Source organism: Streptomyces sp. NPDC020379 (assembly GCF_044387105.1).
In the GTDB taxonomy this organism is placed as follows: domain Bacteria; phylum Actinomycetota; class Actinomycetes; order Streptomycetales; family Streptomycetaceae; genus Streptomyces.
In genome coordinates this window covers 1-57,671 of the sequence record NZ_JBIRVR010000017.1, presented here as the reverse complement: position 1 = coordinate 57,671, position 57,671 = coordinate 1, and the positions used below count along the sequence as shown (strand labels likewise).

Genomic DNA, 57,671 nt, shown 5'->3' with positions numbered 1-57,671 from the left:
AAGAAGGGCTTCTTCGCGAAGCTCGGCAAGTTCCTGCTGATCGTGGGGATTCTGATCATCGTCTTCCTGGTGCTGCTGATCGTCGGCATCATCTACGCCGCGAAGCGCATCTTCCGGCGGCGCCGGGGCTGAGGCCGTAGCCGTGCGCGTGCCGGACGGGCCGGTGGTCCCGTCCGGCGACCGCTCCCTCAGTCCGCGCCGAACGCGCGGCGGGCGCCGCGCCGCCAGCGGTTGGCCGGGAGGGCGGGGCGCAGCCACGCGAACGAGCTGCAGTATTTGGTGAAGACGGCCGGACGTATGCCGTACTCGTGCAACAGCCGGTCCGCCTCGGTCAGATGGCCCGTCGTCTTGGTCTCCACCAGGACAAGTCCCGCCGCGCACCGCACCGTTCGGCCCGCGCGCAGGTCGCCACAGGTCAGCCCCGCGTCGCAGGTGATGCGCTCGCCGTCGGCGACGAAGGTGGCGCGCAGATAGTCCGTGCTGAGGGAGGGGCCGAGCCCGTCGGGCGGCTCGATGCCGTACGAGGTGCGCAGCGTCTCGGCGAGGAAGTCCCGGCAGCGGGCGTCGAGCGGGGTGCCGGCGCCGGTGAGCGGGCGGCGGTGTTTGACGGTGTCGCCGCGGCGGCCCTTGAGCTTGATCTCGAACTGCCGCTCCCCGGTGTCCTCGTACACCCGCTCGCGGATCTTGAAGCGCAGCCGCCGGCCCTGGCGGTGGTCGTGGAAGGACCGCAGGCCGGGGGTGTCGTAGTAGACGGAGTGGTAGCCGAAGGCGCGCCTGCCGTCGATGGCGAGGGCCCGGAACGGGCCGCCGGGCCGCCGGGGGTCGGTCAGCCGTCCGGCCATCCGCAGGAAGACCGGCGCGGGCACGAGATAGCTGCGGTCGAAGCGCGCGAGCAGCGCGGACCGCTCGTTGACCTCCGCGAGCGAGATGGGCGTGGTGGCGTGGGCGGCCTCGGTGATGGCCCGTACGGCCGTGGTGCTCACACCGACTCCCAGGCGGGCGCCGTGCCGCGGGCCGGCTCGGCGGGCGCGGCCAGGCGGGCGCCCGCGCTGTGCTCGGGCTCGCGGTAGCGGACGTCGACGACGGTCAGGTCGCGTACGAAGTCCACTTCCATGACGGTCCAGTTGAGGGGCTCGCCGAGGCGCCGGGCGAGGTCGGCGCGGAGGGCGGCGGGGTCGCTGTGGACGGCGTCGAGGGTGACGATCGTGCGGCGGGAGCGGGCGAGCAGCCGGGGGTGGTCGGCGACGTAGATCACGAGCAGCAGCAGGGCGCTGAGCCCGGCGGTCAGGCCGAAGGCCAGGTGCGGCAGGCCGCAGATCAGCCCGAGGACGAGCGTCGTGAAGTAGTACGCGACCTCCTCGTGCTGCACCGAGTCGGAGCGGAGCCTGATGATCGACAGCACGCCGAACAGGCCGAAGCCGAGCGCCGTGCCGCCGGTGCCGCCCACCTCGGCGAGTGCGGCGACGACCGTGAACAGCGCGACGTTCAGGGCGAGATAGGCCGGCACCAGGTCGCGGCGCCGGTGGCGCGGGTAGTAGACCGCGAAGGTGAGCAGGCAGACGGCGACGAGGTCGAGCCCCAGGTGTGCCGCGAGGTGCCGGTAGGAGTCCATGGCGTCACTGCTCTCTGTCGAGTGGTGGGCGGGTCTCGCCGTGTCCCCCCGGGAGACGGGGGAACACGGACCACAGAGAACTCTGGGTGAACAAGCGCTCGCCCCTGGGTGAACAATGCGCATCCTTGACGGGCTCGGAACGGTCCTGTCCGGAACCGCACCGGCCGTGACGCGTTCGACGTTCTTGTGGGATGCGTCCCACCGCCTCACCCGGGTGAAGGCCCACTTCACGGGTACGGGGGAATAGCTCGCGGCACCGTCTGGTTGGCGCTGCCGGGGCACTCGACCACGAGAACCGGAAGCAGGTAGTTCACGCATGACCAGCAGCACGGTGGAGCTCACCAAGGACAACTTCGACGAGATCGTCTCCGGCAACGGATTCGTGCTCATCGACTTCTGGGCGGAGTGGTGCGGCCCGTGCCGGAACTTCGCCCCCGTCTACGAAGGCGCGGCCGAGCGCCACGACGACCTGGTCTTCGCGAAGGTCGACACCGAGGCCCAGCCCGAGCTGGCCGCCGCGTTCGAGATCCGGTCGATCCCGACCCTGATGATCGTCCGGGACAACATCGCCGTCTTCGCCCAGCCCGGCGCGCTGCCCGAGGCGGCGCTGGAGGACGTCATCGGCCAGGCCCGCGCCCTGGACATGGACGAGGTACGGGCGTCGGTGGCCAAGGCGCAGGCCGAGCAGGGCGGGGAGCGGCAGGCCGGTGAGTGAGCTCCTGCTGGTCCGGCACGGCGAGACCGAGTGGAGCCGCTCCGGGCGGCACACCGGGCTTACGGACATCCCGCTCACCGAGCACGGCGAGCGCCAGGCGGAGGCGCTGCGTCCGCTGCTGGCCGGGCGGCGCATCGCCGCGGTGCTGGCCAGCCCGCTCAAGCGGGCGGTGCGGACCGCCGAGCTCGCGGGGCTCGACCCGGAGATCGACCCCGACCTGCACGAATGGGACTACGGCGGCTACGAGGGCATCAGCACCGACGAGATCCACCGCACGCGCCCCGAGTGGTACCTCTGGGACGACGGCGTCCCGGCCGGCGCCCCCGGGCACCCGGGGGAGACAGCCGGACAGGTCGGGGCCCGCGCCGACCGGGTGCTGGCCCGCGTCGCCCCGCTGCTGGCCGAGGCGGACGGCGGTGACGTCGCGCTGGTCGCGCACGCGCACTTCCTGCGCGTGCTGACCGCCCGTAGGCTCGGCCTGCCGCCCACCGCGGGTGCCCTCTTCCGGCTGGACACCGCTACTGTCAGCCGCATCGGCACCGAGCACGGGCGCCCCGCCCTCGTCGCATGGAACCTGCCCTCGCCCGCGGACCTCGGCCCGGGGCCGGGCGGGGAGCGTGTCGGAACCGGGCCGGGAGCACCGACCGGCCGATGATCGGTGCGATCGGGGGACCGCCCCCGATCTTCATATGACCCATTTGCTTCCGTGGAGGAACGACATCGTGGCTACGACCCGCACCGCGCACACCGTCTGGGAAGGCGAACTGCTCAAGGGCAGCGGCACCGTCACCTTCGACTCGTCCGGCATCGGCAGCCAGCCGGTGTCCTGGCCCTCGCGCGCCGAGCAGGCCAACGGCAAGACGAGCCCCGAGGAGCTGATCGCGGGTGCCCACTCCAGCTGCTACTCGATGGCCCTGTCGCACGGCCTGACCGGCGCGGGCACGCCGCCCACCCGCCTGGAGACCAAGGCGGACGTCACCTTCCAGCCCGGCGAGGGCATCACCGGCATCCACCTCACCGTCCGCGCCGAGGTGCCGGGTCTGGACGAGGCCGCCTTCGCCGCGGCCGCCGAGGACGCCAAGAAGAACTGCCCGGTCAGCCAGGCGCTCGCCGGCACGACGATCACCCTGACCGCCGAGCTCGTCTGATCCGGGGGGCCGGGGGCGGTGTGCCTCCGGCCCCTGGTGTCAGGTCCGGAGCGACGCGTAGACGATCAGGTTCCGTACGGGGTGCCCCTGCGCGTCGAGGTCGCCCGCGCATGTCACCAGCCGCAGCACCCGGTCCGAGGTGCTGCCGTAGACCTTCCGTGTCGGGAACGCGCTCTTGTCGACCGTCTCCGTGCCGGTCACCGTGAACCGCAGCACCTTGCCGTCGCCGCGCTCGACGTCGATGGCGGTCCCCTTGCCGACCTTGCCCAGGTCGTGGAAGACGGCCTTGCCGTCCCGGGTGTCGTTGTGCCCGATGATCACGGCCGCTCCCGGTGTGCCGGGCTTGGCGCTGCCTGTGTACCACCCGGCCGTCATGCCCTTCTCCGGCGGCGGCACCTGCACGGTGTCGTCACTGTTCAGCCCGAGCCGCAGCAGTCGGCTCCGCACGCCGATGTCGGGGATGGAGATCCGGGACGGCTCTTCCGCGGCGGCGGGGGTGCCGGTGGCTTCTTTCGTGCGGTCGCTTCCGAGGGAGCAGCTGGTGGCCGTGAGGATGGCCAGGGCTGCCAGGGCTGCCAGAGCGATGAGGCGGGGGCGGATGCGAGGCATGTGGCCACGGTAGGGAGGGGGCGGTGGGGGTGGCTTCGGTTGAACGGCCAGTTCGTCTCGGCCTAAAGGAGGAGGCGGGGCGGGGTGGCGGGTGCGTGGCGCCTGCGGCGGGCTTTTCCCCAGCCTCCGCCCCTTCCCGGCTGCATCCGATATGCGGCTCCGTCGCGTGGGGGGCAAGCCCCCAGACCCCCAGCAACACGCTTCGCGCGTTGTCCTCAAACGCCGGACGGGCTGGATATCCAGCCCGTCCGGCGTTTGAGGACGCGGCCGCAGGCGCCACCCCGCCGCGCTAACGGATCAGCCTCTGGAACAACCCCCAGGTGAACTCCGCGACATGGTCGCCCTCCTCCGTCGAGAACCCCAGCCGCCACCGCGAAGGCGCCGTACCTTCCATCGGCCGAGCAGGAGCGAAAGCACGGGCCACCTCGTCCACCGTGCACGACCAGGGGAGAAGGTCCCGGACCGTGCGCAGCGACGGCCCGGGCGCGCCGGGCGCGCGGATCAGCCACTCGTTCCAGACGGCGCCGCCGGGCGCGGAGAGGACCTCGAAGCGCAGGCCGGGCCAGAGCGGCACCGGCCAGGTCAGTGCCTCGAAGGTGAGGTCGCCGACGCGCCGCTCGCCGGCCGTCTCCGGCGGGCCGAGCACCGAGCGGTAGCGCGCGCCCGCGCCGCGGCGCCGGGGTGAGCGCAGCATCGCCTGCCAGCGGCGGTTGGCCTCCCGCATCGCGGACCGGTCGGTGCCGAGCTCGCGCAGGGCGTCCTCGACCAGGCCGGGCTGGTGGTCGGCCATCCTCCGCAGCAGGACCAGCTGGAAGTCCGACGGACCGAAGGCGGGCGCATCACTCATGGGGCCATCGTGGCGCACCCGCCGCCGTCCGCGCGGCCGGACCGCTTGGTTAAGGTCGTGCGGGAGTCCCACCACGTACGGAGGTCCGATGGCCGAGCACGCCGATCGCACCCCGCTGCTGCGGCTGCGCGGGGTCGGCCGCACCTATGGGGAACGCCAGGCGCTCCATCCGCTCGACCTCGATCTGGAGGCGGGCACCTGCACGGCCCTCTTCGGGCACAACGGCTCGGGCAAGTCGACGCTGTTGCGCATCGCGAGCGGCCGGGACGCCCCCACCCGCGGCACGGCCTTCTTCGCCGGGCGCCGGGTGAGCGAGGACGACCCGGAGGTGCGGGCCAGGGTCGCGGTCGTCGGTGACACGGTGGCCACCTATCCGGATCTGACGGTGCGGGAGCACCTCGAACTCGTCGCCGTCGCCCACGCCGTGGACGACGCGCAGGCGTGGATCGACCATGTGCTCGCGGACCGCAGGCTGTCCGACCACGCGCGGGCGCTGCCCGGCTCCCTGTCGTCCGGCCAGCTCCAGTCGCTGCTGCTCGCGGCCGCGCTCGTGCGCCCGCGGGACCTCCTCGTCCTGGACGAGCCCGAGCAGCGGCTGGACCCCGACGCGCGCGTCCGGCTCGCGGAGCTGCTGGCCGGCGAGAAGGCGGACGGCGTGGCCGTGCTGCTGGCCACGCACCAGGCGGAGCTGGCCGAGGCGGTCGCGGACCGGATGGTCGCGCTGGAGGACGGCAGGGTGATCGCCGAGGGCCCGCCGGCGGAGGTGCTGGGACAGCTGGGGCTGCGGGGATGAACGCGCGGGAGACCACACCGCTCGACGGCGAGCCCGCCCGGACCGACGAGCCCACCTGGACCGAGGAGGACGACGACCGCACCGCCGAGACGCTGGCCTGGCTGCGGGAGAAGCGCCGCGCGCACCGCCGCCGGAAGGGCCGCGACCTCGCCGTCGTCATCTACACGATCGTCCTCGCGCTCCTCGGCTACGGCAGCGGCTACGCCTACCACTTCCTGCGGCAGATCCAGCTGGGCGCCGACTACAGCGGTCTCGGCGCGGACGTGCAGCGCGCCCTGCCCGCGCTGTTCACCCTGCTGACCGCCGGGCTCGCCCTGGCCGCCGCCCGGGACGCCCTGTGGCGCGGGCCGGTCGTCGTGCCCGGCCCGGCCGTGGGCTGGCTGCTCGCGCAGCCCGTGCGCCGGGCGAGGGTGCTGCGGCCGTGGTTCTGGCTGTCCGCCGGGCTCGCGGTCGTCCCCGGCCTGCTGCTCGCGCTCGCCGGGGCCGTGGTGCTCCGCGTGATGAGCCTGGCGTCGGTCGGCACGGCGCTGCTGGCGCTGCTCCCGGCGGCCGTCTGCCTGCCGTTGCTGGCCGTGTCGGCGGGGATGGCGGTGGAGCGGCGGGCGGCGCTCGCCCGGTCCGTGCGCCGCTGCACGCCGTTCGCCGTCGTGGTGCTGATGCTGCTGGCCGCCCAGGTGGCGCTGGCGGGGTACGGGCACCGGGCCGGCCCGCTGGAGCGGGCCGAGCTGTGGTCGGGGCCGTGGGGGTGGGCGGCGCAGCCGGTGGTCGACGCGACCGGCGGCAGCGCGCCGGGCCGGCCGTACGCCCTGGTCCCGCTCGTCCTCCTCACCGCCGCCGGCCTCTTCCTGGGGCACCGGGACGCCGCGCGCGTGCCGACCGTCCAGCTGCGCCGCCGGGCCGCGACGGCGCAGACCGTGTCGTCGGTGATGTGGACGGTGGAGCTCAGGGCCGCCAAGCTCGCCCTGCTGGACGCCACGGAGAGCGGCCGGACCCACCGGATCCGGTTGCCGCTGCCGCGCTCGACGTACCTCGTGGTCGTCTGGCGGGACCTCCAGGCGCTGCTGCGCGCGCCCGCCCGCCTGGCCAAGGCGCTGATGTGGACGGTCTGCGCCGGCGCGGCGGCCGCCCTCGGCACGCGGCTCGGCGGCGGGCACGGGACCCTGTGCCTGGTCGTGGCCCTGCTGTTCGGCTACGTCGCCGTGGGCGCGCTCGCCGAGCCGGCGCGGCTGGAAACCGACGATGTGCGACGCGCCGCCTGGTCGCCCTTCCGCTTCCGTGTGCTGATGCTCCAGCACACGGTCGTCCCGGCCCTCGTCGGCGCGCTGCTGGCGGCCCTGGCCGCCGTGCCGTTCGCCGTGGCGGGCGCGCCGTGGGCGCTGCTGCTGATGCCGGTGTGCGCGGTGCCGTTCGCGGCCGCGGCGGTCTTCGCGGCGTGCCGCGGCCCGGCCCGTACGGGCCTGATGTTCACCGGCGTGCCCACGCCCGTGGGCGACCCGGGGGTGCTTCTCTTCCTCGCCTGGTACGCGGCGGGGCCGCTGGTGTCGGCCGGCGGGCTGACGCTCGCCCTGCGGACGGCCCTGAAGGGCGTTCCCGGCGCGGGGACGGTGGGGGATGTGGCCCTGGTCGCCGCGCTGTTGAGCGCCGGCCTGCTGTACTTCGCGGCGCGCTCGGCGGACCGGTTGGTGCGGCACTGACCCGCCGCATCGCCGCAGCTCAGGCAAAGATTCCGTTTCCCGTTCCGGTTGCTCCTGGTGCCGGGGTGACCTCCCGGTTTTCGGCCGCGAGTGGTTAGCCTGTTGACCGTGGTTGATCACCGTACGAGGACAACCAGGGGGGTAGTGGACTTCATGGGCAGGAGCGGCGCTATAGGAGGAAGTACCCATGCCGACCGGGTCTTCCGGGTCCAGCGGGCCTTCACCGAGATCGAGGGGCAGGTGCACGGCCCGGGTGAGCTCGCCGAGATAACCGGACTGGATGATTCCACCGTCCATCGCATTCTCCAGTCCGGTGTCTACGACGGCACGTTCGCCCGCGAGGGCCGCGGCCTCTACCGGCTCGGCTCCGGCGCCGCCCGGCTCGGGCTGAAGGCGCTCTCCCACGCCCCCAACACCCAGGTCGCGCACGCCCTCCTGGAGGAGCTGCGCGCGGACACCGACGGGGGGCTGGTCTTCCTCTTCGCGCTGGCGCCCTTCGGCGGGGCCAGGAAGCAGTGCCTGGACATGGCCGTCGGCGACTCCGACCTCTCCGAACTGGGCATCGGCCACCGGACCTTCCTGGAGGTCTCGCAGTCGCTGCGCACGGGCGCCGCCGGCCGGGCCATGCTCGCCCACCTCCCCGGGATCATCCAGGAGGCCGTCCTGGAGGAGCCGGCCCCCGCGGGCGCGGGCCCGGGGGCCTACCGCGACAACGCCGAACTCCTGCTGTCCCTGGAGGACGTACGGGGTCAGGGCGTCGCCCTCGACATGGAGGAGTGCGCGGCCGGGTGGCTCGGCTGCGCGGCCCCGGTCCGCTGGGACGGGCTCATCATGGGGGCCGTCGCGGTGCTCAAGCCCAAGGGCTTCCTCCCGTGCTGGCCGGGCCTGGCCCGCGCCACCAGGAGGGCGGCCGACGGCTTCGGCCGGGCGGGCGACCGCGGTGCCTGGTCGGCGGAGACCGCCAGCTCGTACTGAGTTTCCGCAAAGTTAACTTTTCTTTGCGGAATCAGCACGGGGAACGTGGAACCTCGCTTCTGAAATGCCGTTTCTCGCGGGGCGGGAAAGCGGAAAGCGCGGGACCGTTTCTCGCCCTGCGGGAGAGCCCGGGGATTCCTTGACAGGCCGTGCGGCGGCCCTTTGATACTGGGTGCGATGAAAGCCGGTGGCCCTGCGCCCGAGTTCCGTGGAAAAGGGGGAATTCCCGTGTCCTGCACCGTTGCCGCGTGTCCGTACGCCCCGGCGCCCAGTGCGTCCTGTGCCGCCCGCACGGCCGGTGACCAGGTCGAAACCCCGCCCTGGCAGCGGGAGTCGGAGCGGGTGGCGCTGCTGTCGGAGCGCGAGGCGGAGGTGTTCGAGCTCCTCGGCGAGGGGTTCTCGAATCGCAGCATCGCGCAACGGCTGGATGTGACGGAACGCACGGTCAAGTTTCATGTGGCCCGTGTGCTCAGCAAATTGTGCGTGGAATCCAGATTGCAGGCCGGTCTGGTCGCGCACACCTACCGGTTCCTGTACCAAGGTACAGTCCCCCGGGTGATCGCCGCTCGCTAGAGTCAATTGCACGGCGGTTCGGGGAGCACGGGGGAGAGTGCTCGAATACCGGCCCGGAAAAACCTTCCGCGGGGTATCCGCATTCCAGGACTCCGGCCGCCGTCGCAGACTTCCGCGGCTCCATGCCTTCCGTACATCCGCGCGGCACCGGTGCCCTGTCCCCCGTAGTGCTCGACTGGGAGCGGAATTGAAGCGTCCACTCAACCCGATCGACGAGGTCTTCCTCTCCATGGGCCGGGAACCCGGCCTGACCCACGGCCAGTTCCTGAGGTTCCGCGGCAGCCCGCCCCCACTGGCGGAGCTCCGCGACCACCTCGTGGCCAGGCTGCCCGGCCTGCCACGGCTGACCTGCCGGACGACCGCCGCGTCGGGCCGGGCGTATCACGTGCCCAGCTCCGTCTTCGACATACGCGACCACCTCAGGGAGGAGGAGTTCCCCGCGGGAACCACGCTGGACGAGGTGCTCACCGCCCTCGCACGACTGCCACTGCCCGACGGCGGACCCCTGTGGTCCCTCCACCTGGTCCACGGCTACGCACCCAAGGAGTACGCGGTGTGCTACCGCGTCCACCACAGCACCGAGGACGGCATGGGCGCCGTGCACGTCATCGGGTCCCTGTTCGGCGACGGGAAGGAACCGGAGCGGAGGGGCCGGGACGAGCAGGGCCCGCTCTTCGGGGCGTGTCCCGACGAACTGCTCCGCGGCACGCTGAGCGTGGGCGCCGGCCTCGTACGCGGCCTGCTCCCCGCCCGGCGCTGGCCCAGGGCGCCCGAACCCCGCCCCGGCCACCTGGCCGTGTGCAGCACGAGCGCGACCCGGCGCGAACTCGGCCTGCTGGGGCAGCGGTTCGGCGGCACCTTCAACGACGCCTTCCTCATGGCACTCCGGGGCGCGCTCGCCACCTGGAGCGCCGCGGGGGAGAAGGGCGGGGTGCGGGCCGTCTTCCGCGCGTCGCCCGTGCCGGTCCGGATGCCGCTGAGCACCCGGCGCACGGGCGAGGAGGCGGCCCCCGGCAACCACCTCACCACGGCGGTCGTCGCGCTCCCCGGCCAGGGGCTGCGCACCGACGCGGCGTTCGCGGAGCTCGTCGAGGGCACCCGCCGGATGCGCTCGCGCGGCCTGCGGCCCGCGAGCAGGGCCCTGGTCGCCCTGCTGCCCCCGGCCCTGACCCGATGGACCGTCAGGCGCCTGCTCAGCCCCCGCTCGTCCCCGCTCTACGCCTCCAACTACAGCCAGCCCGCCTTACTGTCCTTCAAGGGCGACCCCATGATCGACGCGATACCGCTCGGGGTGCTCCTGCCGGGCAACGCCCTCTCCGTGACGCTGCTCTCCTGCGGCTCCCGGGTCCGGGTGAGCTTCCTCTACGACCGCAGACTGCCCGGGGCCGACCGGCTCGCGGCCCTGTGGCGCGAGGCGCTGGACACCCTGTCCGCGCCGTCCGCGCCCACGGACACCCCCTCGACCACCGCATCCCCGCCGTCCATTCACCAGAAGGGTCCCTCATGCTGAGTCGGTCCGGTCCACGCGGAAACCCCGTCTGGACCCTGATCGTGACCGGGCTCGCGGTCTTCATGGCAGCGCTCGACAACCTCGTGGTGATCACCGCGCTCCCCGCCATCCGGGAGTCCCTCGGCACGAGCCTCCAGGACCTCGAATGGACGGTGAACGCCTACACCCTGACCTTCGCGGTCTTCCTCATGGCCGGCGCGGCGGCGGGTGACCGCTTCGGGCGCCGCCGGATGTTCCTGGTGGGCCTGGTCGTCTTCACCGGGGCGTCCGCCGCCTGCGCCCTGTCCGACTCCTCGGGGCAACTGATCGTCGCCCGCGCCGTGCAGGGCTTCGGCGCCGCCATCGTGATGCCCCTGACACTGACCCTGCTGACCGCGGCGGTGCCCGAGCGCAAGCGCGGCATGGCGCTGGGGATCTGGGGCGCGCTCAGCGGCCTCGCCGTCGCCCTCGGCCCGGTGATCGGCGGCACCGTCGTCGAGAAGATCTCCTGGCAGTGGATCTTCTGGATCAATGTGCCGATCGGCATCGTGGTGCTGCTGCTGGGCGCGTGGAAGCTCGCCGAGAGCACCCACCCCGAGAGCTCCCTGGACATCGGCGGCACCGTGCTGGTGATCCTCGGCATGTTCGGCGTGGTCTTCGCCCTGGTGCGCACCACCGACGACGGCTGGACCAGCGGCAAGGTGCTCGTCTCCCTGATCGGCGGCGTGGTGCTGCTCATCGCCTTCGTCTTCTGGGAAGCCCGCACCCGCCACCCGATGCTGCCGCTGCGGCTGTTCCGCAACCGCGCGTTCACCGCCGTCAACGTCGCCAGCCTGATGATGTTCGCCGCGATGTTCGGCCTCGTGTTCCTGCTGACCCAGTTCATGCAGAACATCCAGGGCTTCTCGCCGCTGGGAGCCGGCGTGCGGATGCTGCCCTGGACGGCCATGCCCGTCGTGATCGCCCCGGTCGCCGCCCTGCTCACCGCGCGGATCGGCAACCGCCTCGTGGTCGCCCTGGGCCTGCTGGCCGAGGCCGTCGCGCTCGGCTGGCTCGCCTCCGTGGTCGGCACGCACACCGCCTACTCCGACGAGGTGCCCGGCCTGGTGCTCGGCGGCATCGGCCTCGGGCTGTTCTTCGCACCCGTGGCCGAGATGGCGATGAACATCGTCGCCCCGCGCGACCAGGGCATCGCCTCCGGAGCCAACAACACCTTCCGTGAACTCGGCGGCGTCCTCGGGGTCGCCGTCCTCACCTCCGTCTTCACCGCGCAGGGCGGATACGGCACACCCCAGAGTTTCGTGGACGGCCTCGTCCCCGCCTCCTGGGTGGGCGCCGGCTTCGCGGCCCTGGGCTGCCTCGCCATCCTCACCGCACCCCGCCGCGCACGCGGCAAGCATGTCGCGGCGGCGGGCGGGGCGCGGGACGCGGAGCTGCCGCGGGACGGCGACCTCCTGGAGCGCTCTCGCTGAGCCCGGCAGCACGGAACAGCACCACGGGTTCCTCGGCAACCAGCCGGAAGCCCGCACGACTTGGGGGACGTACATGTACGACGTGATTGTGGTGGGAGCGCGGGTCGGCGGCGCCTCCACGGCGATGCTGCTCGCGAAGGCGGGCCACAAGGTCCTGCTCCTCGACCGCGCCACCTTCCCCGGCGGGAAGGCCGCGGCGACCAACCTGGTCCACCCGCCGGGCATCCTCCGGCTGAAGAACTGGGGCCTGCTCGACGAACTGACCGCCACCGGCTGCCCGCCCATCCACGAGTACGGCCTCAAGAGCGGCCCGGCGCAGCTGATGGCCCGGCTGCCCGCCGTCGACGGCGTGGGCGAGGCGTACTCCCCGGACCGCGCCGAACTCGACCGCATCCTGCTGGAAGCGGCGATCAAGGCCGGCGCGGAGTTCCGCGAGGGGTTCTCCCTCCGCGAGCTCCTGAGGGACGAGGACGGCGCCGTCACCGGCGTGCGCGGCGAGTCCGGGGAGCGCGTCACGGCCGTCGAGCACGCCCGCGTCGTGGTGGGCGCCGACGGCTCCAACTCCACCGTCGCCCGCCTCGTCGGCGCCGAGAAGTACGCCACCAAGCCCGTACTGAACAAGAGCCACTGGTCCTACTGGGAGGGCATCCCGCACGACGGGAAGGTCCGCACCTACCGCCACGCGGGCAAGCACACCTTCACCTGGCCGACGCACGACGGCCTGACCATCGTCGGAGTGGCCCTGCCCGTCGGCGACTTCAAGGCGGGCAGCGACGAGGAGCGCGACCGCACGGTCATCTCCGCGTTCGCCGAGGTGGACCCCGAGCGGGCCCAGCTGCTGCGCGAGACCAAGCGGGCCGACAAGTGGCTGACGGGCGCGGTCCCCAACTTCCTGCGCCGCTCGCACGGCCCGGGCTGGGCGCTTGTCGGCGACGCCGGATACACCCGCGACCCGATCACGGCCTCCGGCATCACCTACGGGCTGCGCGGCGCCGAACTCCTCGCCGAGGCGATCGACTCCGGCCTGTCGGGGCGCACCCCGCTGCCGGACGCCCTCGCCCGCTACGCGCGGCGGCGCGACGAGATGGTCACCGGGCACTACCGCTACACCTGCGACCACGCGGTGATCTCCAACCACACGCGGGAGGAGATCGCCTTCATCCGGGCCATGAGCCGCAGCCCCGCACACGGGCGCGACATGGTGGGGATGTTCGCCACCGTCGTCGATCCCGCGCGGTTCTACTCGCCGCGCAACATCCACGCCCTCCTGGACCACCTGGAACCGGGCCCCGGCCCCGGCTGGAAGCTCCGCTTCGTGCAATGGCTGGCCAGGGGCCTGCCGCGGCACATACCGCCCGCGACGCGCCTGGCGGACCGCCTGATCGCCGAAAACCTCGGCCCGATGGGCGAGTACCTGCTGGCGCCGCAGGCGCGCCGAGCGGCCTAGCTCCTCTTCTCCGCGACCGGGGGCCGCGCCCCCGGATCCCCGACCCGGCGCGGCACACCCCGGCGTACGCGGCGGAGCCCCGTGCACCGACGAACCACCCGCACCAACACAAGCAACGGAGACATCGGCATGGCACAGAACACCGCACTCCTCTTCCCCGGCCAGGGCGGCTTCGACAGCGCGGCGCTCCGCTCGGCCAAGGAGAGCTACCCCCAGATCCGGCGGGTATTCGAGCAGATCGACGCGGAGACGCAGAACCTCTTCGCACGGCGGATCACGGACACCCTGTTCGGCCAGGAGAAGGCGGACCTCGGCGAGCTGCTCGCCGACGACCCCTGGGTCTCGCAGGTGGCCATCTACGCCGCCGGCCTCGCCGCGTACGAGATCCTCACCGCCCAGGGCGTCGAGCCGGACGTCCTCGCGGGCCACAGCCTCGGCGAGATCACCGCCCTCGTGGCCGCGGGCGCGTTCTCGGTCGAGGACGGCGTGCGCATCGTCGCGCAGCGCGTGGCGGTCATCCAGCGGCAGCAGGGCATAGACGGCCGCATGGTGGCCCTCACCGCCGGCGCCGACCGGGTCCGCCTGCTGCTGGACCTGGTGGACGAGCCGCTGCTGGCCGTCGCCACCGAGAACCACGACGAGCAGACCGTGGTGAGCGGCCCGGACAAGGTCCTGGACCGCGTCACGGCCATCGCCCGGCAGCTCGGCATCAACGCGATCGAGATCGACGCGCCCTTCCCCTTCCACACCCCCGCCCTGGCCCCGGCCGTCCCGGAGTTCGCCGCGTACGTCCGCAAGCTGGACCAGCACCCGCTGCGCCGCCCGGTCTACTCGCCGATCCTCCAGCGCTACTACGAGCCCGACGACGCCCTGGCCGACCTGCTGGCGGAGCACTTCGTCAAGCCGGTCCGGTTCGCGACCGCGGTGCGCCACCTCCAGGAGTCCGGCGTCACCACCTTCGTGGAGGCGGGCGGGCGCCCGGCGCTGACCAAGCTCGTCACCCGGCTCACCCCGGACACGGGCGTGCGCGCCCTGGCCACGCTCGCCCTCGACGGCGGTGGCCGCCTCGCCCTCGACGCCACCCTGGACGTCCTGCGGGAGGCGGGCCTCGCGCACGCCGCCGGAGCCCCCACCCTCGGCGGCCTGCTGGCCCCGGCGGTGCCCGCCGGCGTCTTCGAGGCCTACTGGGCCCGCTACGGCGACGACGTGCTGGCGTACGTCCGCGACGAACTCGCCGCCTTCCAGCGGGAGAACGCCCCGGCCGCCGCTCCTGCCGCCCCCGCCGCGCCCGAGGCAGCGGCGCCCGCCGCGAGCGACGGCCCGGACCGCGACGAGGTCTTCGCCGCCCTGCGTGCTCTCTACGCCGAGGCCCTGGAGTACCCCGAGGAGGTCTTCGAGGGCGGCGTGCAGCTGGAGGCCGAGCTGGGTGTCGACTCCGTCAAGCAGGTCGAGCTGCTCTCCCGGGTCTCCGAGCGCTACGGCCTGCCGCCGCGCGAGTCCGGCTTCCGCCTCTCCAACTACAACACGATGGACACGATCGCCGACTTCGTGCTCGCCGAGCTGAGCGGCGCCCGCGAGCACGCCGGCGCGGCCTGACCGCACCACGGCCCACGGCCCCGCAAGGCACGACTCCCGGGGGACGGCCCCCGGACCCCGGCCGGAAGCGCGGGCCCACGGGGGAACCCGAACGACATCGCGCCGCAAACGTGAGTAAGGACATGGCTCCAATGAAAGACCTCACCGGCAAGGTGGCCCTGGTCACCGGCGGGTCGAAGGGGATCGGTAAGGCGATCGTGCGGGAACTCGCCGCACGCGGTGCCGACATCGTCCTCAACTACTTCCACTCGCACGACCAGGCCAAGCAGACCCGCGACGAACTCGCCGCGGACGGCGTCCGGGTCGACCTCGTCCGCGCCTCGGTGGCGCGGCAGGAGCAGGTCGACCGGATGTTCGCGGAGATCGACCGGCTGCACGGCCGCCTCGACATCCTGATCAACAACGCGGCCGACGGCGCCCTGCTGCCGCTGGAGGAGACCACCGACGCGCACCTCGACAAGGCCCTCGACACCAACCTCAAGGGCGGACTGCGCTGCGCGCGGGCCGCGGCACCGCTGATGGCCAGGTCGGGCGGCGGCTCCATCGTCACGGTCTCCGCGCTGGGCGGCTCGCAGATGGTGATGGCCAACTACCTCGCCTGCGCCCCGGCGAAGGCCGCGGCCGAGGCCGCCTCCCGCTACCTCGCGGTCGAGCTGGCGCCGCTGAACATCCGGGTCAACACCGCCTCCGCCGCCATGCTGAGCAGCGCGGTGGCGGACAAGTTTCCGCAGGCCGCGCAGATGCAGGAGGTCATCGCGCGGGCCACGCCGCTCGGGCGGCTCGGCACGCCGGAGGAGTTCGCCTCCGTCGTCGCCTTCCTCGCCTCCGACGACTCCCGGTGGATCACCGGCCAGGTCATCCTGGCCGACGGCGGTCTGACGCTCGGCGCGGCCCTGCTCTCGCCGCCGGCGCTCGCGGCGGCCGAAGAGCCGCCGGCCCTCGTCGCGGATGCACAGCCCTCCGTGGAACAGCCCTCCGTGGAACGGGCCTCCGTGGAACGGACCTCCGCAGAACGGACCTTGGCGGTGCGGGAATCCGCGGGCGAGGCCGGGGCGGAGGCGCGGGCCGAGGCCCGGACCGAGACCGAACCCGAAGACGGCGACGACGCGATCGCCATCGTCGGCATGGGCATGGCCGTCGCCGGGGCCAACAGCCCCGAGGAGTTCTGGAAGCTGCGGATGACGGGGGACGAGCTCTTCGTCAAGGTGCCCCAGGACCGCTGGCAGCACGAGAGCTTCCACTCGCCCGACCTCGCCGCCGAGGACAAGGCGTACGCCGACCACTGCGTCTTCATCACCGGCTTCACCCCCGCCGAGGGCGCCCTGGACGGCATGCCCGGCGGCGCCGACCAGCAGGAGCTCACCACGCAGTGGCTGCGCCACAGCCTGGTGCAGGCGCTGGACGGGGTCAGCCACAGCCCCACCGACAGCGCGTCCTTCGTCATCGGCTACACCCCCGACGGCAGCCAGCACCTGGAGGAGGCCGGGGTCCTGCAGAGCCTGACCCGGCTCACCCACGGCATCGTCGACGGCCTCGACGTGCCGGCCAAGGAGCGGGAGGGCCTGCGCGACGACATCGACGAGGCGCTCGCCCGCCGCTACCGGCGCGGTGGCCAGGACCCCGCGCGCTTCCTGCCGCACCGGGTCGGCGAGCTGGCGATGGCGGGGATCCTCCCGCCGTCCACCGAGCTCCACATGGTCGACACCGCGTGCTCCTCCTCCCTCTACGCCATCGACATCGCGGCCAAGGGCCTGCTGATGGGCAAGCAGGACATCGCCGTCTGCGGCGGGGCGTTCGCCCTCGCGCCGCGCGGCACGGTGCTCTTCTCCAAGCTCCAGGGGCTCTCCAAGAGCGGCACGGTGCACGCCCTGGACGAGAGCGCCGACGGCGTCATCTTCGCCGACGGCGCCGCCCTCGTCGTCCTCAAGCGGCTGAGCAAGGCGCGCCGCGACGGCGACCGTGTCCTCGGTGTGCTGCGCGCCTTCGGCTCGTCCTCGGACGGCAAGGGCAAGGCGATCTACGCCCCGAACTCCGACGGCCAGAGCCTCGCCGTGCTGCGCGCGCTGGAGGACGGCGAGGTCGACGGCGACGACGTGCAGTGGATCAACGCGCACGCGACCGGCACGCCCGCCGGTGACCTCGCCGAGTTCACCACTCTGCGCGAGCACTTCGGCACCTCCCGGCCCACCGTCGTCACCTCCAACAAGTCCCTGATCGGGCACACCGGCTGGGCGGCCGGCGTGGTCTCGCTCATCGAGAACCTGAAGGGCCTGGAGGAGCACACCATCCCCGGGCAGTTCCGCCTCAGCAGCCCCCGCGCCGACTTCCGGCTCGACGAGACCGAGCTGGAGGTGACCTCCGAGCCGCGGCCGTGGCCGGAGAGCGCCGAGCGGCCCCGGCTCGCGGCCGTCTCCGGCTTCGGCTTCGGCGGCACCAACGCCCACCTGATCGTCTCCGAGCCGCTGCCGCCCGCCGAGGTGGCGGAGACCCCCGTCACCAAGACCCCGGACCCCGAGAGCCGGGTCGCCATCGTCGGCTGGTCGGCCCACCTGCCGGGCCTGGACGGGCGCGAGGAGGTCGTGAACTGGCTGGCCGGCGGCCGTAAGCCGCTCGACAGCTTCGGCGCCGACTACCCGCCGCCGCCCTTCAGCAAGGTCCGGCTGCCCCCGAAGACGATCCGCGCCCTCGACCGCTGCCAGCTGATGATCCTGGAGTGCGCGCACCAGCTCCGCGACCAGATGCCCGACTTCTGGAGCGAGCAGGCCGCCAAGACCGGCGTCTTCGTCGGACACATGGGCCCCACCCGCGCCGCGATGCTCTACGCCAACCGCTGCTACCTCGACGACGTCGAGCGGGCGCTGGCCGACTCGCCGCGGGCGGGCTCCGAGGCCGTGCCGCGGATCCTCGACCGGCTGCGCGAGCAGGTGCGTGCGATGATCCCGGAGTCCAACGAGGACTCGTTCCCCGGGCAGATGCCCAACATCATCTCGGCGCGCGTGGCGAACTACTTCGACCTCCACGGCCCGAACATGACGATGGACTCCGGCTTCGCCTCCGCCCTGTCGTCCATCACCTCCGCCGGCCGCTACCTGCGCACCGGTGAACTGGACTTCGCGCTGGCGGGCGGCATCAACGGCAACAGCCTGCCCGAATACCGTTCCCTGATCGGCGGGCTCCTCCCGGAGCACGCGACGGAACTGGCCGAGGGCGGTTTCCTGTTCGCCCTCACCACCGAGGAGCGCGCCGAGCGCGCGGGCCTGCCGGTCCTCGCCTACGTCGACGAGGCGCTCGGCGGCACGGAGGCGCACCGTGACACCCTGCTGTGCGGCTCCTCCGCGCCCGAGAACGCCCGCTACCTGGGCGCGGCCGGGGGACTGGCCGTCCTCAAGGCGCTGCACGGCCCGGCGGGCACCGTCGTCCTCTCCTGCGAGGAGGGCGAGCACGCCGAGGGAGGCGCCGGGGCCAGGCTCCGGCTGACCGTCCCCGGCGACCCCGCCGAAGCGACCGGCTCCGCCCCGGCGGAGGCCACCGGCACGACTACTACTGGCGCGACCGCCGGCACACTCCCCGAGGGCTTCCTCTCGCAGGACCACACGGCGGCCGGGACACCCCTGCGGGTCCGCCGCCACGTGCCCGTCCTGGAGGCGGCGCCGCCCGTGACCGTACGGGAGGCGGTCCCGTTCCTCGCGGACGGCACGGCCGTCGTCACCGACGCGCCCGGCCTCCTCGCCCGCGCCGCGGGCCGGACCACCGGCCTCACCGTCCTGTCGACCACCCCGCTCGACGCCCCGCGCCCCGGCTGGCACCACCTGCCGGAGGTCACCCCGGAGGCCGTACGCGAGGCCCTGGCGAGCTCCGGGAAGCCGGTCACCCAGCTGCGGGTGTTCAGCGACCTGAGCCGCGCCGTGGCCCCAGGACAGGCGCTCACCGAGGGCTCCCCGGCGCTCCTCGCCCTGCACAGCGCCGCCTATCTGGCGGTGCAGCACGCCTATGAGGACCTGTCGGGACCCGGCTCCTCCCTCGTCGTCCTCCTCCAGGGCGCGGTGACCGACGGCACCCCGCACCCCTTCTCCGGCCTGTTCACCGGCCTGCTGAAGACCGCGGGCCTGGAGCTCCCGGACGCCACCGGCTTCGCCCTGCTGACCTCGGCCACCGACGCCGGCGAGGCCGTGGAGCGCGTGGAGGCCGAGAGCCGGGCGCGGCGGGACTTCCCCGTCGTGGTCGACGCCGGCGGCGTCCGCCAGGTGTACCGCCTCAAGGAGGAGCCGGACGACCTGGACGCGGACACCCCGGCGGTCCTCGGCCGGGACTCCGTGGTCGTCGTCGCGGGCGGCGCCCGGGGTATCACCGCCGAGGTCCTCAAGGCCGTCGCGGAGCAATTCGGGCCGCGGATCTACGTGTTCGGCAGCAACGCCCTCGACACCTACCCGCCCTCGGTCTACGCCGGGAGCGACGAGGAGTTCGCGGCGGGCCGCGCGGCCTTCATCTCCGCCGAGCTCGCGAGGCGCGGTGGCCGGACGGTCGCGGGCATCAACAAGGAATTCGACCGGATGGTCAACGCCCGTACCGCCCGGCAGAACCTCGACGCCATGGCGGCCCACAGCGGCGCGGACCGGGTCACCTATCTGACCTGCGACATGCGCGACAGCGCCGAGGTCGACAAGGCGATCGGCCGCGTCCTCGCCGAGCAGGGCCGGATCGACCTGCTCGTCAACGCCGCCGGACTCCAGCGCTCCGCGCTCATCAGGGACAAGGACTTCGCGGAGTTCACCTCCATCCGCGACCTGAAGGTCGAGTCCTACCTCAACCTGAAGCACGCGCTGCGCTCCGCACCGCCCCGCCTGTGGTGCAACTTCGGTTCCCTGCTCGGCTACTTCGGACAGCTCGGGGAGGCGGACTACGCCTCGGCCAACGACTTCCTGGGCAGCGCGTCCGCCTATGCCGCGGCCACCACGGACCACGCCGAGGTCACCATTGGCTGGACGCTGTGGGCGAGCGTCGGCATGGGGGCCAACGAGCTGACGAAGGCGTACTACGAGCGGGCCGGCTCCTACAGCAACATGCCGGTCCCCGAAGGCGTCCACCACTTCGTGCGGGAGCTGCACGCCCCCGTGCGGCGGCCCTCCGTCGTGCACCTGGGCGAGGCCGAGCGCGCCACGGTGGAGACCTTCTACCCCGGCTATCTCACGGGCCGCGACCCCGGCTTCTTCCTGCGCCGCGTGGTCGAGTCCGACGCGAAGTCCGCGGTCTTCGAGTGCCGCTTCGACCTGGAGACCGACGGCTATCTGGAGCACCACACCGTGCGCGGCGAACCGACGCTGCCCGGCACCTTCGTGACCGAGCTCGCGGCGGAGGCCGCCCGGCACCTGGTGCCCGGCAAGCACGTCATCGCCTTCGAGGACCTGCGGTTCGAGCACTTCCTGCGCGTCTACCGCGACCTCCCGGCCCGGCCCAAGCGCATCAAGGCCGAGATCGCCGGGGAGCAGGGCGACGCCACCGTCGTGCAGGTCCTGGTGACCGAGGACGTGGTGGCGCCGAACGGGGCCGTCCTGATCGCGGACCGGGTGCACTTCGCGGCCCGCGTCCTGCTCGCCGACGCCTTCCCGGCCGCGCCCCGGTGGGAGCACTGGGACACCGCCGACGACATCCCCGTGCCCGACCCGTACCACCAGCCCGGCTCGCCGGTGAAGCTGACCGGGCCCTTCGTCTCCACCGCCGACACCCGCATCCACCCCCAGGGCAAGCGCGGGCGCTACGCCCTGGCGCTCCCCGAGGACGACCCCGCGTGGGCGCGGTTCACCGTCCCGTGCGTCCTGCTGGACGGCCTGGCGCGGGTCGGGGTGCTGGACCTCGTCGACGGCCACCTCGTGCCCGTCGCGGCACCGCTGGCGATCCGCCGCATCGACCTCTACGAGGAGGCCAACGACCACGTCCTGTCCACCGGGGAGGACCGGATCGACCTCTACGCCACCCCGCCCGGCTTCGACCTGGCCGCCGACCGCGTCGACAACCGCTTCGTCGCGACCCGGCCCGACGGCCGCATGCTCCTCCAGATGAAGGACCTCCAGGCGACCCTGATCGGCTACGTCGACGCCCGCACGGGCGAGGCCGTGGCCCTCGACGCGCCCGACCGGAAAGGGACATGACCATGGAGTCCCCACAGTCTCCGCGGACGACGGCCGGGCCCACGGCGGGTGACACGGCGGTCCAGCCGATGACCCGCATGGTGTGGCAGCTCACCAGCCTGCCGCAGCGGCCCGGTGACCCCGCCCGGCTCACGGGGATGCGCGTGCTGCTCCTCGCGGACGAGGAGGGGGCGGCCGGGACCGCCGCCGCCGTCGAGCGCGCCCTGACCGAGCGCGGCGCCCTCGTGCGCCGGCGGGCGCCGGGCGGCCCCGTCGACGCGATCGTCGACCTCACCGTGGGCCGCGCCCCCGGCGAGGGGGAAGCCGAGGAGGTCTGGCGGGACCCGCTGCTGCGCACCGTCGGCGCCCTGCGCGAGCACTACGACGACTGGGCACAGGAGACCTCGGCGAGCCGCCTGTTCTACCTCGCCGTCACCTACCTCGGCGGCGGGATGGGCCACCACCCGCAGGACGACCTCGCGCAGCCGCTGGGCGGCATCTGGGCGGGCCTGGCGAAGACGCTGCACCGGGAGTTCCCCAACTGCAACGCCCGGGTCGTCGACATCGCGCTGTCCGCGCTGGACGAGCTGCCCGGCATCGTCGCCGCCGAGCTGGGCCGGCCCGGCGAGCTGGAGGTCGGCTACCGCGACGGGCAGCGCCTGACGCTCACCCCGTCCGCCCGCCCGGCCGGCGAGCCCGTCGTCGAACTCGGCCCCGACGATTGCGTGCTGATCTCCGGCGGTGGCCGGGGCATCGGCTGGGAGCTGGCCCGCACCCTCGCCGAGCGGCACGGCCTGCGGGTCGTGGTGACCGGCCGGGAGCCCTTCCCCACCGGCGACGAGCCGTGGTCCGGCATGGACGAGGCCGAGCTGAAGGTCTACGAGAAGCAGGTGTGGGCCGACAACCGCGGCCGCCCGCCGGCCGGGACGCGGCGCGACATCGCCCGCGTCCGCCGCCTGTGGGAGCTCGCGGCCAACGTCACCGGCGCCCGTGCGCGAGGGCTGCGCGTCGACTACGCCCGGTGCGACTTCACCGACCGCGACCAGGTCCGCGAGCTCGTCGCCCGCGAGGGCGCCGCGCTGACCGGAGTCGTGCACAACGCCGGGGTCGACACCGCGGCGCGGCTGCCCAAGAAGACGGACGACGAGGTCCTCGCGACCGTCCGCACGAAGATCGAGGGCTTCGCCAACCTCTTCGGCGAACTCCGCGACCACCCGCTGAAGTTCTTCTGCAACGTCGGCTCCCTCACCGGGCGGCTGGGCGGCATGGTCGGCCAGCTGGAGTACGCGGCGGCCAACGAGGGGCTGGCGCGGCTGGGCCGCTGGGCGAGCGGCCGGGCCGGCTTCCCCGTGATGACGCTCGCCTGGCCGACCTGGGACCGCATCGGCCTGATCGCCAACTTCTCGGCGACGCTGCGCTACATGGCGGCCATCGACGTCACCGACGGCCTCGCCAAGTGGCAGGCGGAGCTGCGCGCCGGGTCCGACGGCGAGGTCACCTTCGTGGGCCCGCTGGGCGCGGCGATCGACCCGGGCCAGGCCATCGGCTATCCCATCGTGCCCGACCTGCCCGGCTTCACCGACACCTTCCCGAAGATCTACCACCTGGGCGAGGTCGTCACCTACCGGCCGCACAGCCGGATGGTCTCGCGCGTGACCTTCGACCGCGAACGGGCGCCCGTCCTGATGGACTTCCTCATGGACGGCGTCGAGGCGGTGCCGGTGAGCCTGCTGCTGGAGAGCGCGGTCCGGGGCGCCGAGTGGATCGTCCCGGAGGACTTCCCCGCGCTGCGCGCCGACTGCCTCGAAGAGATCGTCGTGCCACTGGAGTTGCTGCGCCTGGACGGCCCCACCACCGTCTGGGAGCGGGAGATCAGCGGCAGGAGGGAGGGGCGCACCTGGGTCGTCGACGTCTGCTTCCGGCGGCCGGACGACGGCCCGGACGGGCCGCGGGCGAGCCTGCGGGTCGTCTACGAGCCGGGCGATTCGCGCTCGCCCGCGCCACCGCGGCCGGATGTCGCGCGGACCACCACATGGCGCTCGGGGCCACCGATGCTGCGCTGGCGCTCGTCGGTGGTCCCGGCCGCCGCCTGGACCCACGGCCCCGACGGCCGCTGGTCCGCGGAGGTGCGGCCGTGCGCCTCCAACGACCTCTGGGCGACGCCCAGCGTGCCGCGCACGGCGCTGGCGGTCTCCGTCCTGGAGAACGTCGTGCGGCTGTGTGCGAAGGCGCGCGCGGGCCTTTCCGTCGCCGTCGACCCCTTGGTGATCGGCCGCGTCACCCTGCATTCCGAGGAGCAGGGGAATTCCGTGGTCGAGGGCGATCCGGCGCTGGGTGTGTGGCGCGCGAAAAGCGTGGTGTCGGGGCTGCCCGTGCTCACGGTCTCGGGTTTTCCCGGGCCGCTCGGAAACGGTTGACAGAATTACCGGTCGATGCCACCGTCATGGCATTGCGGAGTCGTCGCCGTATGCCCAGGAAATAACCGCCGGAATTTACGCAGAGAAATTGGAGCGCTTGATATGTCGACGTTGCAGCAGAACAAGGCCGTGTTGGAGCGCTACTACGAGGAGTGCCTCAACAAGGGAAATCTCGACGTCATCTACGAGGGCGCCGGTGACGACCACATCAGCCACGGCACCGCGCCCAACGGCAAGGAGGGCGTGGAGCACCTCAAGGAGTGGGTGCGGCTCCAGCGCGCGTCCTTCCCCGACCTCAAGGTCGTGGTGGACGACTGGATCCTGGAGGGCGAGAAGGTCGTCAGCCGGTTCACCGCCAGCGGCACCCACACCGGTGAGCCCTACGAGGGCGTGCCGGCCATCGGCCGGGAGTTCTCCGTGAGCGGGATCGTCATCGACGAGTTCCGCGACGGGATCATCGTGGAGAGCTGGTTCTCGCTGGACGGCCTGGAGCTGGCCAAGCAGCTCGGCGCCCTGGGCTGACCGCGCCCGGGCCCGGCACCGCGCGGCGGTGCCGGGCCCGGCGGGGCCCGCTCGTCAGCCCCGCCGGACGGCGCGCGCGTCCGCGTCCGTGATGGGCGCGGCGTGCGCCTCGGCGTTACCGGAGGCGGCGATGGCGTCCAGGGCGCGCTGGAGGACGACGGTGTCCTCCAGGGTGTGGATCTCGGTGATCCGGCCCCACTTCAGATAGAGGAACTGGGTCATGACGTTGTCGTAGCGGGTGCCGTCCGGGAGCGGGCCGCCGATCTTCACCCGGGTGGCCACCTTGGTCAGCCAGGGGCCGCCGGAAATGATGATCTCCAGCGGCTCGAAACGGGCCTCCGGGATGAGCCGGAAGACCCGCTGCCACCACAGGCTCATGGCCTCGCGGGTGTGCCGCTCGCCGGACAGCGCGTGCTCCCCGTAGAAGACATAAGTGAATTCCGGGGCCAGCGTGTCCACCATGGACTGCCAGTCCCCGGAGTCGATCTGAGCAAAGGCTTTACGTAGTTTCGCGGCAACGATTCGGTGATACATGCGGATCCTTCCCCGGGTCCTTCGGAATATTTTCGGAAACCCTGAATGCCGCCCTGCGGTGCCCTCATTGATACCACGAGAACCCTTGCGGGAACACACCTCGCAGTGGGGTGCGAGAAAAGGCGGGAGAGTGTGATGACATCTCCGATTCCGGTGCTGATCACCGGCTGTTCATCGGGTATCGGCCGGGCCACCGCGCGGCGGCTGCACCGCGCCGGAATGGCCGTGTACGCCACGGCCCGCCGGCCCGGGACGCTGGCCGAGCTCACCGCCGAGGGCATCCGGACGCTGGCGCTGGACGTCACCGACGAGGAGAGCATGCGCGCCGCCGTCGCCGCCGTCGAAGCGGAGTACGGCGCGGTCGGGGCCCTGATCAACAGCGCGGGCTTCGCCGTCTCCGGGGTCGTCGAGGAGGTCGGCATCGAGGACATGCGCCGGCAGTTCGAGACCAATGTCTTCGGGCTGGCCCGCCTCAGCCAGCTGGTCCTCCCCGGCATGCGCGCGGCGGGCACCGGCACCATCGTCAACGTCTCGTCCATCTTCGGCCGTTACGCGGTCCCCGGCGGCGGCCTCTACCAGGCGTCCAAGCACGCGGTCGAGGCGCTCAGCGACGCCCTGCGGCTGGAGGTCGCCGACTTCGGCGTCCGCGTGGTGCTGATCGAGCCGGGCCCGGTGCGCACCACCGACTTCGGCGCGACGTACGTGGCGAACTTCCGTCCCGTCAGCGAGGTCTACGCCGACTTCCGCCGCCGCACCGCCGAATACTTCGACGCCATCTACACCGGCAGCCGCCGCACCCTCGCGGGCACCTTCACCATCCAGGCCGACGACGTGGCCCGCGCGGTCGAACGCGCCGTCCGCAGCAGCCGCCCGCGCGCCCGGTACCCCGTCGGCTTCCTCGCCCACAGCACCCTCGCCCTGCGGCGGCTGGCCCCGGACGCCGTCTTCGACAACCTCTTCGTGCGGCGCGCCTTCCCCGTGCCGAGGAAGAGCACCCGGCCGGTCCCGCCCCGGCCCGTACGGACCGCCACCACGCGTAAGGACGCCCGATGACCGCGACCACCGCCCTCCCCGCCGCCACCGCGACAGCCCCCGGCCCCAAGGGCGTGCCCGTGCTGGGCAGCCTCGGCTCCTGGCGCCGCAACACCGCCGAATTCCTGCTGGGCCTCCAGCGCGACCATGGCGAGGTCGTGCGGATGCGCCTCGGCCCCATGACGGTCCATCAGGTCACGAGCCCGGAAGCGGTGCGCCGGGTGCTGGTGGAGAACAACGGCAACTATGTGCGCGGCCCGCTCTACGAGCAGTTCGGCGTCGTCATGGGCAAGGGACTGCTCACCACCGACGGTGAGTTCTGGCGCGGCCACCGCCGCGCGGTCCAGCCCGTCTTCCTCAAGAACGCCGTCCCCGACATCATCCCCAACATCGCCCGCGCCACCACCGAGATGCTCGACGAGTGGGAGGGCAAGGCCGCCCGCGGCGAGCCCGTGGACCTGATGACCGAGATGCTCAGGCTCACCCTCGTCACCCTCAGCCGCTCGCTCTTCGCCTACGACATCAAGCCGTCGTCCCGCGTGCTGAAGCTCATCGTCGACGACGTCGTCGAGGTCATGTTCCGCCGCGGCACCGCCTCCGAGATGCTGCCCTCCTGGGTGCCGACCGACCGGCAGCGCAAGATCGCCCGCATCCACCGGGTCTTCGACCGGATCGTCGCCGACGTCCGCGCCGGCTACGCGCGCACCGGCGAGGGCTCGCTGATCTCCCTGATGGAACAGGCCGAGGACCCCGCCACCGGCCGCCCGTGGACCGACCGGCAGATCCGCGACGAGCTCCTCACCGTCTACCTCGCGGGCCACGAGACCACCGCCGTCGCGCTCTTCTGGACCCTGATCGCCATCGCCGAGCACCCCCACATCCAGGAGGAGGTCGACGGCGAGATCGGCCGCGTGCTCGGCGGCACCCTCCCGGACGCCCGGAGCGCCGAGGAACTCACCTACACCAGGATGGTGGTGGACGAGAGCCTGCGGATGCACCCACCCATCTGGATCTTCCCGCGCGCCGCCGTCGGCCCGGACACCCTCGACGGCTACGGCATCGAGGCGGGCTCCTCGATCCTGCTCTCGCCGCTGGTGTCGCACCACAACCCCCGCTACTGGGACAACCCGATGGCCTTCGACCCCCAGCGGTTCACCCCCGAGGCCGTCAAGGAGCGCCCGCGCATGGCCTACTTCCCCTTCGGGGCGGGCCCGCGGCAGTGCGTCGGCAACTTCATGGCCCTGCTCGAACTGCGCACCATCGTCGCGATGATCAACCAGCGCTTCCGGATCAGCCGCGTCCCGGGCGACTCCCTCCAGTACGGCTCCCCGGTCATCTCCCTGCGCCCGCTGCGCGACGTCCTGGTCCACGTGCGCTCACGCGACGCGCGCCCGACGCCCTCCACGCGGGAGGCCGCGCCCCTGTCCTGCCCGGTGCGCCACACGGGGAGCTGACGCGGGCGCCCCCGTCCGCCGGACGGGCCCGGTCGTACGGCGACCGCGGCCCGCCCGGCGTCAGCCACGCCCGCGCACGAACGCGCGCAGCAGACCGGGGAAGCGGTACACCCCCATCCCCGGCGCGCCCAGCACCCCCGCGTCGACCAGCGATTCCAGCAGCTCCTCGGCCTCCCGCGCCGCCAGACCCAGACACGCCGCCGCCGACGACGGCGAGATGTCGGCCGCCTCCGGCCCCGCGAGCAGCCGCAGCGCCCGCGCGTGCTCCACGTCGAGCCCGTCGCAGTCCGCCGCGAACGCCGACTCCAGCGCCGTGCCGCCGCACCTCAGCTCCGCGAAGAGGCGGCCCTCGTCGGCCAGCCGGTCCGCCAGGCGCTCAACCGTCCACACGGGCCGCTCCACCAGCCGCGCCGCCGCGCTGCGCAGCGCCAGCGGAAGCCGCCCGCACAGCTCCGCGAGCCGAGCCCAGTCGGCATCGGGCGCTGTCCCCCGCTCCCGGCCCGAGGCCAGGACGAGCAGCTCCCGGGCGTCGGCGGGGGAGAGCACATCGAGCGGGACGTGGTCGGTGACCAGCGGCATCGGCAACGGCCGCCGGGCCGTGGCGATCACCCCGGCCGTGGGCGCCCCCGGCAGCAGGGGAGACAGCTGGGCCGATGAGACCACGCCCTCCAGCACCACCAGGACCCGCCTGCCGGCCAGCAGCGAACGGAACGCGGCGGCCCGCGCCTCCAGCCCGTCCGGGACGTCCTCGGCACGCACCCCGCACGAGAGCAGGAACTGCCCGAGCACCGCGGCCGGTTCCGCCAGCGGCCCCTCCAGGCGCGCGTGCAACTGACCGTCGGGGAAGTGCTCCGCCACCCGGTGGGCCACCTCCAGCGCAAGCGCCGCCTTGCCCACCCCCGCCATCCCGGACACCAGGCACACCGGCACGCTCCGCCGGCCGGGCGCGGTGAGCGCGGCGGCCATGGCGGCGGCGGGCGCGTCCCGGCCGGTGAGATGCCGCACGGCGGGTGGCAGTTGGGCCGGCCGGGGACGCGGCGGCACCGCCGCGCCGTCGGGGGAGTGTGCCGGGGCGGGGCGCGCGTCGTCGTCGCACTCGCCGTCGAGGATGCGCCGGTGCAGCTCCCGCAGCTCCGCGCACGGCTCGATGCCCAGCTCCGAGACGAGCGCGCCGCGCGCCTCGGCGAACGCCCGGAGCGCGTCACCCTGCCGGCCCGAGCGGTACAGCGCCCGCATCTGCAGGGCGCGGAGGTTCTCGCGCAGCGGGAACCGCGCGGTGGCGGCCGCGAGTTCGCAGGTCAGCGCGGCGTGCCGGCCCAGCTCCAGCTCCAGGGCCCAGCGCTCCTCCAGCACACCGATGTGCCGCTCCTCCAGGGCCGTGCGGTTCTCCTGCGCCCAGGGGCCCGCGATGCCGCCGAGCGGTTCGCCCCGCCACAGCGACAGGGCCCGCTCGAAGAGCGCGGAGGCACCGTGGAGGTCCCCCGCGCCGCGCCGCTCCCGCGCCTGTTCGACGGTGGAGGCGAAGGCGTGGACGTCGACACCGCCCTTGTCGATGTGGAGTTCGTAGCCACCCCGCCCCGAGGTGAGGACCTGGGCGTGCGAGCGGGGCGTGCGGTCGGGCTCGAATGCCTTGCGGAGCCTGCTGGCGTAGGTGGACACCAGACCGGGCGCGCACCCCGGTGGACATTCGCCGTACACGCCGTCGATGAGCCGGTCCCTCGGCACCAGCCCGCCCTGGGTGGCCAGCAGTGCGAGGACGGTGCGCTGCTGCGGCGTCCCCAGGTCTATCTCCGCCTGCCCACGCCAGGCACGGACGGGCCCGAGGAGGCTGATGCGCAGATCGGTACGGCCACGTCCGTCGTCGTAGGAAGCCGCATGGGTCGGGGTCACTCGGACATTCACCATGGACCGGTCATATCCATGAGCGATCAACGGTCGATGAATGAACGGTTGTCCTATACGAACGACTGTTCACTGCGGGTGGCCGTCCGTGAGGCGTGCGAGTGCTGCACGTGAGTGTCCGCAGGGAATTTTCCGGTTATCTCGCCCGGATTGGTGATTTCCCTACGTATAGGGCCAGTTAGGGGGTGGAAGCCGCTAATGTTCTTGACGGCGCCCCTGCGTGGGCGCCCCCCTTCAAGGAGGAGCCGACGAGGTTGTCGGGTTCGCGGAGGACCCGGCCAGCGGGTTCCTCCGGAGCGGTCACCGGCATTTGGCCGCGCACCGAAAGGGGGGCGCCTGATGCCAGGCCGCCACCGGAAGAAGCCTCTGCATGAGCGAATTGCCGCGGTGATCCGCGAGTTCGTGAGGTGGATGCTACGGAAGTGACCGGCCGTCCCCATCAGGTCTAGGGACGCCCGGTCGTGGACTTCCACTTCCGAAGGCCCTCGTTGCGGATGTCGGTCCGCGGCGGGGGCTGTATTCGTACGTGCGCCAGCAAAACTTCAGCCGGACTGGCGCCCGTACACCCCGCCGGTCTCCCGGCCGGGCGGGCATCAGTTTAGCGTCGGTGCCCCCGGCGTGCACCGCCCACAGGGGTGTATCTCTAGGCGGGATCCTCGCCCAGCATCCGCTGGAGGAGGTCGCGCAGGACCGTGCGTTCCCCCGTCGAAAGCCCGGCCAGTGGCTCGCGGGCGAAGTTCAGCGACTCGCGGAGCCGGGCGGCCGTGGCCGTGCCCTCGGGGGTGGCGGCGGCGAGCTTGACGCGCCGGTCGTCCGGGTCCGGGCGGCGCTCGGCCAGTCTGCGGGACTCCAGGCGGTCCACGATCCCGGTCACATTGGACGGCTCGCAGCGCAGCTGCTGGGCGATCCGCCGCATGGGCTGCGGCTCGCCGGCGAGCAGGGCCAGCACCTTCGCCTGGGCTCCGGTGAGGGAGTGCCGGGCGGCGGCCTCCTCGTACTCCGCGTGGTAGCGCGCCACGACGGTCGCGATGAGGTCGACCACTTCACGGGTCAGTGCATCAGAACGGGGGACCATGGGCTCCAGGTTACTCCGTTGCTTGACAACATGAAATATCGAGGAGCATGGTTGTTTCACTTGCTGAACCATTAGGAGGCCGCGTCCCATGTCCGCAACCCCCGCCACCGGTCGTGAATGGCATCTCGTCGCCCGCCCGCACGGCTGGCCGAAGCCCGAGGACTTCGCACTGCGCGAGACCGAGATCGCCGAGCCCGGCGAGGGCCAGATCCTGGTGCGCAACATCCACCTCTCCGTCGACCCCTACATGCGCGGCCGGATGAACGACGTGAAGTCCTACGTCCCGCCGTTCCAGCTCGACCGCCCCATGGACGGCGGCGCCGTCGGTGAGGTCGTCGCCTCCCGCTCCGCCGCCTTCGCGCCCGGCGACCACGTCCTGCACGGCCTCGGCTGGCGCGAGTACGCGGTGCTCGACGCCGAGCACGCCGTGAAGGCCGACCCCGCGGTCGCCCCGCTCTCCACCTACCTCGGCGTGCTCGGCATGCCGGGCCTGACCGCCTATGCCGGGCTGGTGGAGGTCGCCTCCTTCAAGGAGGGCGACGCCGTCTTCGTCTCCGGCGCCGCGGGCGCGGTCGGCGGCCAGGTCGGCCAGATCGCCAAGCTCAAGGGCGCCTCGCGCGTCATCGGCAGCGCCGGCTCGGACGAGAAGGTCCGGCTCCTGACCGAGGAGTACGGCTTCGACGCCGCCTTCAACTACAAGAAGGGCCCGGTCGCCGAGCAGCTCAAGGCCGCCGCCCCCGACGGCATCGACGTCTACTTCGACAACGTCGGCGGCGAGCACCTGGAGGCGGCCATCGGCTCCCTCAACCTGCACGGCCGGATCACCGTCTGCGGCATGATCGCGCAGTACAACGCCACCGAGCCGACCCCCGCCCCGCGCAACCTCGCGCTGGTCATCGGCAAGCGCCTGCGCATGCAGGGCATGCTCGTCAACGACCACCGCCACCTCCAGCAGCAGTTCGTCCAGGAGGTCGGCGCCTGGGTGCGCACCGGCGAGCTCAAGTACCGCGAGACGGTCGTCAAGGGCATCGAGCACAACGTCGACGCGTTCCTCGGCATGCTGCGCGGCGAGAACACCGGCAAGATGATCGTCACCCTCGACGCCTGAGCCTCGCGCCCCCGCGAGCCGCTTCTCGGCGGCTCGCGGGGGACGCGGCTCACCACACCCCGGGGATCAGCCTGGGGGTCCGGGCGGCGTACGCCCGGTACTCCTCTCCCAGGGCGTCGAGCAGCATGCGCTCCTCCACCCGGATCCGGTACGCCACGGCCGCCAGGGCGCACACGGTGAACACGAGCCAGGACAGCGCGTTGCCGAGCAGGGCGGCGAAGCTCAGCAGGGCCGGCAGCAGGCCGCTGTAGGAGGGGTGCCGCACCCATCGGTAGGGCCCGGAGCTCACCAGCCGGTGGCCCCGCTGGATGTGCACCGTGGCCCGGAAGAAGCGGCCCAGCGCGACGATCGACCACAGGCGCAGCGCGATGCCCGCCCAGGCGAGGGCCGGCACCACGCCGCCCAGCACCCGGCCGTGGGCGGGGTACGACAGGGCCGCGACCGCGTGGCGCGTGAGCACCGCCGCCGCGGCTCCGCCCCAGAAGAGCACCCAGATGACCAGGAGGCTGCGCCGCTCGGTCCGCTCGGTGCGCCCGCTGCGCAGCCGCTGCCGGGCCTGCGGCACCAGCTCCGCGGCAGCCCAGGCCCAGACCGTGCCGATCAGGGCGAAGCCCATGGGCTGGTGCGTCACGTCACCTCCGGACCCCCGCTTCAAGGGTCGCACCGCCACTCCCCGGTCGCGGCCCGCCGCGGCGGGCCGCGTACGTCTCACTCCGCGCTGTCCGGGTGCGAGCGCAGGCCCACCCCCAGGACGCCCTCCCAGTGGGTGAGTTCCTCGACCAGGGGCAGCGCGGAGCCCTTGCCCTCCAGGCTCAGGACGACGTCGGCCTCCTTGATCCTGCCGCGTTCGCGGTGGTCGCCCCGGTCCTCGGCCTCGGCCTCGACGTGCACGTCGGTGACCCGGAAGCCGCGCTTGGTGCACAGCTCCAGCACCCGGCCCAGCAGCCCGCGGCGGGTGCGGTAGGACAGGCGCAGCTCGACCGGTCCGACGCCGGGGGCGACCGACAGCCGCCTCGTCATCAGCGGATAGCCCCGCACCACGAGGAAGTGCACGACGGTCGCGGCGACGCCGAGCAGCGGCAGCCCGCCGCCGCAGGCCATGCCGACCGCGCAGGTCAGCCAGATCGTGGCCGCCGTGGTCAGGCCGCGCACGCCGTCGCGGCGGACGAAGATCAGCCCGCCGCCGATGAAGCCGATCCCGGAGACGATCTGCGCGGCGACCCGGGACGGATCGAGGCCCACGCCGGGGATCCCGGCCACGGCGGAGAAGCCGTGGATCGAGACCTCCATGAAGAGCGCGCTGCCCACGCCGACGAGCGTGTGGGTGCGCAGCCCGGCGCTCTTCTGCTGTAACTCGCGCTCCAGTCCCACGAGCGACGAGAGGAGCAGGGCGATGCCCAACTCCACGAATTGACGGACCCCTTGGCCGCTCCCCGTATCGAACAGGGGTGGCGCGGCGACGTACTCGACTATTCGCATCCGTCAATTGTGGCCTGAAATAGCCTTTGTATGTGGACGGTCGTGCCCCCATCTACCGTCCATGCCCGCGCAATGGTTGTGTTCTGGCCCATGAGACTCAATGGGCAAGTCCGGACCGCCTCGCTCGCCGCGCTGCTGCTGTGCGCGGCCACCCCGTTCCCCGCTCTGGCGGCCCCCTCGGCCGCCCCTTCCGCCACGGCCGAGGAGCGGAGGCTCGCCGGTCCCGTGCCGCGGGAGATCCTGCGGGACAGCGGGTTCGCCGACGTGACCCCCGCTTTCGGCCGCGACCTGGCCGCCGCCCGTACGCCCGCGCAGGCGCGGAGCGTGGCGGTACGCGACGGGCGGCGGCTGTGGCGGCGGGCCGTGGACCGGGCGCAGGGGCGGGGTCCGGCCGGGGGCACGCTGAGCCGGGACGACGACCGGCCGCTGTACTGGGCGCGGCTGGGCATGACGCGCGCGCTCCGCGAGTGGAAGTCCGCCTTCCAGTTGACCGGAAAGCAGCGCACGGACCTCATCGCCGCGGTGGAACGGACCTCGCGCGGCCAGGATTCCGTCGAACTGCCGCCGGGGCGCGGCGTGCGGCGCGTACTGATCACCGGCTTCGACCCGTTCCAGCTGGACGCCGACGCACGGCGCTCCAACCCCTCCGGCGCGGCGGCCCTCGCCCTCGACGGCACGACGATCCGCACCGCCGCCGGTCTCGCGCGCGTCGAGGCGGTCGTCTTCCCCGTGCGCTGGGCGGACTTCGCGGACGGCACGGTCGAGCGGACGCTCCTGCCGTACTTCCGGCCGGGGCCACGGCGCGTGGACCTCTTCACCACCATCAGCCAGGGCCGGCCCGGCCGCTTCGACGTCGAACGCACCAACGGCGCCTGGCGCGGCGGCTATCCCGACAACGCCGGCGTCTCCCGCACGGAGACCGTGCCCCTCCCGCCGGGCATCCCCACCGTCCACCCGCAGCCGCAGTGGACGTCGACGACCCTGCCGTACGCGGCGCTCACGGCGGCCCGGACCGGCCCGTATCCCGTCCACGACCACACCGCCGTCACCGAGATCCCGGCGGGCGGCACGACCCCCGTCGACCGCCCCGACGGCCCGACCCCCGGCTCCACGGCCCGCGAGGGCGGCGGAGGCGACTACCTCTCCAACGAGATCGCCTACCGCGCGACGCTCCTCCGCGACGCGCTGCGCCTGCGGGTGCCGGGTGGTCATCTGCACACGCCTGTCCTGGAATTCGGCCCGGACAACGCGGATCCGGCGACGGGGCGGGTGAGCGATCCGGTCTTCGTGCGGAACCGGGTGGCGATCGTGGGTCAGGTGCGGGCGCTTGTCGCGGTTGCGGTGGCGCACGCGGCGGGATAGCCGGGGGAAGCCCCCCAGCAACACGCTTCGCGCGGGCCGCGGGCCGCTCCCGCCGCAGGCGGCGAACCGGCCCGCAGCCGGGGGTCCGGGGCACGCGCCCCCACGCGGCGGAGCCGCACATCGGACGCAGCGGGAAGGGGCGTGGCTGGGGAAAAGCCCGCCGCAGGCGGCAACGAAACCCGCACCCGTTCACGGCTTGAGCAAAAGCTTCCCCATAGAGCGCCGCCCCGCGAGATCCCGGTGGGCCCGTGCAGCCTCCTCCAGCGCGTACCGCCCCCCGACGGATACATCGATCGCACCGTCGCTCAGCCACCCGAACAACTCCGAGGAACGAAAGAGAAGTTCGGAAGGATCCGTCGCGTGATCATTGAGCGTGGGGCGCGTGAGGAAAAGAGAGCCGTGCGAGGCCAGCAGGCGCGGGTCGAAGCCGGGTACGGCGCCCGAGGACTCGCCGAAGAGGACGAAGGTGCCCCGCGGCCGCAGGGACGCGAGGCCCGCTTCGAACGTGTCGCGGCCCACGCCGTCGTAGACGACGTCGACACCGCGGCCGCCGGTCATCTCCCGCACCCGCGCGGCGATGTCGGCGCCGCCCGCCGTGACCAGGGTCTGCCACGCCCCCAGCCCCCGGGCGGCCGCGGCCTTCTCGGGGGTGGAGGCGGTGGCGACGACCCGGACGCCCTGCCGGGTGAGCAACTGGGTCAGCAGCCGGCCGACGCCTCCGGCGGCCGCGTGCACCAGCGCCGTGTCGCCTTCGCGCGCGGGGTGGGTGGAGGTGGTGAGGTAGTGGGCGGTCAGGCCCTGGAGCAGCAGCGCCGCCGCGGTCTCGTCCGTGACGTCCACGGGCAGCGGGACGGCGGCCCGCGCGGGCACCACGACCTGTTCGGCGTAGCTGCCGGGGGCCGCGCACCAGGCGATGCGGTCGCCCGGCACGAGGGAGGTCACGCCCTTGCCCACGGCCGTCACCGTGCCCGCGCCCTCCGATCCGGGGGTGAAGGGCGGGGAGGGCTTCGCGCGGCCCTCGCGCTCGTGGATGTCCTTGAAGTTGACGCCGATGGCCGAGGGGCGGGCCACCACCTCGCCGGGCCCGGGGGTGGGGTCGGGCAGGGTGGCGACGCCGAGGACCTCGGGGCCTCCGTACTGGGTGACGACGATTGCGCGCATGGTTCCTTCCCGGGTGGGGCGGGGGCGGGGGTGGTCAGGAGCGTCCGGCCGTGCGGGAGGACAGGGCCGCGGGCACGGCCACGACGGCGAGCAGGAAGCCGGCGGCGACGACGCCGAGGCAGATCCGCAGCCCCGCGGGTCCGGGGGAGCCTTCGAGCAGGACGCCGAAGAGCGCGATCGCCACCGCTCCGCCGACCTGGCGCAGGGCGTTGAGCGCGCCGGAGGCCAGGCCCGAACGGTCGGCGGGCAGCGCGCCGAGCACCACGGCGGGCAGGCTCGGCCCCATCAGCCCCGCGCCGAGCCCGAGCAGGCCGCTGCCGCAGAAGAAGACCCACCAGGCGAGGTGCTCGCCGAGCGGCAGCAGCGCGCAGGCGCCGGCCGCGGCGGCGAGCGCGCCGCCGGTCAGCAGCGGGCGCGGGCCGGTGCGGGTGACCGCGCGGGCCAGGACGAAGGAGGCGAAGGCCCACAGCGTGGCGAAGGGCACGAAGGCGAGACCGGCGCCGAGGGCGTCCAGCCCCCAGGCGTTCTGCAGCCGCAGGGAGAGCGCGAACTGCGCCCCGTAGGCGCCGAACTGGAACAGCGCGCCGATGGCCAGGCCGCAGGCGAACCGTGGCCGTACGAGCAGGTCCAGGGGCAGTACGGGCGCCTTGACGCGGCGCTCGACCGCGATGAACGCCACTGCGGAGCAGCCGGTGATCACGAGCAGGACCCAGGTCACGGCGTTGTCCCAGCCGAGGGCGCCGCCCTCGATGAGCGCGCCGATGCCGCAGCCGACGACCGCGACGACCAGTGTCTGTCCGGCCGGGTCCAGGGCCGCTTCCCGGGTGGCGGAGGCCGGCACCTGAACCCGCGTCAGCCACCAGGCGAGCAGGCCGATGGGCACGTTGATCAGGAAGACCGAGCGCCAGCCGACGGCCGTGGTCAGCACGCCGCCGAGCACGGGGCCGAAGACGAGGGCGAGGGAGCTGACCCCGCCCCAGATGGTGAGGGCCTTGGCCCGCCGGGCGGGGTCCGGGTACATCTTGGCGATCACCGCGAGGGAGGCGGGCAGGAGTCCGCCGGCGGTGACGCCCTGGAGCACCCGGGCGACGACGAGGAAGTCGAGGCCCGGGCTGACCGCGCAGGCCGCGGAGGTCACGACGAAGCCCAGCAAGGAGACCTCGAACACCCGCCGGGCGCCCCAGCGGTCGCTGATCGCGCCCCCGCTGAGCAGGAAGGCGGCCAGGGTGATGGTGTAGCCGTTGAGGATCCACTCCAGCCCGGCCAGGCTTCCGGCGAGGTCCTTGCGGATGGCGGGCAGTGCGACGTTGAGGGCGCTGCTGTCCATCAGGACCATGAAGAAGCCCAGGCAGACGGCGAAGAGGGCGAGCGCGCCGACGCGCGGGGCGGTGGTGTCCGGTGGCGGGTGGCCGGTGGTCATGTCCTGGGGGGACAGCGAACGGCCGGGCATGGCACACCACCGGGCTTCCTGGGACGACTACAGTGTTTGATGGAGGTCGATCACTGTGAATGTAAGACCCGAGTCGAACACCGAGTCAAGTCCCTTGGGCTGTACACCTGATGAGGTCAAGCCACCGGAAGAGGGGCGCGCCGCGTCGCGCCGCGCCCGGAATCTCTCGCATGTCCATCCCGCCGATGTGACCCTCGGCGAGGCGCTCCTGGCCCTGGCCGATCCGGTGCGGCGCACCATCGTGCGCGAGCTGGCGGGGGAGGCCGACTGGTCACGGGCCTGCGGCACGTTCGAGCTGCCCGTCACCAAGGCGACGCGCAGCCATCACTTCGCGGTGCTGCGCGACGCGGGCGTGGTCGAGCAGCGGGACGTGGGCCCGCGCCGCCTGAACAGGCTGCGCAAGCCGGAATTCGACATCGTCTTCCCCGGGCTGCTGGACCTCGTCCTGCGCGAGGGGATCACCGACGAACCGTGAGCCTCGCGTAAGGCGCGGGCGGCCGCCCTACGCGAGACCGCGCGGGGCCCGGAGCCCGCACGCGTCGTGCGGACGCGCCCCGGCGGGCCGCCCGGACCGCAGGACCCCGTGCAGCAGGATCTGCAGGAGGGACTCCAGCTCCGTGTGCAGGCACACCCCCGTGCCCCCGGCCTGGGCCCAGCGGTGGAGCACGCCCAGATAGGCGTCGCGCACGACGTTGCTCACCCGCGGGGGCGAGAGCTCCGGGCCGAGCTCGCCGTGCGCGACCCCGGCCGCGATGATCTCCTCGAAGACCTCGCAGGCGTACGGCTCCTCGAGGAGCGGCCGCCCGGCCTTCGCCCAGGCCATGAGCATGGCGATGGTCGTCTCGCGCTCCTCCTCGTTGATGTCGGCGAGCGCGGTCATGCACCGCCGCAGCCGCGTCTCGGCGCGCTCGTACGCTCCGGGCGGCGTCGCGGCGTCCAGCCGCTCCCGGAGCAGGGCGCGGCGCTGCTGTCCCCACTCGCCGATCAGGTCTTCCTTGCGGTGGAAGTAGTTGAAGAACGTCCCGCGGGCCACGTCGGCGAGTTCGGCTATCTCGTCGATGGACGTGCGGTCGTAGCCCTGCTCCGCGAACAGGGTGAGCGCCGAGGAGTACAGCCGCTGCCGGACCTTCTGCTTGTTGCGCTCCCGACGGCCCGGGGGACGCACGGGTCCGCAGGAGACGTTCTCCATCGTCATTCTCCGTTCGGGAGGGCGGCGTCCGCCCTGGACGGCCCCACGGGCGCGCGGTCGGTGCGGGCCGGGGCCGCGGGCACACCCTAGGGCGCCGGTGACGTGCGGGGACCCCGCGGGGCGGACCGGGATGGGAAAACTTATACCAGAGGTCAACTCTGCGTCACAGGGCCACTTCGGACCGTTGATGTCCGGCCGGGACGGGGTGCGCCCGCGCCGGCTCCGGTTCCTGTGCCGGAAGGCGGTCATGAGGGCGCCGGAGGGCCTTCCTGGCGGCGCCGTGGAATTCGGCCGGAAAACGCCCCTCGGGAGGCTGGGGTGCCTTGCGTTCCCGGGGGTGCCGTGTTCGTGCGACATGGATATCCGCACCGCTCCGGGATTCGGTTGTCTCTTTGAATTGGGCGATCGGCCGGCGCCGGAATGCGGGCATCCGATTCCTTTGTCGAACCGTGTGTCACGGGAAGCGGGATTTTCTGCCGCGAATCAGCCCTGTGGGCTTTTTCCGGAAGGTGGTCAGATGGGGAATGGCCCGAAACGAAAAAGGTTTGGGAGGGGTTTATGTGCGATCGGGGCGGCTGCCCGGAGGCTCGCGGTGCGGCGGCGGTCCGAACGTCGGTGAATTGTTTGCCTGGTCGAATGCAAAGATGAACTCAGAAGCAACTTTAATCATCAACTGCCGCGTCCAGGCGGTCACTTGAGGTCTGCTATGCGTGACTCTGTACGGTGATCGGGGGAAATTTCCATGCATGGTGCACACTTTTTGCGAACCCTTGACAGGGGTGAATGCTGACCCGAGTACAAGATTGTTCTAACGTCGACGGTATTCTGTCGCCGCACAACTGGGGGGTGTGTTCCAGTGGAGGGCATACGTGACGCCGAAACGGCCGGCCGCGAGTCGTGGGCTGAACAGCGACGGCGTGTCGGTCTGCTGACCGACCGGGAGGCCCAGGTGTTCCTGTTGCTGGGTGCCGGTTATTCGAACCGCAGTATTTCCGCGCGGTTACGGGTTACCGAAGGTACGGTCAAGGCGCACGTCGCGCAGATTCTCTGCAAGCTCCGCGTCGAGTCCCGACTGCAGGCCGGTCTGGTCTCGTACGCGCATCAGCTGTTCAACGAAAGACCAATAGCCGCGGGTTGAGGCTGTCGGATAGAAATCTTCTGGGCGGCGGCCGGACGTTCCGCCCCGGCTCCCGCCGCAAGGGCGGGGGCGGGGTGCCAGCCATGCTCAGCGACGTCGATTCCCGCGGTCGCCGCCCCTGTCCGCTCTCCGGAAGGCGCCGGGGAGCCGTTCCAGGAAGTCGAGGAACGACAGGCCCGGATCGATCCAGGAGAACCTGTGTCCGTTACCGATGCCCATCCGCGGCAGGCGGGTCCGGCCGCCGCCGCGGTCCCCGACCCCAGGGAGACCATGCGGGGCCTGCCAGGGCTCCTCCAGCCGCCGCTCACCGTACTCACCGGCAAACCCCTGGCCGGACAGACCCCGTTCGGCTGGTCGCCGACCTTCCACCTCGCCGCCGCGGTCGCCGCGATGGCCGTCGGCGCGGCCGTCGGCGCGACCGGGTGGACGCTGGGGTCCTGGTATCTGTTGCTGCTGCTGCCGGGCTGGGCCGTCACCCTGCACGGCATGCGCAACCTGCGCATGATGGTCTACCACCAGTGCTCGCACAAGAACATGTACCGCAAGCGCGAGCTCGACGCCGTCATCGGCCGGGCGACCTCCAGCCTGCTGGTCATCCAGAACTTCGAGCGCTACAGCCGCGAGCACGTCAGCGACCACCACGCCGCCCACCACATGACCCTGCGCGACCCCACGGTGCAGGCGTTCCTCGTCAGCCTCGGCCTGCACCCGGGCATGACACGACGTCAGATGTGGCGCCGCGTCCTGGGGAAGCTGGTGTCGCCGCGCTTCCATCTCGCCTTCGCCTACTCCCGGACCCGCTCCTTCTGGAACAAGTCCGCCACCAGCGAGAAGGTCACCTCGGTGGTGCTGTACGGCGCCGTGGCCACCGCCACGATCGCCACCGGGACGTGGGACGCCCTGCTCGTCGTCTGGTTCATCCCGCTGATCCCGCTGTTCCAGGTCAGCAACACCCTGCGGCTGTGCGTCAAGCACACCTTCCCGCCGGCCGGCACCGAAGTCCGCCGCGGCCGGGAGTACTTCGCCTCCCTCACCAACGCCATCTTCATCGGCGAACCCGCCCCCGACCCGGCCCTACCCGCGGGGCGGCGCGCCGCGGCCTGGCTCCGCTGGGCCCTGCGCATGGCGTTCGTCCACGCGCCCTCGCGCTATCTGGTCCTCACCGGCGACACCGTCGTCCACGACTACCACCACCGGGCCCCCTCCAGCCGCGACTGGGCCGACTACCTCTTCGCCCGGCAGCAGGACGCCGACGCGGGCCACCCCGGCTGGCCTCCCTACCACGAGGTGTGGGGCCTGGTCCCGGCGATCAGCTACGTCTTCGACTCCCTCGTGGCCGCCGATGCCGAGGAGTACGACGTCACCCGGCTGCGCTCGGTCAGCAAGCGCGAGCTCTTCGCCGCCTTCGACGACTGACCCCGCCCGGCCCGCCACCCCCCACCCGCAGCACGCATCCGAAGGAGCAGCACCCCCATGTCGCACAGCGAACGCCGCCTCGTCATCCTCGGAGTCGCGGCCAGCGACAGCCACGCCGTCGCCAACCACCTCATCGCCCACGCCCTGCGCGGGCTCGGCTTCGAGGTCGAGAACCTCGGGACCTGCACGCCGGTCGAGGAGTTCGCCGAGGCGTGCGAGCGGCACCCCGAGGCCGAGGCCGTCATCATCGGCAGCCTCAACGGCCATGTCCACGAGGACCTCCGCGACCTGCCCGCCGCGCGTGAGGCGGGCCGCATCACCTGCCCCGTCATCGTCGGAGGCAACCTCTCCGTCGGCAGCAGGAAGGACCCCAAGGACCTGGAGCGCCTGTACGCCCTGGGCGTGGACCGCATCCTCCGCGACCCGGAGCAACTCCTGTCCGCCCTCGACGAGCTGCGCGCGAGCCGGACGGCTGAGCGGCAGCGCCTGCTCGTGGCCTCATGACCAAGGTCAGCTATCTTCCGGGCCACCCCGCGGGCCCCGGCGCGGAGGTCCTGCCGCCCCTCGCGGAATCCGTCGACTACATCACCTCCCTCGGCAAGCCCACCGCCGCCCGCGTCCTCATGGACGCCCGTGAGGCGGGCCGGGTCGCCATCCAGCCGCGCTGCGGCGTCGGCGGCCACGAGGAGATGAAGGCCCTCCTGCGGGAACTGGAGGACCAGGCGGCGCCTGACATCCTCACCCTCACCATCGACTCGCACACCCGCCTCAAGCGCTTCGAGCAGGCCCTGCGCTCCCTCAACCGGGCGCCCGCCGACCTCAACGGCTACCCCCTGGTCAGCCACGGCTATCAGCGCGGCAGGGACATGAACGAGTCCGTCGCGGCCCCGCTGGAGATCCGGCACGGCTCGCCCGACGCCCGCATCCTCTTCGACGTCGCCGTCGCCTCCGGCATCACCTCCTTCGAGGGCGGCGGCATCTCCTACAACCTGCCGTACTCCAAGGCCGTCCCGCTCGCGGAGTCCCTCGCCGCGTGGCAGGCCGTCGACGAGGTGTGCGGCGAGGCCGCGGACCTCGGCCTGGTCATGGACCGCGAACTCTTCGGCACGCTGACCGCCGTGCTCGTCCCGCCCTCCATCAGCCTCGCGATCAGCGTCGTCGAAGCGGTCCTCGCCGCCCGCGCGGGAGTGCGCTGCATCTCCGTCTCGTACCCCCAGAGCGGGCACCTCGTCCAGGACGTCGCCGCCCTGCGGGCGATCCCCGCGCTCGCCCGCACCTATCTGCCCCCCGGGGTGGAAGTGCACGCCGTACTCCACGAGTTCATGGGGGTCTTCCCCAAGAAGCGCGGCAACGCGGAGGACCTGATCTTCTACGGCGCGCTCGTCGCCCGGCTGGGCGGCGCGTCCAAGCTCATCACCAAGACCTACCAGGAGGCGTTCGGCATCCCCGACACCCGCGCGAACGTCGAGGGGCTGCGGCTGGCCGACCGCGCCAACTCGCCGCTGCTGGGCTTCGTCACCGTCGACGAGGAACGCGTCGCCGACGAGCTCGCCTGGATACTCGCCGAGGTCGCCGACATCGTCGAACCCGTACTCGCCGCCCCCCACACGATCACCGCGGTCGTCGACGCCTTCGCGGCCGGCCGCCTCGACATCCCCTTCAGCGCCAGCCGCTACGCCAAGTCGGAGATCATTCCCAAGCGCGACGCCGAGGGAGCCATCCGCTATCTGTCCACGGGCTCCCTCCCGTTCGGCGACCGCACCCGGCGGCACAACAGCGAGCTCCTCAAGGGCGCCGACAGCGCGGACCCCGTCATCGGCTCCCTGCTGACCGGCCTCACCGACGACATCAACTACTTCCCCGCCCTCTTCCGGGAAGCGAAGGGCGAGGAAGCCGAGTGACCGCTCCCGCCCTCGCCCTTCCCGGCGACGGCGCCTGGACCCCCACCGGCCGGACCCCGCCGGCCTTCACCTTTCGCTTCAGCTAGGAGAGCTCGTATGTCAACGGAAGCAGAACCCCTGCGCATCTGCGTCGTCGGGGCCGGGCCGAGGGGGACCGTGGTGCTGGAGCGGATCTGCGCCAACGCCCCCGGACTCGCGGGCGGTACGCCGGTCGAGGTGCACGTCGTGGATCCGCACCCGGCCGGCGGCGGCCGGGTGTGGCGGGCCGGGCAGTCGCGCCGGCTGCTGATGAACACCGTCTCCGGGGACGTGACCGTGTTCCCCGACGCCAGCGTCACCTGCGAGGGCCCGCTGACGTCCGGGCCCACGCAGTACCAGTGGGCCCGCATGGTCGCCGAGGGCGAGGTGACCGGAGTGACCGAGGAGACGAAGGCCGAGGCCGCGGTGATGGAACCGTGGTCGTACGCCTCCCGGGCCTTCCAAGGGGAGTACCTCGGCTGGGCGTTCGCCCGCATCGTGCGCGACGCGCCCGCCGGGGTCCGTGTCCAGGTGCACCGGACCCGGGCCACGTCGGTCACCGAGACCCCGGACGGCACACAGCGGGTGTACCTGGACGGCCGCGACCTTCCCCTGGAGGCCGACGCCGTGGTCCTCGCGCAGGGCCACTACGACGTCGCGCCGACGGTGAGGCAGGCCGCGCTCACCGCGTTCGCAGCCCGGCACGGCCTGCACTACGTGCCGCCGAGCAGCCCGGCGGAGGCCGACCTGGCACCGGTCGGCGCCGGCCGGCCCGTGGTCCTGCGCGGCCTCGGGCTGAACTTCTACGACTACATGGCCCTGCTCACCGAGGGCAGGGGCGGCCGCTTCGTCCCGCGCGCCGACGGCGGGCTGACGTATGTGCCGAGCGGTGAGGAGCCGGTCATCCACGCCGGATCCGGGCGCGGCGTGCCCTACCGCGCGCGGGCGGAGGTCCGCCAGGAGATCGTGCCCCGCTACCAGGCGACCTTCCTGTCGGCCGAGGAGATCGCCCGGCTCAGGGGCGGGGCGGGCACCGGCCGCACCGACTTCATGCGCGACCTGTTCCCCCTGGTGTCGAAGGAGGTCGCCTGGAACTACTACGGCGCGCTCCTCCGGGCGAGCGACCCGGCCGGCCACGCCCGGCTGCTCGCCGAATACCCGCGCCACGCCTGGGGATCCCCGGAGATGGAGGCGCTCCTGAGCGAGCTGGTGCCCGATCCGGAGCTGCGCTGGAACTGGACGACCCTCGACCGGCCCGCGGACCGGCGGGAGTTCGCCGACGCGGCCGACTACCGCGAGTGGATACTCGGCGTCCTCGACGAGGACCTGCGGCACTCGGACCTGGGCCCCTCCACGAGCGCCGTCAAGGCGGCCGCCGCGGTCATGCGCGACCTGCGCGACGAGGTGCGGCAGGTGATCTCCCACCGGGGCCTGAGCGGAGCCTCCTACCGCGACCACATCGACCGCTGGTTCAGCGGGCTGAACAACTACGCCGCCAGCGGGCCGCCCGCCACACGCGTCCGGCAGCTGCGCGCCCTGGTCGAGGCGGGGGTCGTCCGACTGCTGGGCCCGGACATGCGGGTGACGACGGACGAGGAGTCGGGTGCCTTCGTCGTCGACTCGCCCCAGGTGCCGGACGCCTCGGTGCGGGTGACCGCGCTCGTGGAGGCCCATCTGCCCGTCACCGACGTGCGCCGGGCCACCGACCCGCTGCTGTCGTCGCTGCTCGCCTCGGGAGGGTGCCGGGCCCACTTCATCCCCGACGCGACCGGGCCCGGATACGAGACGGGCGGGCTGGACGTCACCGACGTGACCTTCCAGGTCGTCGACCGCCAGGGCACACCGCACCCGGCCCGCTTCTCCTACGGGCCCCCGGTGGAGTCGGTGCAGTGGGTCACCGCGATCGGCGCCCGTCCGCACGTCAACTCCCGCACGCTGCTCCAGGGCGACTCCATCGCCCGGTCCTGCCTCAAGCAGGGCATGAGCCGCCGCGGCACGGCCCCGGCCGGGCGGGACGCGGAGCTGACGGCGCCCGCGCGCTGACGGCACGGAGCCGGTGCGGGGCGGGGCCCGGGAGTCTTCCCGGGCCCCGCCCCGCACCATTCACCCGTCGCCTCACTCTTCGTCCGGCGCGCTCCCGTGGACCTCGTGGACCGCCCTCATCAGCGCGATGCCCGCCGGGCCGCCGGCGTAGGCGGCGCAGTGGACGGCGACTTCGGCCATGTCCTCGACGGAACACCCGTTGCGCCGCGCCGCGCCGACATAGAGACGCAGCTCCTCGGGCCGGTTCAGGACGGTCAGCAGCGCGAGGTTGAGGAGACTGCGCGTCCGCCGGTCCAGACCCTCGCGCGCCCAGACCGATCCCCAGTTGTACGTGGTGATCATGTCGTAGAGCGGCTTCGCCGGCGGCCAGTCGCTCAGCCCGGAGCCGACGTGCTCCTCGCCGAGCACTTCTCTGCGGATGCGGCTGCCTGTCGCGTACGGCTCGGGTGTCGATGCGGAGGTGGCAGGCATACGGATCCCCTTGTCCTATGGGTGGTCACCCACGTTTCTACCCGCGGAGCAGGGGCGAGGGGTATCCGACTTTGGTGCAAGAGGCGGCGGGTGAACGGTCGGCGGCGCGGTACGCGCGGCGGTATTCGGTGGGCGGGATGCCGACGCTGCGGGCGAAGTGGAGACGGAGGTTGCCGGCGCCGCCCAGCCCGCACTGTTCGGCGATCCGGTCCATCGGCTGGTCGGTGGTCTCCAGCAACTCCTTGGCACGGGCGATCCGCTGGGCCTGGAGCCACTGGAGCGGCGTGGTGCCGGTGGCCTGCCGGAAGCGCCGCGCCAGCGTCCGTACGCTCGTGCCGGCCTGCCGGGCCAGCCGGGGCGCGGTGAGGGGCTCGTGGAGGCGCTCGGCGGCCCAGTGCAGCAGCGGGGCGAGCCCGCTGTCGGTCTCCGTGGGCGGCACCGGCGTCTCGATGTACTGGGCCTGCCCGCCCGGCCGGTGGGCGGGGACGACCAGGTGCCGGGCGACGGAACCGGCCACCCGGGCGCCCAGGTCCTTGCGCAGCACGTGCAGGCACAGGTCGATGCCCGCGGTGCCCCCGGCGCTGGTGAGGATGTCCCCGTCGTCGATGTAGAGGACGGTGGGGTCGACCTCGACGCGCGGATAGCGCGCGGCCAGCAGCGGCGCGTGGTCCCAGTGCGTGGCGGCCCGCCGCCCGTCGAGCAGCCCGGCCGCCGCCAGCACGAAGGCCCCCGAGCACAGGGAGACGAGCCGCGCGCCGCGCTCATGGGCCTCCCGGACCGCGTCCAGGAGCCGCGCGGGCGGCTCGCCGCGGACGTCCGCGCTGGCGGGCACGATGACGGTGTCCGCCTCGACGATCTCCCGGTAGCCGTACGGGGTGTGCGTGGTGAACCACTGCCGCGCGGGGGCGGTTCCGGTCTCCGTGGGGTTGCAGAGCCGGAAGTCGTACCAAGGGGTGTGGAGATCCGGGCGCGGGGTGCCGAACACATGGCAGGGCACGGCGAGTTCGAGGATCGGCATGCCGTCGGTCACCGCCACGGCCACGCGACCGGGGCCGCCGGGCTGCTGAGTCATGGCAGCAATCTAGCGACTCATGGCAGATCTGCCACTCGAAGAGGGGGCCGCGGGCGCCGACAGTGGGAAGCGCCTCGATTCGGACCCCCGGAGAGACGATGGATACGTCCTTGACCTCGACCCCTCAGACGACGGAGGCGGACGCGGCCGCCCCCGCCCCCGCGGACCCCCGGCGCTGGCTGGTGCTGACTGTCGCGTCGGCCGCCCAGTTCCTCGCGATCCTCGACCTGTTCGCCGTCACCGTGGCCTTCCCCGCCCTGGAGAAGTCCTTTCCCGCGGCCTCGCTCGCCTCCATGTCCTGGGTGCTCAACGGCTACACGATCGTTCTCGCCGCCCTCCTCGTCCCCGCCGGGCGGCTCGCGGACGAGACGAGCCGGAAGGCCAGCTTCCTTGCCGGCATGGTCCTCTTCGGGCTGTCCTCGGTCGGCTGTGCCGTCGCTCCCGGCCTGACCGTGCTGATCATCGCCCGCGTGGTGCAGGCGATCGCCGCCGCCGTCCTCGTGCCCACCTCCCTGGGGCTGGCCCTGCCGGCCTTCCCCGAGCACGAGCGCTCCACGGCCATCGGCATCTGGACGGCGGTCGCGGCCGTCGCCGCGGGGAGCGGACCGGTGCTGGGCGGCCTGCTGGTGGAGATCGACTGGCGGTGGATCTTCATCATCAACGTCCCTGTCTGCGCCGTCGCCGTGCTCGCCGGGGCGCGTCTGCTGCCCCGGGTGCCCCGCAAGGCGGCGCAGGGCCTCGACCTCCTCGGATCGGCGCTCATCCTCCTCGCGTCCGGCGCGCTGACGATGGCCTTCGTCGAGGCGCCCGACTGGGGCTGGACCGCGCCCGGCACGCTGGGCTGCTTCGCGGCCGCCGTGCTGCTGCCGCTCGTCTGCCTGCGCCACATCCGCCACACCGCGGACCCGGTCATCAGCCCCACGCTGTTCGCGAGCCGGCTCTTCCGGGTCGGCGCCACCGGCATCTTCGTCTACTACCTGGCGTTCGCCGCCATGCTCTTCGAGGCCGCCCTCTTCCTGACCGGGCAGTGGCATTACTCCGTCCTGCGGGCGGGCCTGGGCATCGCGCCCACCCCGGTCACCGTGATGGTCCTCTCCGCCCTCTCGGGAAAGATCATCCGCCGCGTCGGCGCCCGGACCTCGGCGGTGGCCGGAGGCGTGGCCTTCGCCGCGGGCTGCGCGTGGTGGCTGACCGCGGCCGGCCCCGCGCCGCACTACGCGGCGGCCTACCTCCCGGGAGCGATCCTCGTCGGCGCGGGCAACGCCCTCATCCAGCCCGCCCTCTTCGGCGCGGCGAGCGTCCTCCCGGCCGAGCAGCTCTCGGTGGGCTCGGGCACGCTGATGATGTCCCGCCAGATCGGCTCGGCACTCGGTGTCGCTCTGCTCACGGCTCTGCTGGGCAGTTCGGGGCATCCGGCGATGTCCGCGTTCCGGCACGGGTGGGTGTTCATGATTGTCTGCGCGCTGTTGGCGGCGGGGGTGGCGCTTCGGTATCGGGTGCGGGTTTGAGTATGCCTGGGGTTCGCCGTTGTCCGGTGCGGGATGTTTGTGGCTGGGGTTCAAGTGGCCTCAAGCGCCGGCCGGGCTGGTTTGTGGTGGGTGCCGGGGGTGGGTCTTCCAGGCTGGGGACCTGGAACGCGGTGCGGTTGCCGTTTTTCGTGTTGCGTGCCGTGATGTCGCACCGCGTTCCAGAACCCCACCCTCCAGCCCCACCCCCTCCCACCGGAGGGCAAGTGCGGGCACGTCCGGCTTCGGGGTACGCAACCAGCCCGTTGGGGGCACCTCCCAGCGTTAGCTGGGGGAGATTGAGGACAACGCGCGAAGCGAGTTGCTTGGGGGTCCGGGGTCTCCCCGGCTTCGGGAAGGGGCGGGTAGGGGAAAAAGCGCCGCAGGCCGACGGACCCGCACGCACCCCCGCCTCACCCCGAAGACTTACCCGTGGCCCGCACCCCGAAGTGCACATACCGGCTGCCGTCCCCCAACACGTAGAAGACCACCGGAATCCACCCGTCCAGAGAATTCCGCCGCCCCGCGAAAACCGTCTTCGACGGCGCGTCCGAGACCGCGGTCAGGTTCCAGACCAGAGGCTCGAACGTCCCCGCCAGCCCGTCCGCCCCCTCGTACGTCAGCTGGAGGACGCCCTCCGCCGAGTCCCGGTCGGTGATGGTCATGAGGAAGCCCTCGCGCTTGTACGTGCCGGTGAACGGGGCCGTGTCCACCACCGGCGGCCGCGCGGGCGGGCCGAACGCCGGCATGGTGACCCCGGCGAACTCGGCGGTCAGCTCGCGGCAGAGCGTCTCGAAGACCTTGGGCGCGGCGCCGCCGCCGTTGGTGAGGAGGGCGATGGCGAAGCCCTTCTCGGGGATGGCCCGCAGATAGGCGAGCTGCCCGAACGTACTGCCGTCGTGGCCGAAGCCGCGCGCGCCGTCCCACTCGAAGAGGCCCCAGCCCAGCCCCCAGTGGGAGCCGAGGAACCACTGGTCGGGCATCTCGACCTCGCGGTGGAGCATCGCCGCCACGGCGGCGGGGGAGAGCACCCGCGTGCCGTCCGGCGCCGTGCCGCCGTCGATGAACAGCCGGGCGAACCGCACCACGTCGGCGGCCGTGGCGCTGATCCCGCCGTAGGGGCCGGCGGAGCGCGGCAGCATGTCCCACCGCGGGGTGGGGACGGGGTCCTCGCCCGGGTCGCCCACGTGCCCCATCGCCGCCCGGAAGCGCAGCACTTCCTCGGGCAGGGTCATCGTGCGGCCGAGGCCGAGCGGGGTGAGGAGCAGCTCCTTGAGTGCCTCGTCCCAGGTCTTGCCGGTGACGACCTCGATGATCCGGCCGAGGATGTTGTAGGCGGTGCCGGAGTACGACATGGTGGCGCCGGGCGGGTTGGTCATGCCGATACCCCGCGCGGCCTCGACGTAGCGGGCCAGGCAGTCGTCGTCGCGGCCGGTGTCCTCGGCGAAGTCGCCCTCGATGCCGCTGGTGTGGTTGAGCAGCTGGCGCGGCGTGATCGTACGGGACGCCTCCGCGTCGGCGACGGCGAAGTCCGGCAGGACGTCCACGACGGGTGCGTCCAGGTCGAGCCTTCCGGCGTCGGCGAGCAGCACGGCGAGCGCGGCTGTGTAGCCCTTGCTGATCGAGCCGATCTGGAAAACCGAGTCCGTGGTCGCCTCGACACCGGTCCCGGTGTGCAGGATGCCGCTCGCCAGCTCGTGGATCTCCCCGTCGGCGAGCACGGCCAGCGCGGCGCCCGGGATGCGGTGGGCGGCCAGCAGCCGGTCGAGCCGGGCCTGCCAGTGGGCGGCGTCGAAGCCGCTCGGGGCCACCACGCCCAGCGCGCGGTTCACGACCCGGTCCACCTCGCGGTTCGTCCGCTCCATGAGCTTGGCGACCTCGTCGTCGACGAGCCTCGACACCTCCCGGTAGACGTTCTTCACCTCCTCGTCCACGACCCTCGACACTTCCTGGTACACGTTCTCCGCCATGACGTATTCCCCCTGGGATGTGTGCGGTGATGAAGCGGGGCGGGTCAGGCCGTCTGCCGCGCGGCGGGCGCGCTCGCCCCCGTGAAGCCGAAGACGCGCCGGGCCAGGGTGTGGACCAGGAGGCCGAGGACGAAGCCGTACGCCGTCACCATGCCGTGCCCGTTGGACTGCGCGAACCACATGGCCAGGCCGAGCACGGGCGCGGCGATCGCGAGGAGCGCGTCCTTGCGGTCGCGGCCGCGCAGCAGGAGGCCCGCGGCCAGGGTGGCGGCGAGGAAGTATGTCGCGCCCGAACTCCCGGCGAAGTTGCGGGGGTCCGTGCTGCCGCCGGTCTGGCCGAAGAGCGCGTCGATGTGCTCCGGCAGGAGGATGCCCGCGGTGAACAGCAGCACCATCAGGGGCGCGCCCCAGAACCACTCCGCCAGCGCGGCGATGACGGCGAGGGTGGCGATGTTCCACGCCCCGCCGAGGAACCCGCCGTTCTGCATGAAGACCGAGGTGACGACGCGCCACCAGCCCGACTTGTCCGGGTCGCTGTCGAAGGTGTCCATGGCCCCCGACCAGCACAGCTGGGTGACGACCCCGGCGAGCGCGATCCCGGTCAGCCCGGCCGCGGCCCAGGGGGTCCGGCGCCGGCGCAGGGTGTCCTCGCCGATGAGGGCCAGACCCCCCTTGAACATCAGAACCATCAGTGCCGCCGTGGTCACGTTGAACAGCAGTGCGCCCATCGCCACCAGCCCCCTTCGAACGCCGTGTTGTTTGTGCTGGACACGACAGTAGCCCGGGTGGCGGGCAGTTTCAAACACTGTTTGAAAATTATGGTTAGGCTGAGCCCATGAAGCTGACCGCAGACCGGATCATCGACGCGGGCATGGCCGTGTTCGCCGAGTCCGGCTACCACGGGTTGTCCATGCGTCAGGTGGCGGAGCGCCTGGGCGCGCACGCCGGGAGCCTCTACTACCACGTGCCCAGCAAGAGCGCGCTGCTCCGGCTGATGGCGGACCGGGTGGCCCGCCAGGCGTACGACGCGGGCACCGCGGCCCTCGCCGCCCTGCCCGAACAGGCCGGCTGGCAGGCCCGGATCGAGGCCCAGGCGACGACCCTCCGGCAGAGCCTCCGCCGGCACACAGGCGGCGCGATCATGTTCGCCGACAGCCCGAAGGTGCTCAGCGCCGGAGCGCTCTCACTGATGGAACGCCTGCTGCGCACCCTGACCGACGCGGGCGTCCCCGGCGAACACCTCATCGTCGCGGCCGACAGCCTGCTCAGCCACACCACCGGCTACGTACTCCAGGAACAGAGCGAGTCCCCCGCCACCACCGTCACCGCGGAGGACGTGGCCACCCTCCAGGAACGCTTTCCCCTGACCGTGGCTGCGGCGGCCGCCTACGACCAGGACGAGAAATTCACCCGCAGTGTGCGCATGCTGTGCGCGGGGATCGCGACTCTGATCGACCAGCCCCGCGTCAGCGGGACGAGTACCGCCCCAAGCGCCTGAACGTCAGTGCCGCCGGCACCGCCACCGCGACCGGCAGCCGCACCAGCGTCTCCCACGGGATCAGTTCGGCCGCGGCCGGCGCGCACAGGAAAGGGGTCGTGAGGAGGACGGGGAGCGTCGAGGCGAGGGCCGTACGGGAGTTGGGGGTCCATAGGCAAGGGCTCCTTCAGGTGCGGGCGCGGCGGGCCGCGTCGAGGTAGGCGGTGAGGTCGTGCCGGCCGTCGGCGGGGGCGGGCTCACCCGACATCGCGGCCGGGTCGGCGCGCCACGCGCCCCGTACACCGGCGGAGATCCCCGCGTCGCCGCCCGTGAACAGCGCGCTCAGCTCGTCCACGCGGTCCACGACCCGCCGGACCTTCTTGTCGGTGGGCGGGACCCCGGACGTGCGGAGCCGTTCGGCCCTGCGGTAGAGCTCGGGCCACTCGACTTCCAGCAGATAGTGCCGGGCGGGCCCCACGGCGGCGGCGCGGGCGCCCAGTTCGCGGATCTGGTCGTCGTCCAGGTGCTCGCGCAGGGCGCGCCGGCCCTCGGGGCCCGTGCCGCCCGTCGCCCGCAGCGCGTCGAGCAGGAGCTCCCCGCCCGCGGCCGGCCGGTCCGCGGCGAGCGCGTCGCCGAGCCGTACGAGCCGCTGCCGCAGGGTGTCGAGCGCGGCGATGGACGCCTCCACCTCCGCCAAGTGGTCGCGGACCAGCCGCTCCGGGTCCACGCCGGTGTCGAGGCAGACGGCGATGCTCTCCAGGCTCAGCCCGAGCCCGCGCAGGGCCAGCACCTGGTACAGCCGCGCGAGATCGCCCTCGGTGTACTCCCGGTGCCCGCCCGCCGTGCGGCGCGAGGGGCTGAGCAGGCCGATGGTGTCCCAGTGGTGCGATGTCCGCACGGTGAGCCCGCATGCCCCGGCGAGGGGCCCGACCCTCCAGGTGGAGGGGGTCATGCCTCCACCATGCATCCTCACGCGACGTGAGGTTCAAGCGCACTGGAGTCCCGCTTCCTCCTGGGCGACCCTGGAGTCCCGGGCAACACCCCGCCACGCGCCGCAGGAGGACCCGTGTCCGACGAACGTGACCGTGAGCTCGCCGTGGACGCCGCGCTCCGCGCGCTCGGCCTCGACGACAAGGCCCGGCTGCTCGCCGGGGACGGGATGTGGACGCTCCCCGCGCTGCCGGGCATCGGCCTGCGCGCCCTCGTGATGTCGGACGGGCCGGCCGGGGTGCGCGGCGTGCGGTGGACCGCCGCGGACCCCTCGCTCGCGCTGCCCAGCCCCACCGCGCTCGCCGCCACCTGGGACCCCGGGCTCGCCCGCCGCGCGGGACGCGTGCTCGCGCAGGAGGCGCGGCGCAAGGGCGTGCACCTGCTCCTCGCGCCCACCGTCAACCTGCACCGGTCACCGCTCGGCGGGCGGCACTTCGAGGCGTACAGCGAGGACCCGTACCTCACGGCGGCGATCGGCACCGGCTACGTCCTGGGCGTGCAGGACGGCGGCGTCGGCGCGACGCTGAAGCACTTCGTCGCCAACGACGCCGAGACCGAGCGCTTCACCGTCGACAACCGCGTCCCCGAACGCGCCCTGCGCGAGCTCTATCTGGCCCCCTTCGAGGCCATCGTCCAAAGCGCCCGGCCCTGGGCCGTCATGGCCGCGTACAACCAGGTCAACGGCGTCACCATGACCGAGAACCACCACCTCCAGAACGAAGTGCTGCGCGCCGAATGGGGCTTCGACGGCTGTACGGTCTCCGACTGGCTCGCCGCCCGCGACACCGTCGGGGCGATCCGCGGCGGCCTGGACATCGCCATGCCCGGCCCGCGCACGGTCTACGGCCCGGCGCTGGCGGCGGCCGTGCGCGCGGGCGAGGTGCCGGAGGCGCTCGTGGACGCCGCCGCGCGCCGGGTGTTGCTGCTCGCGGCGCGCGCCGGGGTGCTCGACGGCGCGCCGGCCGCCGTCACCCGGCCGCCCGCGCCCGTCGACGGCGAGGCCCTCGCCCGGGAGATCGCGTGCCGCTCCTTCGTCCTCCTACGCAACGAGGCCGTACCAGCCGGTGAGCGCGCCCTCCCCATCGACCCCGCCCGCACCCGCCGCCTCGCCCTCCTCGGCGGCGCCGCCCGGGACGCCCGGATCCTCGGCGGCGGTTCGGCACAGGTCTTCCCTGCCCACGTCGTCTCACCTCTCGACGGGCTGCGGGCCGCGCTCCCCGACGGCGTCCTCGCCTACGCCGTGGGCGCCGGCCCCGGCACCGAACTCGCCGTCGCGGGGGAGGGATTCCGCCTCGTCGCCATCTGCCGGGACGCCGCCGGCCGGATCCTCGGGCGCGAGGAGATGACGGACGGCGCCGTGCAGTGGGTCGGCGGCCTGCCGGACGGCGTCACGTACGCGTCCCTGCACACCGTCGAGGCCACCGGCACCTTCACCCCGCGCGCGAGCGGCCCGCACGCCTTCGGCACCAGGGGGACCGGCGGCTTCCGCCTCACCGTGGCCGGACAGCTCCTCTGCGACGACACCGAGCCCGACGACACCGAGCGCGTTGGTACCGGCGCCGAGGCGGCCGGCCCGGGCGCCGATCCCTTCGAGGCGTTCCTGGGCGCGCCCGTCACCCGGGGCGAGGTGTCCCTGGAAGAAGGGAAGCCGGTCGGCGCCAGCCTCGTCCACACCGTGACAAAACCCGCGAACACCCCCATAGAGGCTGTGGCGTTCTCCCTCCTGCACCGCGAACCCCAGCGCGATCCGGACGCGTTGCTGGCGGAGGCCGTGGCCGTCGCGGCGGGCGCCGACGCCGCCGTCGTGGTCGTCGCGACGACCGAGCGCGTCGAGAGCGAGGGCTTCGACCGCACCACCCTCGCCCTGCCCGGCCACCAGGACGCACTCGTCGCCAGGGTCGCCGCCGTCAACCCCCGTACCGTCGTCGTGGTGAATTCCGGCGCCCCGGTCGAATTGCCCTGGCGGGAGGACGTCGCCGCCGTGCTGCTCGGCTGGTTCCCCGGCCAGGAGGCGGGCGCGGCCCTCGCGGACGTGCTTCTGGGCGCCGCCGAGCCGGGTGGCAGGCTCCCCACCACCTGGCCGGCCCGCCTCGCGGACGCCCCGGTGACGGAGGTTGACCCACGCGAGGGTGAACTTGCTTATGGGGAAGGTGTGTTCATCGGATACCGTGCCTGGGAGAAGGCGCGGGTGGTCCCGGCTTATGCCTTTGGCCATGGCTTGGGCTACACCGACTGGTCGTACGAGGCGCTGGACATCCGGAGCGAGGGTACGGATGCCCCGGTGGCCACGGTCCGCGTGCGCAACACCGGCACGCGGTTCGGCCGGGAGGTGGTCCAGATCTATCTCGCCGCTCCTCGGGGCGGCGCAGTGGAGCGCCCGGCCCGTCGGCTGGCCGGTTTCGCCTCGCTGGAGGCGGAGCCGGGGCGGACGGCGGAGGCGGCCATCGCCCTGGACCCCCGCGCCTTCGACGTGTGGGACGAGACCGCAGCCGCCTGGCGGCGCCTCCCCGGCACGTACACCGCCGAGGCCGGCCGTGGCATCGCCGACCGCAGACTGACCGCCACCGTCCGGGTCCGACCGGCTCCGTTCCCCTCTCGGGCGCGGGTCACGCCGGGGGCCGGGGCGAGGTGATCGTGCGGTACGCCATGTCCGCCAGCCGCTGCTGGCCGTCCTTGCTCGGGTGGAACCAGTCCCACTTGCTCAGCGCCTCGCCCGTGAAGCCGTAGTCGTGCACGGAACCGTCGTAGCGGCAGAGCTCGTCCCGGCGGCAGACGTCCGCGAGGACCGCGTTGTACTCCCCGACCCGCTTGTCGACCTGCTCGCGGCGGCCGGCCGAGGCCGCGTCCACCTTGCCCGCGTCGCGCAGCATCGAGGGGCAGATGCCCAGGTTCCACACCGTCTTCGCGAAGTCGTTGCCCCGCCCCTGGGACCACAGCCGCTTCAGGTCCGGGATGGCGGCGACATACAGCTGGGACGTGGGCAGGGCGGTGCGCAGCTCCTTGACCGACCGCTCGAAGTCCGCACGGAAGGTGTCCACCGGCGTCATCGCGCCGACGTCGGCGCGGCACGCGTCGTTGGCGCCGAGCAGCACCGTGACCAGCTGCGGCTTGTTCGCCACGGCGGCCTTCATCTGGGCGGGGAGGTCGGACATCCGGGCGCCGGTCTTCGCGAGGTTCCAGCTGCTGGTCCGCGGGGAGGCCAGCAGCCGGCTGGCGAGGCTGTCGACCTGGGTGCCGGTGGCCCAGGAGACCTCGGGGCAGTCGGCGAGGAGGGAACAGGCGTCGAAGCCGCGGCTGATGGAGTCGCCGAGCGAGGCGAGCGAGGCGGGCCGGGTCTGCCACGTCGGGCCGGCGCTCGCGCTCGGCCGCGCGCCGGGCTCCGCGCCGCCCTTGCCGTCGTCACAGCCGGTGACGAGCAGGGCCGCCGCGGCCACGGCGGCGGCGGCCCGTACGGCCCCGCGCGCCTTCCGTCCCGCGCTGTCGCGCATGGCTTCGTCCCCTCCGGCCGGGTGATATCGGTTCGGGTCCGACGGTACGTCACCGGAGGGGTGCCACCGCACGGTAGCTTTTCCCGGGGGGAGGCCGGGCGAGGCCCGGCAGGCTTCGCGCTCAGGTATCGCCGCTAGGGCAACACATCACATCCTGTCCCTTTTCAGGAGAATTGCTCCCGATGGTGTTTACTGTTGGTAACCTCGCGAGCTGGTGCGGGAGTGACCCTTGGGGCAGAATGTCTGCTGCTGTCCCAGGCGGGACCGGTACGGGTGCGAGGCCGCTGGGGAAGGCGAACCTCGAACCGCACTGGAGGTCCCGGTGACGACACGTGGAGTTCTCTACGTGCACTCCGCGCCGCGCGCGCTGTGCCCGCACGTCGAATGGGCCGTCGCGGGCGTGCTCGGTGTCCGTGTCACGCTCGACTGGATCAGACAACCCGCCTCACCCGGCACCTGGCGTGCGGAATTCTCCTGGCAGGGGCAGGTCGGCACCGCCTCCAAGCTCGCCTCCGCGCTGCGCGGCTGGCACCTGCTGCGCTTCGAGGTGACCGCCGAGCCGTGCGCGACCGCCGAGGGCGAGCGCTACAGCTCCACGCCCGAACTGGGCATCTTCCACGCGGTCACCGGCATCCACGGTGACATCCTCATCCCCGAGGACCGGCTGCGGGCCGCGCTCGCGCGCGCCGCCCGGGACGAGAGCAACCTCGCCGCCGAGGTCGCCAAGCTCCTGGGCAAGCCGTGGGACGACGAACTGGAGCCGTTCCGCTACGCCGGCGAGGGCGCGCCGGTCAGATGGCTGCACCAAGTGGTCTGACCGGGGCGCGCACACAGACGGCGCGCTCTTGCCCTGGAGCCCGCTCCAGGGGCTAGCGTCACCGCATGCCTGAAACGACCTCAGTCACCCTTCTCGGCACGGGGATCATGGGCGCGGCCATGGCCCGCAACCTCGCCCGCGCCGGTCTCGACGTCCGCGCCTGGAACCGCAGCAGGGCGAAGGCCGAACCGCTCGCCGCCGAGGGAGTGCGCGTCGCGGACAGCCCCGCCGACGCCGTGCGGGGCGCCGACGTCGTCCTGACCATGCTCTACGACGGGCCCGCCGCCCTGGAGGTGATGCGGGCCGCGGCGCCCGGGCTGGCGCCGGGCACCGTGTGGGCCCAGTCCACCACCGCGGGGCTCGACGGCTTCGAGGCCCTCACCGGCTTCGCGGCGGAGCACGGCCTGCTCTTCGTCGACGCCCCCGTCCTGGGCACCAGGGCGCCCGCCGAGGCCGGGCGGCTGACGGTCCTGGCCGCCGGGCCCGCGGAGGCCCGTACGGCCCTCGCGCCCGTCTTCGACGCCATCGGCAGCCGTACGGTCTGGGCGGGCGACGACGCCCCGGCCGACGCGGCCACCCGGCTCAAGCTCGTCATCAACAGCTGGGTGCTCGCCGTGACCCACGGCACCGCGGAGGCGCTCGCCCTGGCCGAGGGGCTCGGCGTGGACCCGGCCGGTTTCCTGGACGCCGTCGAGGGCGGCCCGCTCGACATGGGCTATCTGCGGGCCAAGGCGGCGCTGATCCTCGGGGGCGGGCTCACCCCGCCCAGCTTCGCCACCACCACGGCCGAGAAGGACGCCCGGCTGATCGTGGCCGCGGGGGAGCGGGCCGGGGTGCGGCTGGACGTGGCGGCCGCGGGCGCCGAGCGCTTCCGCCGGGCCGCCGAACAGGGCCACGGCGACGAGGACATGGCGGCCTCGTACTTCGCGAGCTTCGACCGCTGACCTCCCGCCGGGAGAACGCGAGCGGCCCGCTCCCGGACGAACCGGACGCTGTTGGTTAATCCGGGCCGTGCTGCTTCGCCCCGCCGACCTGTTCGGCGGGGCGAAGTGCTGCGAAGTGGCTGGTGCGGGTGCGGGCTCGGGGTGTTTTGGTGAGGTGGGCGTCGATGCGGGCGAGGTTGATCGCGGCACCCGTGAGCTGGTGCTGGAGACTGGTCTTCGCCTGGCCGCGGTAACGGGATCTGCGCAGTCCGCAGCGCAAGACGCCCTGGGAGATGGTGCCCTCGATCCCGGCGCGGATCTGGTAGCGGTCCTTCCACTGGTCGGTCTGCTGCTCGGCCCTGGCGGCCCGCAGAGCGTGGTGTTCGTCGTGGTGGCGTAGACGCAGCTCACGGGGCCTGCTGACGGGCGCGTCGAGGCACTGAGCCCGCACGGGACAGCGGCGGCAGTCGCTCACGGAGAACACCACCCGGATGACCGGGAGTCCTTGCTGGGAGAGCCGGTTGCTCCAGGTTCTACTGGTGTGACCACCCGGGCAGGTGACCCGTTTGGCGCCCCAGTCGATGGTGAACGCCTCCTGGTCATAGCCACTCGCGGTGCTCGTCTGGGTGCTCGTGTTGACCTGGACCGGACCGTGCAGGGCC

49 protein-coding genes (1 of these 49 running past the window's edge) are annotated in these 57,671 nt (G+C 72.9%); 30 read left to right on the top strand and 19 right to left on the bottom strand.

From position 1 onward, the window contains the following. Positions 1-132 carry the final stretch of a hypothetical protein gene (locus ACH427_RS22045; protein ID WP_398871610.1) on the top strand. 231 nt of this gene lie to the left of the window's left edge, so 132 of the gene's 363 nt are visible here — the last part of the coding sequence; the start codon falls outside the window, past its left edge; its stop codon occupies positions 130-132. 56 nt (positions 133-188) lie between these two features. Here ACH427_RS22045 and ACH427_RS22040 read toward each other — a convergent pair whose 3' ends face one another. After that, positions 189-983, bottom strand: a complete 795-nt coding sequence (locus ACH427_RS22040; protein ID WP_398871607.1) for a polyphosphate polymerase domain-containing protein — start codon at positions 981-983, stop codon at positions 189-191. Then, complete coding sequence (locus ACH427_RS22035; protein ID WP_398871604.1) at positions 980-1,612, bottom strand: DUF4956 domain-containing protein; 633 nt, start codon at positions 1,610-1,612, stop codon at positions 980-982. Before ACH427_RS22035 ends, ACH427_RS22040 begins: the two co-directional genes overlap by 4 nt. Before the next feature lie 316 nt (positions 1,613-1,928). On the opposite strand from ACH427_RS22035, the gene trxA reads away from it, so the two are divergent. The 3 genes from trxA (at position 1,929) to ACH427_RS22020 (ending at position 3,475) form a co-directional block, all read left to right on the top strand. Next, positions 1,929-2,327 (top strand): thioredoxin, encoded by a 399-nt coding sequence (gene trxA / locus ACH427_RS22030; protein ID WP_398871602.1) that lies wholly within the window; start codon positions 1,929-1,931, stop codon positions 2,325-2,327. Then, positions 2,320-2,982 (top strand): histidine phosphatase family protein, encoded by a 663-nt coding sequence (locus tag ACH427_RS22025; RefSeq protein ID WP_398871600.1) that lies wholly within the window; start codon positions 2,320-2,322, stop codon positions 2,980-2,982. The genes trxA and ACH427_RS22025 overlap by 8 nt, the downstream gene beginning before the upstream one ends. Before the next feature lie 67 nt (positions 2,983-3,049). Beyond that, entirely contained in the window at positions 3,050-3,475 is a 426-nt protein-coding gene (locus ACH427_RS22020) for an OsmC family peroxiredoxin (protein ID WP_398871597.1), read from the top strand. A gap of 39 nt (positions 3,476-3,514) precedes the next feature. Here ACH427_RS22020 and ACH427_RS22015 read toward each other — a convergent pair whose 3' ends face one another. Further along, entirely contained in the window at positions 3,515-4,084 is a 570-nt protein-coding gene (locus ACH427_RS22015) for a class F sortase (protein ID WP_398871595.1), read from the bottom strand. Between the two features lie 289 nt (positions 4,085-4,373). Next, positions 4,374-4,931, bottom strand: a complete 558-nt coding sequence (locus ACH427_RS22010; protein WP_398871593.1) for a hypothetical protein — start codon at positions 4,929-4,931, stop codon at positions 4,374-4,376. 88 nt (positions 4,932-5,019) lie between these two features. Between ACH427_RS22010 and ACH427_RS22005 the strand changes: the two genes are divergently transcribed. The 11 genes from ACH427_RS22005 to ACH427_RS21955 all read left to right on the top strand — a co-directional run bounded on the left by ACH427_RS22005 (position 5,020) and on the right by ACH427_RS21955 (position 24,034). Next, positions 5,020-5,724: an ABC transporter ATP-binding protein gene (locus ACH427_RS22005; RefSeq protein ID WP_398871590.1), complete on the top strand. Its 705-nt coding sequence runs from the start codon at positions 5,020-5,022 to the stop codon at positions 5,722-5,724. Then, entirely contained in the window at positions 5,721-7,418 is a 1,698-nt protein-coding gene (locus ACH427_RS22000) for a hypothetical protein (protein WP_398871587.1), read from the top strand. The genes ACH427_RS22005 and ACH427_RS22000 overlap by 4 nt, the downstream gene beginning before the upstream one ends. Positions 7,419-7,571: 153 nt before the next feature. Continuing rightward, positions 7,572-8,393 carry an IclR family transcriptional regulator gene (locus tag ACH427_RS21995; RefSeq protein ID WP_398871584.1) on the top strand — a complete coding sequence of 274 codons (822 nt, stop codon included), beginning with the start codon at positions 7,572-7,574 and terminating at the stop codon, positions 8,391-8,393. Between the two features lie 228 nt (positions 8,394-8,621). After that, entirely contained in the window at positions 8,622-8,966 is a 345-nt protein-coding gene (locus ACH427_RS21990; protein WP_398871582.1) for a LuxR C-terminal-related transcriptional regulator, read from the top strand. Positions 8,967-9,153: 187 nt separating this feature from the next. Next, positions 9,154-10,476: a wax ester/triacylglycerol synthase domain-containing protein gene (locus ACH427_RS21985; protein WP_398871579.1), complete on the top strand. Its 1,323-nt coding sequence runs from the start codon at positions 9,154-9,156 to the stop codon at positions 10,474-10,476. After that, on the top strand, positions 10,470-11,927 hold the full coding sequence (locus ACH427_RS21980) for an MFS transporter (protein WP_398871577.1): 1,458 nt from the start codon (positions 10,470-10,472) through the stop codon (positions 11,925-11,927). The genes ACH427_RS21985 and ACH427_RS21980 overlap by 7 nt, the downstream gene beginning before the upstream one ends. 73 nt (positions 11,928-12,000) lie before the next feature. Further along, entirely contained in the window at positions 12,001-13,374 is a 1,374-nt protein-coding gene (locus tag ACH427_RS21975) for an NAD(P)/FAD-dependent oxidoreductase (RefSeq protein WP_398871575.1), read from the top strand. A 129-nt stretch (positions 13,375-13,503) separates the two neighbouring features. After that, complete coding sequence (locus ACH427_RS21970) at positions 13,504-14,970, top strand: acyltransferase domain-containing protein (RefSeq protein WP_398871573.1); 1,467 nt, start codon at positions 13,504-13,506, stop codon at positions 14,968-14,970. 131 nt (positions 14,971-15,101) lie between these two features. Further along, positions 15,102-21,116 (top strand): SDR family oxidoreductase, encoded by a 6,015-nt coding sequence (locus tag ACH427_RS21965; protein WP_398871571.1) that lies wholly within the window; start codon positions 15,102-15,104, stop codon positions 21,114-21,116. A gap of 2 nt (positions 21,117-21,118) precedes the next feature. Then, entirely contained in the window at positions 21,119-23,512 is a 2,394-nt protein-coding gene (locus ACH427_RS21960; RefSeq protein WP_398871569.1) for a KR domain-containing protein, read from the top strand. A gap of 102 nt (positions 23,513-23,614) precedes the next feature. Further along, positions 23,615-24,034 (top strand): ester cyclase, encoded by a 420-nt coding sequence (locus ACH427_RS21955; RefSeq protein ID WP_398871567.1) that lies wholly within the window; start codon positions 23,615-23,617, stop codon positions 24,032-24,034. 54 nt (positions 24,035-24,088) lie between these two features. Here ACH427_RS21955 and ACH427_RS21950 read toward each other — a convergent pair whose 3' ends face one another. Then, complete coding sequence (locus ACH427_RS21950) at positions 24,089-24,568, bottom strand: nuclear transport factor 2 family protein (protein ID WP_398871565.1); 480 nt, start codon at positions 24,566-24,568, stop codon at positions 24,089-24,091. A gap of 135 nt (positions 24,569-24,703) precedes the next feature. Between ACH427_RS21950 and ACH427_RS21945 the strand changes: the two genes are divergently transcribed. Then, positions 24,704-25,621, top strand: coding sequence for an SDR family NAD(P)-dependent oxidoreductase (locus tag ACH427_RS21945; protein ID WP_398871563.1), 918 nt, complete (start codon positions 24,704-24,706; stop codon positions 25,619-25,621). Further along, the gene (locus tag ACH427_RS21940; RefSeq protein ID WP_398871561.1) at positions 25,618-27,054 is read left to right on the top strand and encodes a cytochrome P450; all 1,437 of its coding nucleotides are present in this window, start codon (positions 25,618-25,620) and stop codon (positions 27,052-27,054) included. Before ACH427_RS21945 ends, ACH427_RS21940 begins: the two co-directional genes overlap by 4 nt. 60 nt (positions 27,055-27,114) lie before the next feature. Here ACH427_RS21940 and ACH427_RS21935 read toward each other — a convergent pair whose 3' ends face one another. Further along, positions 27,115-28,959 (bottom strand): BTAD domain-containing putative transcriptional regulator, encoded by a 1,845-nt coding sequence (locus tag ACH427_RS21935; protein WP_398871559.1) that lies wholly within the window; start codon positions 28,957-28,959, stop codon positions 27,115-27,117. A 640-nt stretch (positions 28,960-29,599) separates the two neighbouring features. Next, complete coding sequence (locus ACH427_RS21930; RefSeq protein WP_398871557.1) at positions 29,600-30,031, bottom strand: MarR family winged helix-turn-helix transcriptional regulator; 432 nt, start codon at positions 30,029-30,031, stop codon at positions 29,600-29,602. An 88-nt stretch (positions 30,032-30,119) separates the two neighbouring features. Here ACH427_RS21930 and ACH427_RS21925 point away from each other — a divergent pair, with 88 nt between their 5' ends. Beyond that, positions 30,120-31,139 (top strand): NADP-dependent oxidoreductase, encoded by a 1,020-nt coding sequence (locus tag ACH427_RS21925; protein WP_398871555.1) that lies wholly within the window; start codon positions 30,120-30,122, stop codon positions 31,137-31,139. A 49-nt stretch (positions 31,140-31,188) separates the two neighbouring features. Here ACH427_RS21925 and ACH427_RS21920 read toward each other — a convergent pair whose 3' ends face one another. Both ACH427_RS21920 and ACH427_RS21915 read right to left on the bottom strand, forming a co-directional pair. After that, positions 31,189-31,770, bottom strand: a complete 582-nt coding sequence (locus ACH427_RS21920) for a methyltransferase family protein (RefSeq protein WP_398871553.1) — start codon at positions 31,768-31,770, stop codon at positions 31,189-31,191. 77 nt (positions 31,771-31,847) lie between these two features. After that, positions 31,848-32,618, bottom strand: a complete 771-nt coding sequence (locus ACH427_RS21915) for an MgtC/SapB family protein (protein ID WP_398871551.1) — start codon at positions 32,616-32,618, stop codon at positions 31,848-31,850. Positions 32,619-32,708: 90 nt separating this feature from the next. On the opposite strand from ACH427_RS21915, the gene ACH427_RS21910 reads away from it, so the two are divergent. Then, positions 32,709-33,980: a pyroglutamyl peptidase gene (locus ACH427_RS21910; RefSeq protein ID WP_398871548.1), complete on the top strand. Its 1,272-nt coding sequence runs from the start codon at positions 32,709-32,711 to the stop codon at positions 33,978-33,980. Between the two features lie 189 nt (positions 33,981-34,169). Here the strand turns inward: ACH427_RS21910 and ACH427_RS21905 are convergent, their stop codons facing one another. Continuing rightward, positions 34,170-35,141: a quinone oxidoreductase family protein gene (locus tag ACH427_RS21905; protein WP_398871546.1), complete on the bottom strand. Its 972-nt coding sequence runs from the start codon at positions 35,139-35,141 to the stop codon at positions 34,170-34,172. A gap of 34 nt (positions 35,142-35,175) precedes the next feature. After that, positions 35,176-36,591, bottom strand: coding sequence for an MFS transporter (locus tag ACH427_RS21900; protein ID WP_398871543.1), 1,416 nt, complete (start codon positions 36,589-36,591; stop codon positions 35,176-35,178). Positions 36,592-36,778: 187 nt separating this feature from the next. Here ACH427_RS21900 and ACH427_RS21895 point away from each other — a divergent pair, with 187 nt between their 5' ends. Further along, positions 36,779-37,066: an ArsR/SmtB family transcription factor gene (locus tag ACH427_RS21895; RefSeq protein WP_398871541.1), complete on the top strand. Its 288-nt coding sequence runs from the start codon at positions 36,779-36,781 to the stop codon at positions 37,064-37,066. Positions 37,067-37,093: 27 nt separating this feature from the next. Here ACH427_RS21895 and ACH427_RS21890 read toward each other — a convergent pair whose 3' ends face one another. After that, complete coding sequence (locus ACH427_RS21890) at positions 37,094-37,780, bottom strand: TetR/AcrR family transcriptional regulator (protein WP_398871539.1); 687 nt, start codon at positions 37,778-37,780, stop codon at positions 37,094-37,096. An 856-nt stretch (positions 37,781-38,636) separates the two neighbouring features. Here ACH427_RS21890 and ACH427_RS21885 point away from each other — a divergent pair. From ACH427_RS21885 to ACH427_RS21865, 5 genes are all read left to right on the top strand, one after another. Further along, on the top strand, positions 38,637-38,918 hold the full coding sequence (locus ACH427_RS21885; RefSeq protein ID WP_398871536.1) for a response regulator transcription factor: 282 nt from the start codon (positions 38,637-38,639) through the stop codon (positions 38,916-38,918). A gap of 198 nt (positions 38,919-39,116) precedes the next feature. Beyond that, positions 39,117-40,334, top strand: a complete 1,218-nt coding sequence (locus tag ACH427_RS21880; protein WP_398871534.1) for a stearoyl-CoA 9-desaturase — start codon at positions 39,117-39,119, stop codon at positions 40,332-40,334. A gap of 57 nt (positions 40,335-40,391) precedes the next feature. After that, positions 40,392-40,838 carry a cobalamin-dependent protein gene (locus ACH427_RS21875; RefSeq protein WP_398871532.1) on the top strand — a complete coding sequence of 149 codons (447 nt, stop codon included), beginning with the start codon at positions 40,392-40,394 and terminating at the stop codon, positions 40,836-40,838. Beyond that, the gene (locus ACH427_RS21870) at positions 40,835-42,235 is read left to right on the top strand and encodes a methylaspartate mutase (RefSeq protein ID WP_398871530.1); all 1,401 of its coding nucleotides are present in this window, start codon (positions 40,835-40,837) and stop codon (positions 42,233-42,235) included. The genes ACH427_RS21875 and ACH427_RS21870 overlap by 4 nt, the downstream gene beginning before the upstream one ends. A 96-nt stretch (positions 42,236-42,331) precedes the next feature. After that, on the top strand, positions 42,332-44,296 hold the full coding sequence (locus tag ACH427_RS21865; protein ID WP_398871528.1) for an FAD/NAD(P)-binding protein: 1,965 nt from the start codon (positions 42,332-42,334) through the stop codon (positions 44,294-44,296). Between the two features lie 72 nt (positions 44,297-44,368). Here ACH427_RS21865 and ACH427_RS21860 read toward each other — a convergent pair whose 3' ends face one another. Next, positions 44,369-44,767 (bottom strand): carboxymuconolactone decarboxylase family protein, encoded by a 399-nt coding sequence (locus ACH427_RS21860; RefSeq protein WP_398871525.1) that lies wholly within the window; start codon positions 44,765-44,767, stop codon positions 44,369-44,371. Between the two features lie 37 nt (positions 44,768-44,804). Continuing rightward, positions 44,805-45,839, bottom strand: coding sequence for a GlxA family transcriptional regulator (locus ACH427_RS21855; RefSeq protein WP_398871523.1), 1,035 nt, complete (start codon positions 45,837-45,839; stop codon positions 44,805-44,807). A gap of 110 nt (positions 45,840-45,949) precedes the next feature. On the opposite strand from ACH427_RS21855, the gene ACH427_RS21850 reads away from it, so the two are divergent. Next, on the top strand, positions 45,950-47,347 hold the full coding sequence (locus ACH427_RS21850; RefSeq protein ID WP_398871521.1) for an MFS transporter: 1,398 nt from the start codon (positions 45,950-45,952) through the stop codon (positions 47,345-47,347). A 410-nt stretch (positions 47,348-47,757) separates the two neighbouring features. Here the strand turns inward: ACH427_RS21850 and ACH427_RS21845 are convergent, their stop codons facing one another. Further along, a complete protein-coding gene (locus ACH427_RS21845) occupies positions 47,758-49,314 on the bottom strand; it encodes a serine hydrolase domain-containing protein (protein ID WP_398871519.1) in 1,557 nt (518 codons plus the stop codon). Positions 49,315-49,358: 44 nt separating this feature from the next. Next, entirely contained in the window at positions 49,359-50,042 is a 684-nt protein-coding gene (locus ACH427_RS21840) for a hypothetical protein (protein ID WP_398871517.1), read from the bottom strand. A 107-nt stretch (positions 50,043-50,149) separates the two neighbouring features. Here ACH427_RS21840 and ACH427_RS21835 point away from each other — a divergent pair, with 107 nt between their 5' ends. After that, positions 50,150-50,812, top strand: a complete 663-nt coding sequence (locus tag ACH427_RS21835) for a TetR/AcrR family transcriptional regulator (RefSeq protein WP_398871515.1) — start codon at positions 50,150-50,152, stop codon at positions 50,810-50,812. Between the two features lie 166 nt (positions 50,813-50,978). Here ACH427_RS21835 and ACH427_RS21830 read toward each other — a convergent pair whose 3' ends face one another. Continuing rightward, complete coding sequence (locus ACH427_RS21830; RefSeq protein ID WP_398871511.1) at positions 50,979-51,743, bottom strand: MerR family transcriptional regulator; 765 nt, start codon at positions 51,741-51,743, stop codon at positions 50,979-50,981. A 114-nt stretch (positions 51,744-51,857) separates the two neighbouring features. On the opposite strand from ACH427_RS21830, the gene ACH427_RS21825 reads away from it, so the two are divergent. Beyond that, positions 51,858-54,413 (top strand): glycoside hydrolase family 3 protein, encoded by a 2,556-nt coding sequence (locus ACH427_RS21825; protein WP_398871509.1) that lies wholly within the window; start codon positions 51,858-51,860, stop codon positions 54,411-54,413. Here the strand turns inward: ACH427_RS21825 and ACH427_RS21820 are convergent. Next, complete coding sequence (locus ACH427_RS21820) at positions 54,388-55,269, bottom strand: SGNH/GDSL hydrolase family protein (protein ID WP_398871507.1); 882 nt, start codon at positions 55,267-55,269, stop codon at positions 54,388-54,390. The two genes, ACH427_RS21825 and ACH427_RS21820, sit on opposite strands and share 26 nt — an antisense overlap. A 322-nt stretch (positions 55,270-55,591) precedes the next feature. On the opposite strand from ACH427_RS21820, the gene ACH427_RS21815 reads away from it, so the two are divergent. Together ACH427_RS21815 and ACH427_RS21810 are read left to right on the top strand one after the other, a co-directional pair. Further along, the gene (locus ACH427_RS21815; RefSeq protein ID WP_361533020.1) at positions 55,592-56,086 is read left to right on the top strand and encodes a DUF3145 domain-containing protein; all 495 of its coding nucleotides are present in this window, start codon (positions 55,592-55,594) and stop codon (positions 56,084-56,086) included. Positions 56,087-56,151: 65 nt separating this feature from the next. Then, positions 56,152-57,030 (top strand): NAD(P)-dependent oxidoreductase, encoded by an 879-nt coding sequence (locus ACH427_RS21810; RefSeq protein WP_398871505.1) that lies wholly within the window; start codon positions 56,152-56,154, stop codon positions 57,028-57,030. A gap of 55 nt (positions 57,031-57,085) precedes the next feature. On the opposite strand, the gene ACH427_RS21805 is transcribed toward ACH427_RS21810, so the two are convergent. Next, the coding region (locus ACH427_RS21805) for a transposase (protein ID WP_398871503.1) at positions 57,086-57,671 on the bottom strand (586 nt) is incomplete at its 5' end.

Coding starts and splice junctions, on each gene's coding strand:
- trxA (WP_398871602.1), top strand. CDS start 1,929: ATGACCAGCAGCACGGTGGAGCTCACCAAGGACAACTTCGACGAGATC.
- ACH427_RS21900 (WP_398871543.1), bottom strand. CDS start 36,591: ATGCCCGGCCGTTCGCTGTCCCCCCAGGACATGACCACCGGCCACCCG.
- ACH427_RS21970 (WP_398871573.1), top strand. CDS start 13,504: ATGGCACAGAACACCGCACTCCTCTTCCCCGGCCAGGGCGGCTTCGAC.
- ACH427_RS21965 (WP_398871571.1), top strand. CDS start 15,102: ATGAAAGACCTCACCGGCAAGGTGGCCCTGGTCACCGGCGGGTCGAAG.
- ACH427_RS21890 (WP_398871539.1), bottom strand. CDS start 37,780: ATGGAGAACGTCTCCTGCGGACCCGTGCGTCCCCCGGGCCGTCGGGAG.
- ACH427_RS21935 (WP_398871559.1), bottom strand. CDS start 28,959: ATGGTGAATGTCCGAGTGACCCCGACCCATGCGGCTTCCTACGACGAC.
- ACH427_RS21910 (WP_398871548.1), top strand. CDS start 32,709: ATGAGACTCAATGGGCAAGTCCGGACCGCCTCGCTCGCCGCGCTGCTG.
- ACH427_RS21905 (WP_398871546.1), bottom strand. CDS start 35,141: ATGCGCGCAATCGTCGTCACCCAGTACGGAGGCCCCGAGGTCCTCGGC.
- ACH427_RS21960 (WP_398871569.1), top strand. CDS start 21,119: ATGGAGTCCCCACAGTCTCCGCGGACGACGGCCGGGCCCACGGCGGGT.
- ACH427_RS21940 (WP_398871561.1), top strand. CDS start 25,618: ATGACCGCGACCACCGCCCTCCCCGCCGCCACCGCGACAGCCCCCGGC.
- ACH427_RS21810 (WP_398871505.1), top strand. CDS start 56,152: ATGCCTGAAACGACCTCAGTCACCCTTCTCGGCACGGGGATCATGGGC.
- ACH427_RS22015 (WP_398871595.1), bottom strand. CDS start 4,084: ATGCCTCGCATCCGCCCCCGCCTCATCGCTCTGGCAGCCCTGGCAGCC.
- ACH427_RS22010 (WP_398871593.1), bottom strand. CDS start 4,931: ATGAGTGATGCGCCCGCCTTCGGTCCGTCGGACTTCCAGCTGGTCCTG.
- ACH427_RS21840 (WP_398871517.1), bottom strand. CDS start 50,042: ATGGGCGCACTGCTGTTCAACGTGACCACGGCGGCACTGATGGTTCTG.
- ACH427_RS21820 (WP_398871507.1), bottom strand. CDS start 55,269: ATGCGCGACAGCGCGGGACGGAAGGCGCGCGGGGCCGTACGGGCCGCC.
- ACH427_RS21860 (WP_398871525.1), bottom strand. CDS start 44,767: ATGCCTGCCACCTCCGCATCGACACCCGAGCCGTACGCGACAGGCAGC.
- ACH427_RS21875 (WP_398871532.1), top strand. CDS start 40,392: ATGTCGCACAGCGAACGCCGCCTCGTCATCCTCGGAGTCGCGGCCAGC.
- ACH427_RS21855 (WP_398871523.1), bottom strand. CDS start 45,839: ATGACTCAGCAGCCCGGCGGCCCCGGTCGCGTGGCCGTGGCGGTGACC.
- ACH427_RS21845 (WP_398871519.1), bottom strand. CDS start 49,314: ATGGCGGAGAACGTGTACCAGGAAGTGTCGAGGGTCGTGGACGAGGAG.
- ACH427_RS21995 (WP_398871584.1), top strand. CDS start 7,572: ATGGGCAGGAGCGGCGCTATAGGAGGAAGTACCCATGCCGACCGGGTC.
- ACH427_RS21950 (WP_398871565.1), bottom strand. CDS start 24,568: ATGTATCACCGAATCGTTGCCGCGAAACTACGTAAAGCCTTTGCTCAG.
- ACH427_RS21835 (WP_398871515.1), top strand. CDS start 50,150: ATGAAGCTGACCGCAGACCGGATCATCGACGCGGGCATGGCCGTGTTC.
- ACH427_RS21870 (WP_398871530.1), top strand. CDS start 40,835: ATGACCAAGGTCAGCTATCTTCCGGGCCACCCCGCGGGCCCCGGCGCG.
- ACH427_RS21945 (WP_398871563.1), top strand. CDS start 24,704: ATGACATCTCCGATTCCGGTGCTGATCACCGGCTGTTCATCGGGTATC.
- ACH427_RS21925 (WP_398871555.1), top strand. CDS start 30,120: ATGTCCGCAACCCCCGCCACCGGTCGTGAATGGCATCTCGTCGCCCGC.
- ACH427_RS21865 (WP_398871528.1), top strand. CDS start 42,332: ATGTCAACGGAAGCAGAACCCCTGCGCATCTGCGTCGTCGGGGCCGGG.
- ACH427_RS21930 (WP_398871557.1), bottom strand. CDS start 30,031: ATGGTCCCCCGTTCTGATGCACTGACCCGTGAAGTGGTCGACCTCATC.
- ACH427_RS22035 (WP_398871604.1), bottom strand. CDS start 1,612: ATGGACTCCTACCGGCACCTCGCGGCACACCTGGGGCTCGACCTCGTC.
- ACH427_RS21975 (WP_398871575.1), top strand. CDS start 12,001: ATGTACGACGTGATTGTGGTGGGAGCGCGGGTCGGCGGCGCCTCCACG.
- ACH427_RS21830 (WP_398871511.1), bottom strand. CDS start 51,743: ATGACCCCCTCCACCTGGAGGGTCGGGCCCCTCGCCGGGGCATGCGGG.
- ACH427_RS21955 (WP_398871567.1), top strand. CDS start 23,615: ATGTCGACGTTGCAGCAGAACAAGGCCGTGTTGGAGCGCTACTACGAG.
- ACH427_RS22005 (WP_398871590.1), top strand. CDS start 5,020: ATGGCCGAGCACGCCGATCGCACCCCGCTGCTGCGGCTGCGCGGGGTC.
- ACH427_RS22000 (WP_398871587.1), top strand. CDS start 5,721: ATGAACGCGCGGGAGACCACACCGCTCGACGGCGAGCCCGCCCGGACC.
- ACH427_RS21915 (WP_398871551.1), bottom strand. CDS start 32,618: ATGCGAATAGTCGAGTACGTCGCCGCGCCACCCCTGTTCGATACGGGG.
- ACH427_RS21980 (WP_398871577.1), top strand. CDS start 10,470: ATGCTGAGTCGGTCCGGTCCACGCGGAAACCCCGTCTGGACCCTGATC.